This is a genomic window from Verrucomicrobium sp. BvORR034 (assembly GCF_000739635.1).
Classification (GTDB): Bacteria; Verrucomicrobiota; Verrucomicrobiia; order Verrucomicrobiales; family Verrucomicrobiaceae; genus Verrucomicrobium.
In genome coordinates this window covers 113,987-170,156 of sequence record NZ_BATQ01000049.1, presented here as the reverse complement: position 1 = coordinate 170,156, position 56,170 = coordinate 113,987, and the positions used below count along the sequence as shown (strand labels likewise).

At 59.7% G+C, this 56,170-nt stretch carries 55 protein-coding genes (1 of these 55 only partly in view); 31 read left to right on the top strand and 24 right to left on the bottom strand.

Annotated features, from left to right (window positions below; translation table 11 throughout):
- Positions 1 to 241: 241 nt before the first annotated feature.
- The 3 genes from BV034_RS09460 to BV034_RS09450 are packed head-to-tail and all read right to left on the bottom strand — an operon-like array spanning position 242 to position 3,763.
- A complete protein-coding gene (locus BV034_RS09460; RefSeq protein ID WP_050026363.1) occupies positions 242 to 1,909 on the bottom strand; it encodes a nucleoside recognition domain-containing protein in 1,668 nt (555 codons plus the stop codon).
- Positions 1,906 to 2,532 (bottom strand): hypothetical protein, encoded by a 627-nt coding sequence (locus BV034_RS09455; RefSeq protein WP_050026361.1) that lies wholly within the window; start codon positions 2,530 to 2,532, stop codon positions 1,906 to 1,908. Before BV034_RS09455 ends, BV034_RS09460 begins: the two co-directional genes overlap by 4 nt.
- A complete protein-coding gene (locus BV034_RS09450) occupies positions 2,525 to 3,763 on the bottom strand; it encodes an NAD(P)/FAD-dependent oxidoreductase (protein WP_063768720.1) in 1,239 nt (412 codons plus the stop codon). Before BV034_RS09450 ends, BV034_RS09455 begins: the two co-directional genes overlap by 8 nt.
- Positions 3,764 to 3,840: 77 nt before the next feature.
- Here BV034_RS09450 and BV034_RS09445 point away from each other — a divergent pair, with 77 nt between their 5' ends.
- The 6 genes from BV034_RS09445 to BV034_RS09420 all read left to right on the top strand — a co-directional run bounded on the left by BV034_RS09445 (position 3,841) and on the right by BV034_RS09420 (position 9,622).
- Complete coding sequence (locus tag BV034_RS09445; protein ID WP_050026359.1) at positions 3,841 to 5,166, top strand: hypothetical protein; 1,326 nt, start codon at positions 3,841 to 3,843, stop codon at positions 5,164 to 5,166.
- Between the two features lie 107 nt (positions 5,167 to 5,273).
- Entirely contained in the window at positions 5,274 to 6,182 is a 909-nt protein-coding gene (locus BV034_RS09440) for a metal ABC transporter substrate-binding protein (RefSeq protein WP_050026356.1), read from the top strand.
- Between the two features lie 49 nt (positions 6,183 to 6,231).
- Positions 6,232 to 6,669 carry a hypothetical protein gene (locus BV034_RS09435; RefSeq protein WP_050026355.1) on the top strand — a complete coding sequence of 146 codons (438 nt, stop codon included), beginning with the start codon at positions 6,232 to 6,234 and terminating at the stop codon, positions 6,667 to 6,669.
- A 16-nt stretch (positions 6,670 to 6,685) separates the two neighbouring features.
- Complete coding sequence (locus tag BV034_RS09430) at positions 6,686 to 7,504, top strand: ATP-binding cassette domain-containing protein (RefSeq protein ID WP_050026353.1); 819 nt, start codon at positions 6,686 to 6,688, stop codon at positions 7,502 to 7,504.
- A 128-nt stretch (positions 7,505 to 7,632) separates the two neighbouring features.
- A complete protein-coding gene (locus BV034_RS09425; RefSeq protein WP_050026351.1) occupies positions 7,633 to 8,481 on the top strand; it encodes a metal ABC transporter permease in 849 nt (282 codons plus the stop codon).
- Between the two features lie 271 nt (positions 8,482 to 8,752).
- The gene (locus tag BV034_RS09420; protein ID WP_050026350.1) at positions 8,753 to 9,622 is read left to right on the top strand and encodes an aminoglycoside phosphotransferase family protein; all 870 of its coding nucleotides are present in this window, start codon (positions 8,753 to 8,755) and stop codon (positions 9,620 to 9,622) included.
- A 33-nt stretch (positions 9,623 to 9,655) separates the two neighbouring features.
- On the opposite strand, the gene BV034_RS09415 is transcribed toward BV034_RS09420, so the two are convergent.
- The 5 genes from BV034_RS09415 to BV034_RS09395 form a co-directional block, all read right to left on the bottom strand.
- Complete coding sequence (locus tag BV034_RS09415) at positions 9,656 to 10,336, bottom strand: hypothetical protein (RefSeq protein WP_050026348.1); 681 nt, start codon at positions 10,334 to 10,336, stop codon at positions 9,656 to 9,658.
- 5 nt (positions 10,337 to 10,341) lie between these two features.
- The gene (locus BV034_RS09410) at positions 10,342 to 10,527 is read right to left on the bottom strand and encodes a hypothetical protein (RefSeq protein ID WP_050026347.1); all 186 of its coding nucleotides are present in this window, start codon (positions 10,525 to 10,527) and stop codon (positions 10,342 to 10,344) included.
- 134 nt (positions 10,528 to 10,661) lie between these two features.
- Positions 10,662 to 11,336, bottom strand: coding sequence for a rhomboid family intramembrane serine protease (locus BV034_RS09405; protein ID WP_050026346.1), 675 nt, complete (start codon positions 11,334 to 11,336; stop codon positions 10,662 to 10,664).
- A gap of 95 nt (positions 11,337 to 11,431) precedes the next feature.
- Positions 11,432 to 12,127: a hypothetical protein gene (locus tag BV034_RS09400; protein WP_265592807.1), complete on the bottom strand. Its 696-nt coding sequence runs from the start codon at positions 12,125 to 12,127 to the stop codon at positions 11,432 to 11,434.
- A complete protein-coding gene (locus BV034_RS09395) occupies positions 12,064 to 13,116 on the bottom strand; it encodes a hypothetical protein (protein ID WP_050026343.1) in 1,053 nt (350 codons plus the stop codon). Before BV034_RS09395 ends, BV034_RS09400 begins: the two co-directional genes overlap by 64 nt.
- 293 nt (positions 13,117 to 13,409) lie before the next feature.
- On the opposite strand from BV034_RS09395, the gene BV034_RS09390 reads away from it, so the two are divergent.
- Genes BV034_RS09390 through BV034_RS09355 form a run of 8 tightly spaced genes read left to right on the top strand, consistent with a single transcriptional unit; the run spans position 13,410 to position 18,208 of the window.
- Positions 13,410 to 13,865: a type III secretion system chaperone gene (locus tag BV034_RS09390; protein WP_050026341.1), complete on the top strand. Its 456-nt coding sequence runs from the start codon at positions 13,410 to 13,412 to the stop codon at positions 13,863 to 13,865.
- A gap of 42 nt (positions 13,866 to 13,907) precedes the next feature.
- Complete coding sequence (locus BV034_RS09385) at positions 13,908 to 15,164, top strand: ADP-ribosyltransferase domain-containing protein (protein WP_050026339.1); 1,257 nt, start codon at positions 13,908 to 13,910, stop codon at positions 15,162 to 15,164.
- Positions 15,165 to 15,208: 44 nt separating this feature from the next.
- Positions 15,209 to 15,397: a hypothetical protein gene (locus BV034_RS09380; RefSeq protein ID WP_050026337.1), complete on the top strand. Its 189-nt coding sequence runs from the start codon at positions 15,209 to 15,211 to the stop codon at positions 15,395 to 15,397.
- 37 nt (positions 15,398 to 15,434) lie between these two features.
- Positions 15,435 to 15,911: a type III secretion system chaperone gene (locus BV034_RS09375; RefSeq protein WP_050026336.1), complete on the top strand. Its 477-nt coding sequence runs from the start codon at positions 15,435 to 15,437 to the stop codon at positions 15,909 to 15,911.
- A 35-nt stretch (positions 15,912 to 15,946) separates the two neighbouring features.
- Positions 15,947 to 16,795: a DUF4919 domain-containing protein gene (locus tag BV034_RS09370; protein WP_081887689.1), complete on the top strand. Its 849-nt coding sequence runs from the start codon at positions 15,947 to 15,949 to the stop codon at positions 16,793 to 16,795.
- A gap of 55 nt (positions 16,796 to 16,850) precedes the next feature.
- Positions 16,851 to 17,225, top strand: a complete 375-nt coding sequence (locus tag BV034_RS09365; protein ID WP_050026328.1) for a VOC family protein — start codon at positions 16,851 to 16,853, stop codon at positions 17,223 to 17,225.
- A 45-nt stretch (positions 17,226 to 17,270) separates the two neighbouring features.
- A complete protein-coding gene (locus BV034_RS09360; protein WP_050026326.1) occupies positions 17,271 to 17,750 on the top strand; it encodes a hypothetical protein in 480 nt (159 codons plus the stop codon).
- On the top strand, positions 17,747 to 18,208 hold the full coding sequence (locus BV034_RS09355) for an SRPBCC family protein (protein ID WP_050026324.1): 462 nt from the start codon (positions 17,747 to 17,749) through the stop codon (positions 18,206 to 18,208). The genes BV034_RS09360 and BV034_RS09355 overlap by 4 nt, the downstream gene beginning before the upstream one ends.
- 350 nt (positions 18,209 to 18,558) lie before the next feature.
- On the opposite strand, the gene BV034_RS09350 is transcribed toward BV034_RS09355, so the two are convergent.
- Positions 18,559 to 19,719 carry an SH3 domain-containing protein gene (locus tag BV034_RS09350; RefSeq protein ID WP_050026322.1) on the bottom strand — a complete coding sequence of 387 codons (1,161 nt, stop codon included), beginning with the start codon at positions 19,717 to 19,719 and terminating at the stop codon, positions 18,559 to 18,561.
- A gap of 117 nt (positions 19,720 to 19,836) precedes the next feature.
- Here BV034_RS09350 and BV034_RS09345 point away from each other — a divergent pair, with 117 nt between their 5' ends.
- From BV034_RS09345 to BV034_RS09335, 3 genes are all read left to right on the top strand, one after another.
- Complete coding sequence (locus BV034_RS09345; protein WP_050026321.1) at positions 19,837 to 20,733, top strand: dienelactone hydrolase family protein; 897 nt, start codon at positions 19,837 to 19,839, stop codon at positions 20,731 to 20,733.
- A 12-nt stretch (positions 20,734 to 20,745) separates the two neighbouring features.
- A complete protein-coding gene (locus BV034_RS09340) occupies positions 20,746 to 21,006 on the top strand; it encodes a hypothetical protein (RefSeq protein WP_050026318.1) in 261 nt (86 codons plus the stop codon).
- Between the two features lie 86 nt (positions 21,007 to 21,092).
- Entirely contained in the window at positions 21,093 to 22,451 is a 1,359-nt protein-coding gene (locus BV034_RS09335; RefSeq protein ID WP_050026316.1) for a serine hydrolase domain-containing protein, read from the top strand.
- Positions 22,452 to 22,464: 13 nt separating this feature from the next.
- On the opposite strand, the gene vccD is transcribed toward BV034_RS09335, so the two are convergent.
- The 4 genes from vccD to vccA are packed head-to-tail and all read right to left on the bottom strand — an operon-like array spanning position 22,465 to position 28,915.
- Positions 22,465 to 23,097 carry a Verru_Chthon cassette protein D gene (vccD, locus tag BV034_RS09330; RefSeq protein ID WP_050026314.1) on the bottom strand — a complete coding sequence of 211 codons (633 nt, stop codon included), beginning with the start codon at positions 23,095 to 23,097 and terminating at the stop codon, positions 22,465 to 22,467.
- Complete coding sequence (gene vccC / locus BV034_RS09325) at positions 23,094 to 24,215, bottom strand: Verru_Chthon cassette protein C (RefSeq protein WP_081887688.1); 1,122 nt, start codon at positions 24,213 to 24,215, stop codon at positions 23,094 to 23,096. Before vccC ends, vccD begins: the two co-directional genes overlap by 4 nt.
- Positions 24,216 to 24,252: 37 nt before the next feature.
- Complete coding sequence (vccB, locus tag BV034_RS09320) at positions 24,253 to 24,783, bottom strand: Verru_Chthon cassette protein B (RefSeq protein ID WP_050026310.1); 531 nt, start codon at positions 24,781 to 24,783, stop codon at positions 24,253 to 24,255.
- 37 nt (positions 24,784 to 24,820) lie between these two features.
- A complete protein-coding gene (gene vccA, locus BV034_RS09315) occupies positions 24,821 to 28,915 on the bottom strand; it encodes a Verru_Chthon cassette protein A (protein ID WP_050026308.1) in 4,095 nt (1,364 codons plus the stop codon).
- Between the two features lie 478 nt (positions 28,916 to 29,393).
- Between vccA and BV034_RS09310 the strand changes: the two genes are divergently transcribed.
- The 9 genes from BV034_RS09310 to BV034_RS09270 all read left to right on the top strand — a co-directional run bounded on the left by BV034_RS09310 (position 29,394) and on the right by BV034_RS09270 (position 38,406).
- On the top strand, positions 29,394 to 30,368 hold the full coding sequence (locus tag BV034_RS09310) for a TerC/Alx family metal homeostasis membrane protein (protein ID WP_050026306.1): 975 nt from the start codon (positions 29,394 to 29,396) through the stop codon (positions 30,366 to 30,368).
- A 99-nt stretch (positions 30,369 to 30,467) separates the two neighbouring features.
- Positions 30,468 to 31,019 (top strand): TerD family protein, encoded by a 552-nt coding sequence (locus BV034_RS09305; RefSeq protein WP_050026304.1) that lies wholly within the window; start codon positions 30,468 to 30,470, stop codon positions 31,017 to 31,019.
- Between the two features lie 31 nt (positions 31,020 to 31,050).
- On the top strand, positions 31,051 to 31,668 hold the full coding sequence (locus BV034_RS09300; protein ID WP_050026303.1) for a TerD family protein: 618 nt from the start codon (positions 31,051 to 31,053) through the stop codon (positions 31,666 to 31,668).
- A gap of 14 nt (positions 31,669 to 31,682) precedes the next feature.
- A complete protein-coding gene (locus tag BV034_RS09295; protein WP_050026301.1) occupies positions 31,683 to 32,321 on the top strand; it encodes a VWA domain-containing protein in 639 nt (212 codons plus the stop codon).
- Positions 32,322 to 32,363: 42 nt separating this feature from the next.
- Positions 32,364 to 32,999, top strand: coding sequence for a VWA domain-containing protein (locus BV034_RS09290; protein ID WP_038165989.1), 636 nt, complete (start codon positions 32,364 to 32,366; stop codon positions 32,997 to 32,999).
- 21 nt (positions 33,000 to 33,020) lie between these two features.
- A complete protein-coding gene (locus BV034_RS09285) occupies positions 33,021 to 35,051 on the top strand; it encodes a PP2C family serine/threonine-protein phosphatase (protein WP_050026299.1) in 2,031 nt (676 codons plus the stop codon).
- A complete protein-coding gene (locus tag BV034_RS09280; RefSeq protein ID WP_050026297.1) occupies positions 35,048 to 36,544 on the top strand; it encodes a serine/threonine-protein kinase in 1,497 nt (498 codons plus the stop codon). The genes BV034_RS09285 and BV034_RS09280 overlap by 4 nt, the downstream gene beginning before the upstream one ends.
- 70 nt (positions 36,545 to 36,614) lie before the next feature.
- Entirely contained in the window at positions 36,615 to 37,652 is a 1,038-nt protein-coding gene (locus BV034_RS09275; protein WP_050026294.1) for a VWA domain-containing protein, read from the top strand.
- Between the two features lie 49 nt (positions 37,653 to 37,701).
- Positions 37,702 to 38,406 (top strand): TIGR00266 family protein, encoded by a 705-nt coding sequence (locus BV034_RS09270; RefSeq protein WP_009963952.1) that lies wholly within the window; start codon positions 37,702 to 37,704, stop codon positions 38,404 to 38,406.
- Here the strand turns inward: BV034_RS09270 and BV034_RS09265 are convergent.
- From BV034_RS09265 to BV034_RS09225, 9 genes are all read right to left on the bottom strand, one after another.
- Positions 38,344 to 39,309, bottom strand: a complete 966-nt coding sequence (locus tag BV034_RS09265; RefSeq protein WP_050026293.1) for an HpcH/HpaI aldolase/citrate lyase family protein — start codon at positions 39,307 to 39,309, stop codon at positions 38,344 to 38,346. The two genes, BV034_RS09270 and BV034_RS09265, sit on opposite strands and share 63 nt — an antisense overlap.
- An 18-nt stretch (positions 39,310 to 39,327) precedes the next feature.
- The gene (locus BV034_RS09260) at positions 39,328 to 40,437 is read right to left on the bottom strand and encodes a cysteine protease StiP domain-containing protein (protein ID WP_050026291.1); all 1,110 of its coding nucleotides are present in this window, start codon (positions 40,435 to 40,437) and stop codon (positions 39,328 to 39,330) included.
- Between the two features lie 2 nt (positions 40,438 to 40,439).
- Positions 40,440 to 41,174 carry a hypothetical protein gene (locus tag BV034_RS09255; protein ID WP_050026289.1) on the bottom strand — a complete coding sequence of 245 codons (735 nt, stop codon included), beginning with the start codon at positions 41,172 to 41,174 and terminating at the stop codon, positions 40,440 to 40,442.
- The gene (locus tag BV034_RS09250) at positions 41,171 to 42,328 is read right to left on the bottom strand and encodes a phosphoribosyltransferase domain-containing protein (RefSeq protein ID WP_050026287.1); all 1,158 of its coding nucleotides are present in this window, start codon (positions 42,326 to 42,328) and stop codon (positions 41,171 to 41,173) included. Before BV034_RS09250 ends, BV034_RS09255 begins: the two co-directional genes overlap by 4 nt.
- Positions 42,328 to 43,410 (bottom strand): ATP-grasp domain-containing protein, encoded by a 1,083-nt coding sequence (locus BV034_RS09245; RefSeq protein WP_050026284.1) that lies wholly within the window; start codon positions 43,408 to 43,410, stop codon positions 42,328 to 42,330. The genes BV034_RS09250 and BV034_RS09245 overlap by 1 nt, the downstream gene beginning before the upstream one ends.
- 61 nt (positions 43,411 to 43,471) lie before the next feature.
- Positions 43,472 to 44,053 (bottom strand): TerD family protein, encoded by a 582-nt coding sequence (locus BV034_RS09240; RefSeq protein ID WP_050026283.1) that lies wholly within the window; start codon positions 44,051 to 44,053, stop codon positions 43,472 to 43,474.
- 82 nt (positions 44,054 to 44,135) lie between these two features.
- On the bottom strand, positions 44,136 to 44,711 hold the full coding sequence (locus BV034_RS09235; RefSeq protein WP_050026282.1) for a TerD family protein: 576 nt from the start codon (positions 44,709 to 44,711) through the stop codon (positions 44,136 to 44,138).
- A 75-nt stretch (positions 44,712 to 44,786) separates the two neighbouring features.
- Positions 44,787 to 46,094, bottom strand: coding sequence for a TerD family protein (locus tag BV034_RS09230; RefSeq protein WP_050026280.1), 1,308 nt, complete (start codon positions 46,092 to 46,094; stop codon positions 44,787 to 44,789).
- 83 nt (positions 46,095 to 46,177) lie between these two features.
- Positions 46,178 to 46,633, bottom strand: coding sequence for a TerB family tellurite resistance protein (locus BV034_RS09225; RefSeq protein WP_050026278.1), 456 nt, complete (start codon positions 46,631 to 46,633; stop codon positions 46,178 to 46,180).
- Positions 46,634 to 46,802: 169 nt separating this feature from the next.
- Here BV034_RS09225 and BV034_RS09220 point away from each other — a divergent pair, with 169 nt between their 5' ends.
- A complete protein-coding gene (locus tag BV034_RS09220) occupies positions 46,803 to 48,293 on the top strand; it encodes a sulfatase (RefSeq protein WP_050026276.1) in 1,491 nt (496 codons plus the stop codon).
- Positions 48,294 to 48,303: 10 nt separating this feature from the next.
- Here the strand turns inward: BV034_RS09220 and BV034_RS09215 are convergent, their stop codons facing one another.
- The gene (locus BV034_RS09215; RefSeq protein ID WP_050026273.1) at positions 48,304 to 49,221 is read right to left on the bottom strand and encodes a YceI family protein; all 918 of its coding nucleotides are present in this window, start codon (positions 49,219 to 49,221) and stop codon (positions 48,304 to 48,306) included.
- A 164-nt stretch (positions 49,222 to 49,385) separates the two neighbouring features.
- Here BV034_RS09215 and BV034_RS09210 point away from each other — a divergent pair, with 164 nt between their 5' ends.
- The 3 genes from BV034_RS09210 to BV034_RS09200 all read left to right on the top strand — a co-directional run bounded on the left by BV034_RS09210 (position 49,386) and on the right by BV034_RS09200 (position 53,160).
- Positions 49,386 to 50,249 (top strand): ThuA domain-containing protein, encoded by an 864-nt coding sequence (locus BV034_RS09210; protein WP_050026271.1) that lies wholly within the window; start codon positions 49,386 to 49,388, stop codon positions 50,247 to 50,249.
- A 33-nt stretch (positions 50,250 to 50,282) separates the two neighbouring features.
- On the top strand, positions 50,283 to 51,101 hold the full coding sequence (locus tag BV034_RS09205; RefSeq protein WP_050026269.1) for a ThuA domain-containing protein: 819 nt from the start codon (positions 50,283 to 50,285) through the stop codon (positions 51,099 to 51,101).
- Positions 51,102 to 51,207: 106 nt separating this feature from the next.
- Positions 51,208 to 53,160, top strand: coding sequence for an SGNH/GDSL hydrolase family protein (locus BV034_RS09200; RefSeq protein ID WP_050026267.1), 1,953 nt, complete (start codon positions 51,208 to 51,210; stop codon positions 53,158 to 53,160).
- A 469-nt stretch (positions 53,161 to 53,629) separates the two neighbouring features.
- On the opposite strand, the gene BV034_RS09195 is transcribed toward BV034_RS09200, so the two are convergent.
- On the bottom strand, positions 53,630 to 55,780 hold the full coding sequence (locus BV034_RS09195; protein WP_050026265.1) for a beta-galactosidase: 2,151 nt from the start codon (positions 55,778 to 55,780) through the stop codon (positions 53,630 to 53,632).
- Positions 55,781 to 55,912: 132 nt separating this feature from the next.
- Between BV034_RS09195 and BV034_RS09190 the strand changes: the two genes are divergently transcribed.
- A protein-coding gene (locus tag BV034_RS09190) for a hypothetical protein (RefSeq protein WP_050026263.1) crosses the window boundary here: on the top strand, positions 55,913 to 56,170 show its 5' end (the start). Its footprint extends 1,128 nt past the window's final position; only the first 258 of its 1,386 coding nucleotides appear in the window; its start codon is at positions 55,913 to 55,915; the stop codon falls past the right edge of the window.

The window sequence follows — 56,170 nt, the reverse complement described above, 5'->3', positions numbered from 1 at the left end:
CGATAGTGCATCCACTATACCGCTGACAGAAATGCCATTCAGAAGGGCCGAAGGTCCGGCTTAATTGCAGCCTTGGGCAACGCCCAAGGAATAGATGACCAAATAACCCTTGAGGGCTGAAGGCCCGGACTCATCAAACCTGTCCACGACGAGCATCTCTGAATCACCCCGGGCTTCAGCCCTCAGCTCGTTCTCCAGGGAGACAATCGACCTCGCCAGCTTTCCCTCTGATGGCATTGGGCTAAAGCTGCGATATCAGGATCGCACTGCCAACTGCTGTCACCATCTGCCTCCAGCACAACTGCCACGCCGCAAGCCAGCCCAGCTCGCGACCCACCGTCCACAGGGTCACCAGACAGGCACTGAAGGTGGACATGAGCCATACGGCGACAAACACCTGTCGGCCACTCATGGCGAGCAGGATGGTACCATCAGCGGCATTGAGCGCCAGCATGCCGTCCTTGCGAATCACGGAGAGGACCAGCGCCGTGGCGGCTTCTGCAGGCAGCCCCACCCATCGGAGGGCGGGTGCCAGCCACTGGCCCACTCCGGTGAGCACGCCCAGTTGATCCAGACCTGCGGCCACCACGCAGATTCCCAGAAACAACGGCATGGCCTGAAGGAGAAACTGCTTCAGGATCGCCCGGACCCGCCAGAGGATCGCGCGAGCTGACGGCCATTGCAGAAAGGCCCGCTCGGTCAGCGTGGACGGGGCCTGCCGATGGGCGCGACCTCTTCCATGCCAGAGCCGGGTGTGCACAGCGCCCACCAGAAACAACAGCAGCAGATACGGCAGGAGAAGCCCTGGCCTTCCCGCGGAACCAAACAGGCTGAGCGTGGCTCCGATCTGATAGGAACAGGCACTGCCAAACGCAATGAGCGAGACACAGGCACGGCGCGAACACGCCCCACAGGCGCGACTCTGGTGCACGGCAACGACATTGCAGCCATACCCCGTCAGCACCGGCATCAGATCCCGGCTGTCGAGCCCGATGCGTCGCAGCCAAGGATCCAGCGCGGCGGCCATGCGATCCTTCAACCCCGTCTCTTCCACCACGGCCACACTGATGCCGACCAGCAACACCACGGGAAACGCCCAGAGGAAGGAATACACGCCCAAGGTCAGCAAACCATAGCCGCCAGTGAGTGGAGCCTGCATCCAATGAGGCAGCGATAGCGCCACGGCCAAAGCCTGCGCGGGAGTGATCAACACTCTCTCCACCACCGGCTGCAACCAGGTGGCCGCCAGCCACGCCAGATACACCGGCCCGGCGAACATGCCCCCGGCCAGCAACGCTGCCAGCACGGGACCGACTGTTGCGTGCTCGAACCAAGTTGCGGCCGGATCCCGCTCCTCTCGCAGCCCGCCAGCCGTCACGGGATGTTCCAACCACCTGGCCCCGGGTGGCCGGGCCTCCTCGATGGCTTGCAGCAGGGCTTGTCGTTCCCCGGTTGCCAGTTCACGGGCATTCACCAGCACCACGGGCACCTGCAACCTCTCCTGGTAGTGTTGCACCATGGCATGCACGGAGGCCGGGGCCAGATCCTTGAACGTTACAGCCACCGCACTGCGCCTGCCCCGCAAGTCCAGCTCCCGCAGCAAGATTTCCATCTCCCGCATTAGGTGGGTTCCCCGCACCACGAGCAGCACGACATCGGCCCCTTCCGTCTCGGCCAGTGCCAGTCGGGTGGTTTCAGCATCTGCCGCGATACGGATCCCGGGCGTGTCCACAACGTCACAATTGCAATCCGGCACCTGGCAACGCCGGCAGACCACGGTGGATCCGCGGTAGTTGGCCTCATCGCCAGCGGCATGCCCGGTGAGTCCGCGAAAGAGAGCGCTCTTCCCTGCTGACTCCAGACCCGCCAGCACCACGGATGGTGACGCAGCAATGCGCACACGGTTCATGAGCCAACCTCCCGGTTCCTGCGACCCCAGGCACGCGCCCTGGGCACAGTGCCTTTTTCTGACACAAAGGCGGCATACCAGTCCGACGCCGTTCCTGGCGGCAGCCACCAGTGTCGCTTGGGGAGCATCTGATACTCCCGGTACTGAGCCGCACGGTGACAGCTACCCAGATGGGATGCAATCCACCCCTCATACTCGACGAGCCACTTCAGAAGTGTGCAGGTGACGGCGACCAACTGGGCCCACTCTGCGGCTCCCGCAGGCGTCCAGATGCGAGCCTCCTCTACCCGATCCGCCCGCACGGGCAACACCTCCCCGCAAAGCTGACAGACCCGGCGCTGCCGCACAAAGATCATGCCAGGCCCGGCCCCCTCTGCAGGGTACCAGCCGGCCAGATGGCCGTGCAGTTCGAGGATCCCACCCTCCAACTCCCGCTGATAGCGGCTGGTGCCATGCACTCCTTCCTTCGCAATGCGACGGAACCCATGCTCCACCAGCAGATTCCCTCCCGGGTGCAGGACGTCCCGACCCCAGTAGTACATCTGCAGGTACAGTCCGGTGGCCACATCCTTCAGCCGCGGAGGCAGCGCATTGGGTGCGTTCGTCAATACAGGCTCAGACATGCGCAGGCACCTCCCGAACCTTCAGGGTCTCATACTCCGCGACAGGCGGCACCTCCCGCTCTTCTGTCGCCGCCACCGCACACTGGCAATCCACGCAGCATGACAGGTCCTCCAGCATGAATCCATGATCCTGCCAGGGACGCAGCGCAGTCTCCCACCGCAGTCCGAGGCGCTGCGCGATGGCGCGCGCCACCACACCAAAGCGGGAGCGAAACTTGTAGATGAAACAGAAGCTGCTGCCGCGATGCACCAGAGAAGGTCCGCTATAGAACAAGCCCGGGGTGAGCGTGCTCTCATCCGCCTCTTCACTGAAGATCAACTGCCCCTCCGCTTCTTGAAACAAATGGCGCACCGGCAGCAACGCCGTATGAAAGCCCGTGCAGAGAATCGGCGCGGTCTCGGATTCATACACTCCCCCAGCCCGATCATGCACCCTCCACCGGCCGCGCTGACGGGTGACTTCAGAGATGTCCGCGTTCTTGTAGAAGTGAATGCTTCCCGGAGCCTCCAGCCGCGCCGCCTTGAGCCGGTCGATAGTGTAAGGGCTGAGAGCCACACTGGGGTCCGGGCTGCTCACATGCCACGGTTCGCCGCGGGAGAGCACCTTCACATTCTTCCCCAACCAGGCGAGATTCACCGCCGCATCGATGCCGCTCTCATAGCCGCCGATGATCGTGTACTCCCCGCCCCGCAGAAGCCTCCAGTCCGCCACTTCACCATTGTGCCGGCAGTGGTGTGCACCTTTGATGCCGCCGTGATCCGGCCGGGAGAATTCACCGGCCGCCCAGATCACGTTCCGGGCGCGCACCACCCCATTCGAAGTAATCACATCGAACCCAGCTCTTGAGGTTTTTATTTCCTCCACCCCCGTCCCCTCCCGGACAGGCAGTCCATAGTGCGTGGCTACGGCCTTGAGATACAGCGCATACTCCCGGCCGGTGGGATGTTCCCCGTGCAGGAAGTCTGCCGGCGATGTCTTGGGGGTGATCGCATTCAGATCCGGCTGGCGGAAGGGATTGCTGTGGAAGCTGGGTGTGATGAGTCGCATCTGCCGCGGCCATCTCGCAAAGGAGGCCCCCACTTCACTGCGGTCGAAGATGGCCATACGCTGCACGCCGCAGGCCTGGAGCGCCAGTGCGCATCCCAGCCCGGCGGGCCCGGCCCCGATCACCGCCACATCCAAGCCCGCCTCCAGCTCCGCGTTCTCGTTTGATACCCTTATCGCAGTCATTAACGCAAATTCATTGCAGTTAATGCTTGATGCAAGAAAATTGCAGGAGAAAGTGGACGGCGATAACCAAACGCACTATGATTGCATCTACCGCCACCTCCCGCCCTGCCTTTGCGATGAGACTGCCCGCCTTGTTCAGTGTCCTGACCCTCTCTACGCTGGCCCAAGCTGGCACCCCGGTAGAGGCCCCTGCCCACTCCGGCCCCGCCAAGCCAGAGGTAAACTGGCTCACCGGCGAAGGAGCCAACATCGGAGGCTTCCTTTTCCCCCACGTGCACTTCCAGAGTGTGTATGGCGGCACTACGGCGGATGAGGTAGAGCATCTCGGTGCCGGCCACCATGATCCACAGCGCGATGGCTGGACCATCCAGGGCTTTGAGTTTGGCACCTCCCTGCGCGCGGGTGAGTATGTGGAGGGCTTCGGCACCTACCACCTCTACTATGACCGCGCCACGGATGACTGGGATGGCGAGTTCGAGGAATGGTTTGGTAAGATCAAGAACTTGCCCGGCGGCCTGGAGCTTCGCGGTGGCCGGTATTTGAGCCGGTTCGGCCTGCAGAACCCCATACACATGCATGGTTGGGACTTTGTGGACAGCTCACTGGTAAACGGCCGATTCCTGGGGGATGATGGTCTCTACACCATCGGCGGTGAGGTGAGTTGGACGCTCCCCGTCTCCTGGACCTCCGTCCTCAGCGTCAGCGTGGGCGTAGCTCCGGAGCATGAGCATGAACACGAGGGGCACGAGCATGCGGAGGAGGCCCTATTCGAGGCAGAAGGCAGCCTGTTTAGCGACACCTTTGTAACCGCCAACTGGACGAACCAGTGGAACTACAACGACTTTCACCAGTTCCGCTACGGAGCCAGCGGAGCCTGGGGGGACAATGAGTTCGGCCGAACCAGCCAGGTCTATGGCATTCATCTGGAGTACCTCTGGCGTCAGAACGGTCTGGAAGCCGGTGGCAGCTACTTCCGCTGGCGTACTGAGGCGATGTACCGCCGCTTCGGAGCCGTGGCAGAGGCTCATGCACATGAGCATGAACACGAACATGAGGAGGAAGCTGGCCACCAGGGTGAGGAAGATCATGACCACGATCACGATCATGATCACGAGGCCCCCGCCCGTCGCACCTTGGATGAGTTCGGCATGTACACCGCCCTGGCCTACGGCTTCGACAGCGGCCTCGAGTTCGGATTGCGTGGAGATTATGTCCAAGGAATCGCCGCAGCGGGGTTGGATGAACGATTCCGTTTGAGCCCCTCCGTCACCTGGTACCTGAACAAGAACCGCACCCTCTACTTCCGCACCCAGTACAACTACGACCACTCCAACGACTTCGGCGATGAACACAGCCTCTGGGGACAGGTTGGGTTTAACTGGGGCGGCCCGGAAGTTCGTTAACCCCTGATCGTCAATTGTTTCTGACACCCTCTGGCAGGCTGGACTGCATCCGGCCTGCTATTTTCGTCCCAGTAGTTCGTATCCTTTTCACCCGAATCTTCTTTCCCATGAAACTTTCCCTTCGCAGCATGCTTCTCCCCGTCCTGACGGCGCTCTTTGTGGCACTGCCCGCCCAAGCCGCGCTGAAAGTGGCCACCCTGCACCCCTTGCTGGGCGATCTGGCCCGCCAGGTAGGCGGCGACAAGGTGGAGGTTGTTGACCTCCTCAAGCCCGGCGCGGATGCGCACCACTTCGAGCCGACTTCGAAGGATCTGGCCACTATCAAGGGCACGGCTCTCATCCTGGCCAGCGGTAAACACCTGGAGAGCTATCTGGACAAGCTCAAGGACTCGGTCGGTCCCGCCACCAAGATTGTCGAGGTGGGCAAGCCAATCCCCTCCATCAAAATCGAGGCTGGCAACGATCTTTTCCTTTGCTGCCCTGCTCACGCCGCTGGCGGCATTGATCCCCACTGGTGGCACAGTGCCGACAACATGAAGCGCGCCGCGCGCGTACTGGCGGACGAGTTCTCCACGGCCGATGCTGCCAATGCCGCCACCTACCGGGCCAATGCAGAGGCCGCCCAACAAAAGCTCACCACCTTGAAGAGCTGGGCCCAGCAGCAGATCGCCGTCATTCCCAAGGCTGACCGCAAGCTGGTCACTGCCCATGCGGCCTTCGGCTACTTCTGCAAGGAATTCGGCTTCAAGAGCGTGCCCGTACTGGGAGTGGGCCGTGAGGACGAAGCCACACCCAAGTACATGGTGGAAACCATCAAGACCATTCGCGACAACAACATCCGCGCCGTCTTTCCTGAGGATCAGGCCAACCCCAAGGTGCTGCAGGAGATCGTCCGTGAAACGGGCGTGAAAGTGGGCAAACCGCTCATCGCGGACGGGACGTCCAGCAACGCCACCACCTTTGAGGCCATGCTCCGCCACAACGTGTCCGCCGTGGTTGAGGCGCTAAAACCCTGATGGGTCTGCTACTGGACAACCAGCCGTTTCATCGGATTCTGCATTCTTCATGCGAGGCTTCCCTCCCCTACATCTGCTGCTGTTTGCCATCGCATTCGGCCTGGTCGCTGTGCCGCTGTCCCACCTGACCTTTGCCCGCCCTGCAGTCGTGCAACCCCAGACTGGGAAACCCGCAGCGATCCCCGATGGCATCCACACGTACCTGAGGCTGCGATTTGCCCATGTGCCAGAAAAGGTGTCGGTGAGACTGGGCGACCAACTGCTCATGGACGAGAAGACTGCGGCCCCCGCTGCCACCATGACGACAGAGGCGAGCTTGGTGATTCCCAAGGAAGGACTGGAACTCCTGGTGCAAGCCACTTGGCCGATCGGCACTCCAAGCACTGCCATCACCCTTGAGCTCGAGCCTGACGAGAAAGAAGCCCGTTCCCAGACCCACTGGACTGCTGACTCGGCCTTCTCGCAAATCTATTCCTTCGTCTGGTGATCCCTGAACTGTCCTGATGCACGCCACTCACGACCCCAAACACGACCACGGGCAAACGCATGCTCATGGTCATGATCACAGCCACACCCACGAGCATGTGTGCTGGGGCCATAGCACGCACAGTCCCGTGCATCACCGACTGGAGATCTCCAATCTCAAGGTGAGCTACCGTGAAGTACTTGCCCTGGAGGGAATCAACTTTGCCACAGAGTGCGGGCGCAGCCTGGCGCTGGTGGGCCCCAACGGTGCTGGCAAGAGCACCTTGCTGAAATCCCTGGCCGGCCTGCTCAAGGCTGACTCAGGACGAATCCTCTGGCGCGGCAGCCCCCTGGTCAGCAGCAGCCACGAGCTGGCCTACCTGCCACAGCGGGGCGATGTGGACTGGAACTTCCCAATCACCGTCCGCGGCCTGGTCGAGATGGGCCGCTATCCCAATCTTGGCTGGTGGAAGAAGTACTCCACCCATGATGAGGAGATCGTGGAGCGGGCTCTGGCCGCCATGGACCTGAAAGATCTGGAGAAACGCCAGATCAGCGCGCTGAGTGGCGGCCAACAACAACGAGCCTTCATCGCTCGTGCTCTTGCCCAGGAAGCCCACGTCCTCCTGCTGGATGAGCCTTTCACCGGTCTCGACCGCCCTGCTCAGGAAACCCTCATCCGCCTGTTCAAGGAACTCACTCGCGAAGGCCGGCTCCTCATTGCCAGTCACCACGATCTCAAATCTGTGCCCGACATCTTTGACGAGGTGCTGGTCATCAAACGGAAGCAATTCGCCTTCGGCCCCGTGAAGGACGTCTTCTCAGAGAAACTGATCGAGGAAACCTACAGCAGCTGAATGCACCGCCTGAAGGCGGAACTCCAACTCTGCCTTCGACCGCTCCTCAGCCGATACGGACCTTGTCTTCCATACATCATTCCCTCTTCCATACATCATTCCCAATTCATCACTCCTCATTTTCTGAAGTGAGCACTTTCGCCGATTTCATCTCCGAAGCCCCCGCCAAGCGGGCCCTGCTGGCCTGCGCCATGATTGGGTTTTCCAACGGCTTTGCCAGCGCCTTCGTGGTGCTGCGCAAGAGTGCCCTGAAAGTTGGCACCCTCTCACATGGACTGCTGCCCGGCATTGCGCTGGCCGTGCTCTTCTTTGGACTCAGTCAGTGGAGCGCTCTGGCAGGAGCCGTCTTTGCCGCCATGTTCATCGGGCTGGGCTCGTTGTTTGTGGCTCGAACCTCCCGTCTGGACCAGGACACAGCGCTGGGCATTCTCTACACCGCCGGGTTCGCTGCCGGGTACATCGTGCTGACGCGGCTAAACATCCGCCAGAAGCTGGATGAGTGGCTCTTTGGCAGCATCGTTGGCATGGCGGACTCGGATCTCTGGATCGCCTTTGGCATCAGCGTACTCGCCGTGCTTATGCTCACCGCCATGCAGCGCCCGCTGCTGATCTTCCTGTTTGAGCCCAACGTCGCCGCCAGCCTGGGCGTGCCCGTTCGTTTCCTAAACTACGCCACGTTTGGCATCGTCATCCTGGTGCTCATCTCCTCACTGCAGGCCGTGGGTTGCATCCTGAGCGTAGGCCTGCTCGTGGCCCCGGCTGCCACAGTCTACTTATTCTCCAACTCCGCCCGGGCCTTGTTCCTCGGAGGCGGCATCATTGGCATGCTCGGTTCAGTCGCTGCATTCTTCCTGAGTTACCCGCTGGGCTGGCACATCAGTTCCACCATCGTACTCGTGCTGGGTGTCATTTTTGCCCTCGCCTACATCTCCAGCCCACGCTACGGCTTGTTCAGCAAGCGGCGGCAGGCGGCGTGAGAGTTGACGTGACCGCAAAGGGGAGAGGCAAATGGGGCAAGATCGGCTTGGCGAGGATAAGGTGTTTTCGATATCGTCAGATGCTTCAATCTTTGTCCGCCTGGGGACAGGCACAGATCACCATAGCACACCGTCAGCACTATTGGCATGCGCCCCAGCCTAATGCCAAAGGCATCGCAGAGCCCGGCCACTGGAAAGCGCGAAGAGAAATTTGCACCCGGAAAGGGTGCCAGAGACGCCCGTCCGTCCACCACGTCCCCAGTTATTGCTCATGTCCGACGCCCTGCTGCCCGCTTTCAAGACCACCATCCTCGAACACTTTCCGGATCTTGCCGACTCAGAGTTCTCACTGCTGACCAAGGGCTGGCACTCCGTAGCTGTGGATGTGGATGACCGGCTCATCTTCAAATTCCCCCGCCATAAGGAAGCAGAAAGAGCCCTCCGAACCGAGGCAGGCCTTCTGTCCGTCATCCGACCTGTGGTGACCATGCCCGTGCCGGATCTCACACTCTTTCCAGGCCCGCCACTCTTCTCGCATCATGCCAAACTAAAGGGCGAACATCTGACCACCAAGGAATACTCCGCCCTTCCAGTTGGCGCACGCGGGGATCTCGCCAGTCGCATGGCCCAGCTTTATGCCGAGCTTCACGCACTGGAGCATCACCTCATGGCAGCTGCAGGTGCAGCACCAGTCCACCCGTGGCCCGAGCCCGAGGACATTCTCCGCGACGCATGGCCAGTGCTCCCATCGGAGCTACGCAGCCCGGCTGAAAGAGCCATCGACGCCTGGCAGCATTTGGCCCCAGATCCCCATGGCACTACTTACGGCTTTTTCGACGGGCACGGCTGGAACATGGCCTTCGACCACGGAAGCCAAAGGCTCAACGGTGTTTACGATTTCGCGGATTCAGGCTTCGGAGCTCTGCACCAGGAATTCATCTATTCAAACTTCATCTCCTGGGACCTCACCTCCCGCATCATCGGTGCCTATGAAAGCCTCACATCACGCACGATAGACCGCAAACGGGTCCACCTGCTGACCGGCGTCTTCTGGTTGTCTGAAGTGGCCGGATTCGCCAACGAGCCCGCGCACCTTCCCCAAGCGCTCGAACTTGTGTCCGACTGGGTACGTCATCAGTAGGAGAACCGCATCGCCGACGGAGACTTGTCTTGCTCAATCCTCTCCCTTCCGTTGGCTGTCTTCCAACTCCTTCCAAAGCGCCTCATCGGTCATCGGTCGCTGCAAGATTCCTATGCCTTGCAATCTTCGTATCGTTTGTACAGGGGCGTTCCAGGCCAGGATTTTGCCCGTGGGGCTCTGGCGGATTCTCAAGTGACATTCTTCCCCTTCGAAGTGGATCAGGTCCACTTGCGCATCTCGAGGGAGGGTAATTTTGCCCCAGCTTTGAACGCCCTTGCTCGATGAAAAAACGTTGATCACTTGGGTCGAGGTTCCCCCTACCTCAGGAGGTTGATTGGTTTCGCTAAACCCCTCCGGACCACCGTGGGCCCTATGGTGACGCACGACAAAGACGGTAGAGCCATCTGGAGAAACCGCGATCCGGTCAGACCGCCGGGCAAAATCAAGCAGGTTGCGGTTTTCACCGCGGACATACTGCGCCTGAAGCTCCTCTATGGCCTTGTTCGGAGCCCAAGTCACGTCTTCCAACTGGTCCAACAAACTGAGACTGTGCTTCGTTTCAAAATCGGACTTCGCCCGGAGGAAGTCGGTATAGGCGACGCCGATTGCCGGAATAGCACTGCACCACAAGCGCACCCTACCGTCTGAACGCTGATACCAATAGCCTTCCGTCATCACCTGCCATCCGTTGCCCTCTTTGTAACCTTCGAACATGCATCTCAGGTCATCAGTAGGATCGTATGCGTCATGATCTCAGCAGCATGCTCCGATAGTTGGGATTCCGTCGGCTCGCCATACAGGTCAATGGCCGCATCCAACGTGCTCCCCAGTGGCAACAACTTGACGGACCGCAGCCGGTGTTTGCCAAAAACGTAGACATCCATGAGCTGTTTGAAAAGGGACATACAAAATGCAGAAGAGGTTTAGTCACCAAGCGCTCTGGACCCGGCAACACTGCAATGACACCAGACAAAGAACAAATCCTTTTCGAGTGTCGTGCATCTTGCTTTCTGTGCGCAGGAAAGACGCTCCGACTGCCTCACTTTTCCGGCTCCCGCCGGACGATGTCCAGGAGCGACTGATTGTCATACTCCGTGAGGCGGAACCACCCCAAGTGCAACCCTACCAGGCCCGTCGTCAGCCCAGTCAGCAGGCCACCGATGTGCGCCCAATAGGCGACACCTTCACCACCTCCTACTGCGCCCCAGATGTCAAAAACGAACCAGGCGAGAATGAGCACCCAGGCCCGACAGGATGTGGTGCCACCACGAATCATGAAGACCCAAAAGAGATAAACCCGGTTGAGCGGGTACATGGCGAGAATCATGCCCACCATCCCGTTCACTGCACCACTTGCACCAATCGCGGGACTGCCATCCATCAACACATGGATGGAAGCCGACATCAAGGCGCACAGCGTGAAGACGCCCAGGTAAATCCAGTTGTTCGTGTTCGTGCAGATGGCGTTTCCAAACACCCAGAGGAACAACATGTTTCCCAACAGGTGAAAGATATCCCCATGGAGCAACACATGCCCCAGGATGCCCGGAAAGGAAAACCCATCCAGAACCAGCGAATCGAACTCACCGGAATCCAGCCCTGGCCCGAACAACGCAAATAGAGAAACGATGGAGCACGCTGCAACGATCAGCCAGTTGGCCCATGGGCGTTCTTGCTGCAACGTTTCAATCTCGTAAGGGATCAAGATGAACATTGGAGCAAATGCTACATTTGCCCAATGTTTGCGCAAGCGATTGCACAACCGTGAGGCGATGCAATGCACCTGCAAGCTCTCAAGAGGATGCGACGTCAGCGAGCAGGTGCCACATCCCTCACCCCACCATACTCCGGCCCACCCGCGCCAAGATAGCCGTTACTGGCACCGCCGACATCAGGGGTGATCCAGAAGGCATACAGGCTCCCTTCGGTAAGATGAAAACGAAGACGCATGGCGCGCCCCGCGAACTCAGCCACGTCCGGCCGATCCACCCAATCCAGTTTTTGCTTTGTGGCATCTCCCGTGAGCCTCTTCGAGACCGCCACCACTTTGCCGGCATCATCCACTAACTCGGCCCAGAGCTCCCCTTTGCTTGTCCTGGCATTCACAAACAGGTGGCCCCCTTTGAACTTCACTGCGCGGGTGGCAAGCAACCCAGTTCCTTTCCCTGCTTCCACGTCCATGGAGGCAAAACCATCCCGGCGCAACATGGCCAGCCCCACTGCGCCGCCGGTGTACATCCCGCGGTTCCCATTGGGCGCGATGCCTGATGCGCCCATGTACGGGAAAATAAGGTGATCCCCCATCACCACAAACACCCCGGTCGTGCTCTGCAAGTAACCGCGATCCCATGCCCCTTCAGTCCGAGACCCGACAATGAAGCCCCGACGGTCCGGGCGATCCCAATGGAAACCATCCCGGCTGAAGCCCAGTTCAAGGTCGATCAGCTTGGGGAACTTGCCCCGATTACAGACGTCATTCTTGGGCCCCCGATGAATGTAGTGCACGCCCACCATGAGGCTCTCATAAGCCACGGCATTGAGTCCGTAGAGCTGCGAGGCCTCCCCGGCTCCGGGGTAGCGCCCCTCTGGTTCCGGCGCATCGAGCCGGTCGGCATTCGTCCAGTACACAGCCCCCGACCAGTCAGCCCCGCGCATGAAGTCGCTGTTTTCGGAATACCAGCGCGACCGCCCCCGCGGTCCTCCGCGCTTGATGCTGTAGCACCACTTCTGGCGAAAGGGATTGTAGAAAAAGGACAGTAGTCGTCGGCGTGTCCCGTCGGCACCCCATCAGACCACTTCCTGGCACCATCGGAGACATGCAGCGTGTGCGTGACGCCTGTCACCCGTTGATCTTTCGGCACCTGGGTCCAGCAGGTCATGTACTTCACCCGTTCCTCGGGCTTGGCATCCAGATCAAACCAGACGCTGTTGTCCGCCCCGCCCGCGGTCAGAGCAGCACCTGTCCACCTCAGCCCGTTCGGCAGCAGGGTATTCCCTCCAGCCAGCCCCAGTTCGGGGCGCTCCCAGCGATGCATGTCCGTGCTGGTGGCCAGCGCGAGCGGCCCACGCCAGCCCGCATTGTAGTACATCTTGAAATGCTTTTCCGCGGGATCGTAGAACACGCCGCCCTGGCCCAGGAAAGTCATCGCCTCCTGATCCTTCTCCCAGTCAGAGGAAGCGGCCAGTTCACGCGGCGTCTCCGGCTTGAAGACGGGATTACCCTCGTACTTCCTCGCTGTGTGAAAAGTGCGCTTCAGGTTCGTGGTCTCGACAAGAAAATCATCCACAAACAGCTGCCGGCCCACATCGATGGCGATCACCTGGGGAGGATGCTGCAGATAGGGCACCCTCATTGGTTCGAGGGAACTGGCATCCCTGTCGCGCGGCGGCCACACGTCCGGAAGCTCGATGTTGTTGTACAGCGTCTCTGCCGCGGCCGCCGGCCCCGTCAATGCAAGACCAATTGAGAGAAGGAGGGCGTTGCGCATCAGCATGAAAAGAGCTTACGCTTCCTTTGACCCGCGGTGCAATTCCTCCGCGGGGATTTTTCGATGATATGGTAACATCCAGATCCGAGGAAGCCTCGCCAAGAACAATGATCATCGCTGGCTGTCCGCTTCTCCGCTAATTTCTAGTTTTTTCATGCATTCTTGGCCGCGCCTAAAATTTCTTCGAGGCGCTACTAAACAATTTCGTCACTTTTTTGTTACTTTGCAGTGCGGATGACAAGAGTGTGGATGAAAGCCTTCTCGCCCCGCCATCACTGTCCCCGAAATCTCCCTTCTCCATGATCGACGCCTCTGCCACCACGACGCTCATCTACTTCCAGCAGTTGCTGACAGAGTTTGGCCTCCCCGCACCCGCCGGCGAACCGAGCGCCTCGATCACCGTCGATGACAGGCTCACGCTCCAGATCACGGCATTGGACAACGGCCAGATGACGCTGATTACCCCTCTGGCAGGGGAGGAAAAAGAGCTTTCCCCTGCCTTCGCCCGCCGGCTTCTGGAAGCAAATTTCCTGCGCCGCGGCACCCGGGAAGCGGTGTTTGGTCTGGCCCAAGGCAAGCCAGTCCTGCTGCGCACCCTCAACCCGGGCCAACTCACCTACCCGGAGTTCCGCCATGTGGTGGAGGATTTTGTGAACACGGCAGACACGTGGTCTGCGGCGAGCAGTGCGAATGCTGAGTCAGCTGCTGCTCATGGAAGCTCCTACCACACTTCGAACACCTACGTGACAGCCTAGCCCCCGTCCAGAACGTCTCAACCACTCACGCCGCACGCGCTTATGAACCCAACCTCCGTCACAGGGCCCCGCACTGGATTTGGCACCAAAGTGGGTGCAACCCCCGACCAACGGATGGAGGCGCTCCGCGATCACGTCGGCAATCGGAGCGTAGGAGGCCGATTTGTCTCCTGGGTGAAGAACAAAGATGGCATCACGCCCAAGGAGCAAAACTACCAGAAAATCTTCCAACAGGCCCTTACCGACAAGCTGGGCAGCAAGGAAGCAGTCAACGTGCTCTACAAGGAACTGCAGCTTTCTCCAGACAAGCCGCTGAGCTCCCGCAAAATGCAGATGGCCATGGACAAGGCAGACGAAATGGTCACCGACCGGGACAAATACACGAAAATCCGGGACGGCCAGATTGCAAAGAATCTCGCAGCTGAACAAACCGCTGCAAAAGCAGAAGCCGCCGCCCGAGCCAGAGCCGCAAAAGACGGGCGCACCTATGTCCCGCTGCAGCAGGCGATGACCAAGGTGGAGATTGACGACAAGCTCAGCCCTTCGGCAGCGGCACTTCGTAGTGCCATCACTTCCAAATTACAAGGTACCCCAGATGAGAACAACCGGGCGGCCAAAGCCATCCTGAAATGTCTCTCTCTGAAGGAAAACGAGGAGATCACCGATGCCCACATCGACACCGCCAACAAACTCGTCCAGCGGTACGAGGAAAGTCGGGGCTCCCAACTGCATTCGGAGATGGGACCAGGCCGATTTCCCGAATACTTCCAGGCCACTTTCACGAACATTGTTGCCAATGGCTGGGACCCACGAGCCGACTTGCTTTCCACCGACGAACTTGTCGCACTGAACGCGTACACCCAGATCGACTATGCCATCATCAACGATGAACTCCGCAACGGCCCCATCTCCCCATTGACTCGGACTACCACGGACCTCTGCGTCCAGGGGCTGGGCAAGCTGCCTCCCTACGATGGCCCGGTCTCAAGAGGTACCGATCTGCCAAGGGACAAAGATCAAAACTGTGTGCGTGGCGGAACCATGACGGACAGAGCTTTCACCAGCACCTCCGCTACGAAATCGTTCGACGGCAGCCACCAGTTTTCCATCCACAGCCCTGGTGGTCATGACGTCAGCTTTCTCTCCAAGTTCCCCGAAGAGGTGGAGGTGCTTTATCCCCCCAACCATACGTTCCAGATCGTGTCTCGGCATGGAACGGTTGACTACGGCGGCTCGACCAACCCAATTGGCAAGACAGTCGACCCCGGAGTCACCCAGGCGACTATCATCCTCAAATAGCAACGGAGAGCCGCCACGCTCCATTTACCCGTCACCGCATCGCCATGGAATTCTTCCCTCCCAGCACTCCCCCTCCGCCGCCCACCGCAGAGGAACAGGCCCTGATCGATGAAGCCAGCAAGATCTTTGCCACTCTGAAAGACCGTCCGCGGGTATCTCAATCTCTGCAAGAAAGGGCCTCTGACGGATCCCCCGACGCAACCGAGGAGAGCGAAGACACCCCTCTGATCTGATTCAATCCAGCCTATCTCTACGCCCCCATTCCTCCCCATGTCATCATTCCAAACCGCCCAATCACTGATCGAACAGTTTTCCCACTCCGTCGGCGTCCCCGGCTTGACTCTGGATGACGAGGGCAGCTTGACCCTGCGCGTGGGAGAGGGCCAACTGGTGCAGGTCGCCCATGATCCTTCGAGTGGCGAACTGATCCTCAGTGCGCAGGTGCATCCTGACGCGGACGAACTGCCCCCTGCCGCACTCCGACGGATGCTGGTCACCAACGTCAAACTTCATGCCGAATCCGGCCCCACCTTCGCCATCGTACCTGATGACGGCACGGTGGTTCTAGAACATCACCTCTCACTCGCGAATCTTGAATACAGCGAGTTCGAGGCCGCCTGGACCTTGTTTCTGGATCAGGTGGAGCGTGCCAGCGCCAAACTGACCCAGATGGCTGAGTCCCACACCGCAGCGGCATACGACGGCGAACCTCTGAGCAGTGAGCAACAGTTCGTCATCAGAGCTTAAACGAAGCCCCGGTAAAGAGCGGCAAGCACCCTGCCATGACCAAGTCCCTGGCGCGTTGGGGAGTCGGCACCCCTGTGAGCCTGTTTGAGCGAACTAGCCGCCGGCGAAGCTCATTTCACCACGCTCCGCCCCCAGGATCGTGGCGAAAAGGTGGTTGGAGCGCAGCTTCAAAGACGAGGAAGTCCGTCACTCCGCGGATTCGGATTGATCTCGAGCGCGGAAATCGCTATTCGATAGGGTATCCCAACAATCATAGTGCGCGCTTTTTGATTGCCTCCTCCACCCCTCGTCTCATGAAGCCACTCCTGCTCGCGTTGACCGCCTTTGCAGCCATCCAAATCTGCCAGGCTGAGCCCAAACCTCAAAGCGCCCCCAAGCTCCCCTCTGGTGAAGAGTTTACGGCCCTACGCATGGCCTTTGCCGCACGACCTGACTTCCATCCCATGTGGTCGAGAGATGAGGCGAGAGAGGCCCTCATGACGGCTGTCAAGGCCAAGGATCGGGCCAAGATCATCGAGTTGTCAAAGGCCTGGCTGGAGAAGGTCCCGGTTGACGCCGATGTCCACTTTCTCAGGGCGCAAGCTCTCAAGGCGGCCGGCGACTGGGCGGGATTCACTTACCATTGGCATTGTTTCTACGGTTTGATTCATTCCATTGCCTCCTCAGGAGACGGCCGCACCGCGAAGACCGCGTTTAAAGTCATTTCCGTTTCAGAGGAGTACTACTTCCTCGATGAGATTGGCGCCGAGCTAATCGAACAAACGCTGGAGCACCCTTGCGACAAGATGAAGGTCAAGCTTCGCGACGGCACTGAAACCACCCTCTACTTTGATGTTTCCATCTCGTTTGCGGCAATGTCACGACAGCTTGCGCCCGCGAAATGATCGAGACAGCAACACGCTTGATCCATCTATACGACATTGAATCCCGCCCAACATCATGTCCTCGCCGAACCTGCTTTCCGCCACCCCACTCCTTCACGTCTCCTCTTCGGAAGCCGCCGCCACCTACTACGGCAGCCAGCTGGGCTTCACCATTGCCTGGGCCTACCGGCCTTCCGCTCCGAATCCTGATCCCGGCTACCTCGGGCTTGAACGCGATGGGGTTGAACTTCACGTTTCATCCTTCTCTGGCGACGGTGTCGCCGGAGGGGTCGCGTCATTTAAGGTTCGCGACGTCGATGCCTTGTACGCCGAATTCACGTCCCGCGGGGTGCCGGTAGAACTTCCGCCCTACGATCAATCCTGGGGCAATCGCGAAATGTATCTTCGCGATACAGATGGGAATTCGATTCGTTTTATCCAGCCAGGATGATCCGCAAGAGCTGAATGAATCAGCCCGGCCGCATCCCTCTGCAGGATGAATTCAGACACCTCAATTCTGAAAAAGATATCAATCGTCTTCGCTATCGCGGGACTGCTCGGAGGAGTCTTGTTTACAGCCTACCATGGCCACCAGTTGGGCTACGAACTCAAGCATCTCCACTGGTCGTTCAATGCCTTCCAACCCATCCACGACGACATTGAGTTTCCCCATTCATACCTGAGCCCCTACGTACTCGTCGCATTGGCGGCGCTGCTCAGTTGTTCACGCCAGTCCGCATGGACATCTCTAATTTCGACCTTGCTCATCCTCTACGTTGGCGGTGCCACCTACCAAAGTCTCCTGCGTTCAGGCGTTCCCTCCATCAATGACATCACCAATGTGAATCTTCCGATTCAAGGTTATCTTGCCTGGATTGCCCTGTTCACGGCCGGATGGAGCCTCGTCTCGCGGCTTAAAGGCATGCTCACTCAGAAACCACGTGCGCTCCAGTCCCCTGCCCAATTCCCCCCATGAGCACCACCAGCGTCAACTGTCGCATCAATGCCCCCCGGGCAGCGATCTATCGCGCCTTGATTGATCCCCTGGCCATCCCTCACTGGAAGGTTCCCGACGGGATGACCTGTGAGGTGCACGCTTTCGAGGCACGCGAGGGAGGAAAGTTCCGCATTTCCCTCACCTACGACCTGCCCACCAACACCGGGAAAACCACCGCCCGAACCGATACCTACCACGGCCACTTTGCGAAGCTCGTGCCTGACGAACAGGTGGTGGAAATAGATGTGTTTGAGACAGAGGACCCCGCCATGCAGGGAGAGATGATGGTTACCTACACCCTCACCGAGGAGGACGACGGCAGCACACTCTTCATGGCAGTACACGAGGGTGTGCCAGACGGCATTGCCCCGGCTGACAACGAACTCGGATGGCAGATGTCACTTGGCAAACTGGCGGCGTTTGTGGAAGGACGTTGAATCCTTGGAAGTTAGTGGATGCGTTCGTAAGAACGTGGTCAGGGGGCAGGCGAAGGTGCTGGAGTTAGAGGAAACCATGCCGGCCAGCGGACCATTCCGCATTCTCACGAATGCAGCTACAAACCCCTCTCACGGCCCAATTACGGGAGCAGTTAGCATTCAAAGGAAGCTCGTGGCTGCGTTCGTAAGAACGTGGTCAGGGGGCGGGTGAAAATGCTGTAGTTAGAGGAAGCAATGTCGGCCATTGGACGATTCCGCATTCTCACGAATGCAGCCACGAACTTCCCTACCCCGATCAGTCACTATTACATCGAACTTAAACTGACGCACTAACGCACTGACGCTCCCCATCACCTCTCCACTTCCACCTTCTCCACCCGCCCATTGCCTCCGGCGACGACCACGGTGACGAGATAGGTCCTGCCAATAGAATTGATCGAACCGTCCGCATGTTTGCCCTCCCAATACTCATGCCAACGTAGAACCAGTCGCTGGGGTGACTCCCACTTCAGAGGTTCCGCATGAGTATAGATCTTCTTGGCTCCCTTGAGTTCGGCATCGCCAGCGCGCCCCGGCAGTTCCGGCTCAGGCACTTCGACCCGAGAAAACTTTGAGGTTCCTGCGGCCTGATAGATCACCGTCTGCGCCGACTGCCCGGTCACACTGAACACTGCCAGACGGCGCGAATCCGGACTCCACAGCACTCGGCCTTCGCGGTCAATACCCTCGCCAGAATCATCCGGCGTGAGGTCTGCCATCACCCCGCCATTTTTGGCCACCAACTCCGCTCGCTCCACCCGCGAGTTCTCACGCGGCTCCGCGGCACTGAAAACCTTGCGCACGGCGTACTTCCCATCTGGAGACGTCCAATCCACGATCTCCTTGCGAAACAACAATGCTGCCGTTTTCGGAAAGTGTCGGGTGAGATATCCCATCGGCTCGAACGCGCTCATCTCCATGGCTTTCACATACTCACTTCGTACTGCCAGCCGGCAGTCCAACGGTTGCCCCGCCAGGAAGGCGCTCCACTTCTCATCTCCGAGGAGATGGATGACATCCATGAAATAACCACAGTGCATCTCAGCAGCGCCGCCATCGGTGTCGGTGATCGCAAAATAGGCCGTCATCGCCTCCGGCACCCCTTTCGCTGCCCCACGCGCCAGCTTGTAGTAGTTGATGCCACGCCCCTGGCCATAGAGCATCAGCTCGTCACCCGCCTCGCCGTCCTTCAGATCGGCCATTTCTGCATGCTGCATGATGCGGCTGTAGTGCATCCAGCCCGCCTTGCCGGACCGCAGCGTCACCCGCCACCATTCCGAGCCCTCTCCGGGTTCAAAGTCAAAGACTTCACCTGCAAGCACTTTTGCCACCACCGGAGCATCAACCGACTGCCCGGATCGCAAATTGGAGTGGCCCTCCGGATCGTGAATCTGCCCCTGTTGCCCGGCCAGGGCCGCAGTTCCGCCGGCGGCCCACAAGCTCGCCAGCACCAACACCTGGAACGTCTTCATCTTGATGATGTTTGTTTCCTGGAAAGCCCCACGTGACAAAATTCTTTCTCGCGGCAGTCGCTTTCCGGCTCGCACGAGACTTCCCAAACTCCTCCCCAATCGCTAGTCTGAGCGACTATGGAACGAAAAATCGCTTCTGAATTCGACCAGGAACTGCTGGATTTGTACGATGATTTTGCCCACAGCCGCATCGATCGGCGAGTCTTTATGGACCGGGCATCGAAATTCGCCGTCGGCGGCATCACAGCGGCAGCCCTGCTGGAGGCCCTCAGCCCGAAGTACGTCTTCGCCGCCCAGGTGGCCAAGGACGACCCCCGCATCACCACCAGCTATGAGGAGTATCCCTCACCCAAAGGCGCAGGGAAAATGCGCGGCCTCCTGGTAAAACCCGCCAACGCCGCTGGCAAACTGCCAGGCATCATCGTGGTGCATGAGAATCGCGGCCTGAATCCCTACATTGAGGACGTCGCCCGTCGGCTCGGCGCGGCCGGTTTTGTCGCCTTTGCCCCCGATGCTCTCTTCCCCGTAGGCGGCTACCCCGGCGATGATGAAAAAGGCAAGGAGCTACAGGCCAAACGAGATGGCAAAGAGATGGTGGAGGACTTCATCGCCGCTGCCGAGTGGCTGCAAAAGAACCCAGCTACGGACGGCAAAATTGGCGTGGTGGGCTTCTGCTTTGGTGGCCTGATTTCCAATACCCTCGCCTATCGCATCCCGGACGTGATCAAGGCTGCAGTGCCCTTCTACGGTCGCCAGCCCGCCGCAGAAGACGTGCCCAAGATCAAAGCTCCCCTACTGCTCCACTATGCCGAGCTGGACACTCGTGTGAATGAAGGCTGGCCTGCCTACGAAGAGGCGCTTAAGAAAGCCGGGGTCACCTACACCGCACACATCTACCCAAAGGCCAACCACGGCTTCCACAACGACACGACGCCCCGCTACGACGAAGCTGCGGCAAAACTCGCTTGGGACCGTACCCTGGAGTTCTTCAACAAGACGTTGAAGGGAGCTTAACCCCCTCTCCCCTTGCCTGCCAAAAAGAAACCCTCTGACAAACCGTTGACGGGAGCTGACCTGATCAAGGAGGTCTCCCGTCGTATCCGTGCCGCCCGGAGCCTGTGGGATGCCCATCGCAATGCCGCCTGTCGGGGCGAGCGCACCAAGGCCCTGGCTCTCTACGAGACCTTGACGGATGTGGAGAAGGAGAAGATCCCACAGGAGCTCCGCGTCTGGCTGCGATACCGCAGTGAGAAATACTTCGGCGATGGGCGCACGCCTCCGAAATAGCAGCCAGCCCCGGGAAGCATTCGCAGCACAATGCCACGCCCCTCGCCCGCTTGCCTGCGGCCCTTTGCTGGACGAGAATCCGCCCCATGCATCGGAACTCCCCCGGCCAGGCCTTGATCACTCTCGCGGTTCTCGCCGTGGCCGCCGCTCTGACCTCATTGGCCCAAGCCCGTAGCTGGACGGAAGCCGCCTCGGGTCGGAAGATCGAAGCGGAGATGGTCTCTGCGGACGACAGTTCGGTCACCATTGCCGTCCGCAGCGGCCAGCGTTTCACCTTGCCGCTGGACCGCCTGACTGCCGAGGATCAGGCGTTCGTGCGACAAAATAAATCCTCCCTGCCGCAACCGGTTGGCGCTCCTCCGGCTGAAAAAGAGCCCAGGGCCAAAGCGGACCGATTCGAAGCGATCAACATCTCCGGGGCAGACGCGATCCCCAGCACGGGGACTGTGAACCAGGACCTCGCCCCATTGGACGAGGCCATCAAGAAATTCATGGCCGAGAAGGGCATCGGAGCCCTCACCTTTGCGATCACCAAAGAGGGCAAAGTCCTGCACGATTTTGCTTATGGATGGTCCGACGCCAAACTCAAGATCCCGTTGCAGCTTGGGACCAAAATGAGGATCGCCTCTCTGACGAAGCCAGTGATTAGCGCCGCCATTCACACGCTGGTAAACGACGGCAAGCTGAAGATGGAGGATCGGGTTTTCACCGTGCTGGAGCTGGAAAAACTGAACGAGGCCAAGGGAGGCGACGAGCGGTGGAAGAAGATTACGATCCAACAACTGCTGGAGCACAAAGGTGGCTGGGATCGGGACAAATCCGGGGATCTCACCAGCCGCGGGGACATGATCGAGGCGATGTTTCACATCAAGACCGAGGAGACCGAGCCCATGCACGTGGTCCGCTACGGCCTGACGCTGCCGCTGGATTTCGAGCCCGGTGAGCGCTCTGCCTACAGCAACTACGGCTACATCCTGCTCGCCCGAGTCATTGAGAAACTGAGCCAGCAGACGCTGGTGGACTACCTCCAGACCACCGTAGCCGGGAAGTCAAAAGCACATTCCTTCAGCCTCAGCGCCTCGGATGCCAGGGACCGGCAGCCGGGAGAGGTCTGGTACTGCTACCATCCTGAGTATCCGCAAAAGCAGGTCCCACTGGACTTCCATGTGGAGGCACGAGATGGCGCGGGGGCTCTCGCCTGCACTGCGGCTGACTACTGCCGGTTTCTGGAGCACTACTGGATCAGCGGTGAAGTGCGTGATCAGCGGCGACTCGCCTACACCTTCAGCGGCAGCCTCCCTGGCGTGACCGCCATCTGTGCCCAGCGCGCAGACGGTGTCTGCTACACCGCCATCGCCAATCGCCGGGACAACGCCAAGAGCGAATGGAACGAGGAACTGCGCAGCGCCATCAACACCGCCCTGGCGCTCACCAGCCTCAAGTAAAAGAAGGGCCACCCTAATAGAGCACCACCGAACCGGTGACCGGATCCAGCACGACAGACCGATAGTCTGCCGGGAGATCCTTGGGCGAACCTTCCGGCATCTCACGCACCAGAGTGAACACCGTCTTGGCATCACGCGGCAGGTTGGTGCGACCATCCGGCCGGATCAGGTAGGACACGTACTCATACACCATGCCCAGGTCTGCATCATCCGGCCCGCTCTTCACGGGCGTCTTGCTCAACAGCGTGCTGTACTGGGGATCACGCATCATGATCACCCCACCCGTCAGCTTCTGCGCCTCAGTCGTAAAGTGCAGCTTGGGTTTCCCATCAGAAGCCCATCCCGTGATCTTGGCAATCTGATAGCCACGGTACTCCTCCCCACCCAGCCCTTCTTTCTCCTGATACCGGTAGAACCTTACCTCCACCGGTACGCTCTCCTTTTGCGCGAGCAGCACCGCATGCTCCAGGTCCGCCGCCAGCTGCCTGGCCATGCCGCCCAGTTGCTGGGTCGCCATGGAGGCGGGCACGGTCAAGCCCGCCATGGCCATGAGCAGCGCCATGACCGCAATCACCACCAACAGCTCCACCAGGGTGAATGCCTGCTGGTGAAGCCTGGTTCGATGCAACAAATGTCTCTCGTTCATGGCGTAACCTCCGTGATCCACTTGCCGCTGCGCAGGGTGACCGTTGCGTTCAGAGCCTTGAAGTGCAGCCCCAGGGCACCCAGCGCCTTCTCAACCTCAGTCATGTCCTTCTCGTAGTCGCTGTATTTGGTGAATCGCCCCTTGAAGACATCGCGAACCTTCTGAGCGGCAGCGTCTTCATCATCGCCAGAGTTTGCCACATACTTGTCGTACGACTTCTCCTCCGAGGCGAAGAGCGTCACCATGACCTTGGGGGGCAGTTGATGCCGCCGGGAGCTGCTGATCGCATTGCTGCCATTCCACTGGAAGTCACGACTGTCATACGCGTACAGGGGATCAGGCTCCACCTTCACGTCAGAGTAACCTTCCCCGCTGTTGGTCACCGTGACATTCGCGGAATAAGGGACCAGCACCATGGCCAGGATATTTTCGGCCACCGGCCGGGAGTTGGCCACCAGGTCCGTCTGGTACCATTGCAGTGCCTGTGCCTTGGCTGTCTTGCGGTTCAGGGCAAAGGTCTTGCTGTAGAGAATGCTCTTCTCAGCGGGCTGGGAGTACTGCATGAGACGGAAGCGCTTGCGCTCCGGGTAGAGTTTCTTGGCCGTCTCATCCTTCAGGAAGCCAGGACGGTTCACGAGGTCCGTATCATATTTCACGTAGAAGCCCCAGGCGTTCACCAGGGTGTGCAAGCGTTCCGTACCTGCCACGGCAGGGGCACCCGCTCCAGGACCATCTGTAAACGAACCCGCAAAACCCAGCGGCGCCTGGAAGAACATCGCCTGTCCCGTCTCGGCACCTGTCCCCACCAGATCACTGGCCGGACCAAGGATGAAGTGATGATCCGACACCCGCTCGTACCCGGTGGCGGCACCGCTGGCATTCCGCTTGTAGCTCCAGCTCGCATCCATCACCGCCTGGGAGAGGGAGCTGCTCACCGCATCGAGAGCAGCGCGTGCCTCCTGAAACTCCCCAACATGCGCCGTGGCCTGGCTCATGGTGTTCTGGGTACGCACCACCACATCCGCCATCAGCACCATGATGATGGCCAGCACGCTCATGGAAAGCAGCAGCTCCACCAGCGTAAAGCCGCGTCGCAATGGTTTCAGGAAATTTCTCATGGACTTGCCATTCAGGGTTTTCGCAAGCTCGTTGCCATCACTTCGTCTTCGTCATGGGGCCGGTCTGCTCCACATTCACCACCCAGGTGGGCCGCTCCGTATAGCGCCCCGAGCCCTCCGCGAACGCCTTGTCAGGATCACGATCACCGGTGAACCGAAGATTAAGGCGGCGCAGGTAGGGATTGGTCAGCGCGTCTCCCGTGAGCTTGGGTTCCGTCTTGTCCACCGTGGCCTGCACCGCGTACATGCGCGCGGGATCGGTGACGCTCACCACCGGCGTTCCCGTCTGGTCAAAGTAGAAGGTCTTGTCCGCCAGGATGACCGATCTTGCCCCTCCACCATCTTGCTTGATCCAGGTGGCCGTCTGGTAGTCAGACACGATGGCCTGGATCATGCGGGCCTCCGCCTGGCGGTTCGCGGAACTGCGCAACGTGTCCAGGCCAAACGGCACCAGTCCGAGCAGCGTGAGGAGGCAGATGGTGGCGATGCCCACAGAGATGGCCACTTCTGCCAGCGTGAAGCCCGCCTGCCGGCGGAGACGTCCGAAGTGAGGAAGGGATGTTTTCATGAGGAGCGGCTTTTTTGGGTTGGGGAGGAGATCCGGTTCAAGGAGCGAACTGCTTGCGTTCCACCACGCGGAAGCGGTAGTGCTGGTCCCAGCTGCGGAAGAAATCACTCCCGCCCACCATCACCGCCTTCAGTTCCTGGTCATTGGGGTCCATGTAGCGTTCCAGGGTGGCCGAGCCGCGATGGTTCGAGAGCACAGCATCCTTTGCCTCCACCCACCGGCTCGGGTCTGAGGAGCGGGACTTCTTCAGCATCTGCACCCGGTAGTGCACGGTGAAGGTGTTGGACTTCGTGGTGAGCCGTGGGTAGAGCTGGCCGTAGGGAGCTTCACGGGAGTTGTCCCCGGTAAGTTCAAAGCCATTGGGCGTGCCGCTGCTGGGGGACTCCAGTCCGCCCGCCCCATTCCACCACTCCACCATGTCCGCATACTTCGTGGGAGGTGCCTTGGCATCGGTATTGTAGCTGGCTCCAGGAAAACGGCGCGGCACCAGAAAGATCTCACAGATCTCAGATGCGGATCGGAACACATCCCCCTTGGTGAAGCGGTTCTCAAAGCCTTCCAGCGTGGCGTCGGTGTTCACCGCATAACGGAGTTCATACTTGTGACGGGTGCCTTCTTTGTAGTTGTTGCCACTGCCGTTGCCCAGACCGGCAGAGGTGGTCCCGCCAGCAGACAACGGGGTGATGGCCGTGAGTACGGTGGACTTGAGCGCCGCATGCAACCCCGTGGTCCGCCGGATGTGGCGGAAGGGCTGCATCTCATAGTTCATGTTGATCTTGCCCGCCGTGGAGAAGGCCTCACTGATGGCGTAAGGCTCCACCACTGGCATCCACCACAGGTCCAGCCAGAGGTGATCTCGAGGTCCCTTGAAACCCTCATGATCCGCCGCCACTGGCTCGTTCAGTGCCACCGTCGAGCGAGAGGCCGGATTGGGACAAAACAAGAGCGTCTGCCACGGCCGCGGTGCCTCCGCCGCTATGAGCTCTGATGGGTTCGAGCCAAATATGCCCGAAGGCAGGGACCCGAAGGCTACTGCGGAGGCAATCTGGCGGTTCGGACTATAAGTAGGTCCGCTCTCCACGTTAAAAGAGCCGCGTGAGAAGTAGCCCAGGTCCGTGTCGTTGGCCTGGTTGTTGGTGGAGGCATTGCCCTCGTCTGCCTTGTTGATGTACGGCCCATCCTCGATCCGCCCGGTTCCGTTGTCCCAATCCCCAGGACGATTATCTGCATTGAAAGCGCCCGCCAGTCCACGGGTTACTGCCGGTGGGCAGTCGCGGAAGTAGGTCATGCCCTTCACCAACACTCCGGCGGTGTTTTGTGTAGATGGACGATTGGTTCCGTTTCCCTTGCCGATCGTGTCATCAGTGCCATAGAACCCGATCTGCCCAGTGTGAGTCTGACTTCCCTGGCGTAGAAAATGCAAGGCCCGCACATTGGTGTCAGCGTATTTCGGATGGGTGGTGAACCAGGTGGCAGGCACCTGCTCTGTGGCGGCCAGCAGGCGCAGATCGCCCTTCGTAGGACTCGCAGCCGCAGCGTTGATCTCCACACTGCGGGTTACATCACCCTCCACGATCAGGCAGTTGAAGAGCCCTCCATCCACTTTCTTGAAAAACCGCTTGGTGATGTCTGTCAGCCCTTTGGTGGTGGCATCACCGGGCTTCATCTTGGGCACCTGCAAAGTGGCGGGTGGGAAGTTCAGCGTCAGCCGCTGCACGATCCGGGCGCTGGCCTGCGCGCCAAATCCGGTCTGCACCTCCACTTGGATGTCGCCACCGCTGAAGAGGAACTTGTCCTTGCCCGTCACATCCACAAGTTCGCTGTAAAACGGGAACCCCTTCTTCTCATCACTGCGATCCAGGATCTTGTTGCTGCCTGCCGCATCCACATCTCCGCTCCCTCCGAGGTCGGCATTTACAAACTGGGCACCCAGGCCCGTAAAAGCCGTGCTGTGCCCCCCGTCCACCCAGCCGTTGGGCGTACTGGCCCGGTTAACTCCAGAGGAGGGAAAACCCATGCCCGTACCGTCCGCCTTGAAGTTATCCAGACCAGTGATCTTGTAGCGGACATTCGCGGACCAGCTCGGCATGCCTACTGTTGGTGAGAAGGGCTCCAGCACGATGAAGGCACGCATCTGTTTCGTCTTCAGGAAACCATCCGGCAGGGTCTCGCCGGTATTTTCTGCTGCAACAAAGACAATCGCGACCTCGGTGATCGTGGGAAAGCGTCCAAATCCCTTGGTGGACTTGGTGACCGTAGAAGGGACGTCATTCTTGATTCCTGGAATCAGGGGTACGGCTGTGGATTCTCCAATATTCCCACCGCCACGCTGCGGCAGATACGTGTACTTCGGGTCCACCCCCGTGCTGTAGCTGTTCACCGACCAGCGCAGAAAGTCGAACATCTCCGTCAGGATCTGGTCGCGGCGCACCGGGGTGTACTTGGTTTTGAAGTTGCCTCCAAACCCGGGCACCTCATACGCCTTCACCGCGCCTCCCTCTGAGGTGGGCGAGTTGTTTCCGGTAAGCGCCTTGAGGTAGGCCTCGTACATGTCCGCGTTGCGGCCCGGCGCGGTGACCAGCGGCTTGTTGCCGAACGAGTCCTCCCCGATCTTGAGGTCGCCTTTGGGATCCTGGCTGGATCCGGGATTGTCTTTGTTGGTAAAGTTCGCAGCCCGCTGGAGGTACCAGGTGCGGCCACCGCCCGTACCCAGAAAGAGCAGCAGCTTGTCCATCGCATTGCGATGCGCGGCATTCACTGAAGTGGGCCACAACAGAATGCGCGGCTTGTTGAAAAGGTTCAGCTCCGGCGCCCGGCTGTGCGCCGTGAGGAAGAAACGACCAATCTCGATGTCCCGCCAGGTGAGAGCAGGGTTCTGCGCAGCCCGGTTACGGTCATACACCAGTTCATCCAGCGTTGCATAGAGCCGGTCGTCCTTGACGGGCGCCCCCGTGCTGTCCACCAGCGGGATGGTAGCCGTGGGGGCCACCGTCCCGCCCATGCTGCCACCCCAGGGAATGCGGGGGCTGATGGCGTGATATCGCTGCACCCTTGCTGACACCTCGGCATCCGTCATGCCGAAGTCCATCTTCCAGGGCTCACCAAAGGCCTGGAACACGGGGCTCAGTGACGTCTGTGCGGGGTGGCCAGGATAGCGGGAGAATTCGTTCTGTGCAGGTTGTTTCCTCGCATACTTCGCGTCGGAGTCAGTGTACGCCCGGGGCATGTCCCAGGCGGTTCCTTCGGTCGCGGTATTGACGTTGATCTTGGTGGAGTCGTCATCCGTCCAGAACGCCAGCCGTCCCACGATGGGATTGGCTTCAGTGGGCCGGTCTGCTTCAGGAAACTCCACACCAGTTTCTGCCGTGCCACCAGAGGGGGCCACCAGCCTGCCATCTGCCAGTTGATAGAGCCAGCGCACCGGCATGGGCAGTCGCGCCTCCAGATTGTTCTCATCCGCCGGCATCAACGTTCCCGGCACGACAGCGCCGGCCAGCGGCACAGTGGCCTTCGTGTTGCCACGGAAGTTGAATCCCTCCACCGCCAGTCCGCCCGCACGGGGAAACACGGCCCGGGGATCCGCGATGGGAAACTGGATACCGACTTTTTGACTGTCAGCCAGCACCACAGGGGCCGGTTCATTCAAGTCCACATACATGCCCGGCACCTTTTGCCAGTTTGCCAGATCGGACTCGTCGGTATTCAGAGCCGTGGTCACTTCTGTGGTGGTCAGGCCTCCGGTGGTGGAGGTCACCCCTTCCTTCATCACCACCATGCGGTCGTCGCTGTACAGCTTGTACATGGCTACCATCTTGGAGCGGGTGTTGCTCGTGGTGGCATCCTTTTCCGTGCCATACACTCGAATCATACCTGGCTGGGAGGCCCAGGTCTGCGTCACCCCGTTCTGCTCCGTGGCCCGGCGAATCTGAGCGATGGCGAGGTTCAGCGGCATCTCGGAGAGGTTCCGCGCATCCGCCGTATCAGAGAAAGCGGCGGCTGCCCGCTGCTCAGTCCTGGCCAGAGTGAGGAAGGCTACCACCAGCATGGAAACCAGCGCGACCGAGCCCAGAACGAGGACAAGCGCGATGCCAGCACGGCGACTGATGATGGACAAAGCAGGTTTAAGTTTCATGGCGAAATATTACGCATGTACCCTGTACCTACATCGCATCCTAAAGCGCGTGTTCCATAGGTGGGTGTTAACTCCATGGCTCGTCTCGACGGAAACGGAACTGCGCGCCCCAAAGCGCGGGTCGAATTGCTATAATATCATGCTAAGAAGTTGATTTTGAATCATCAATAGGGAAACCCATCAGTCGCAATAGTAGTTTATTTTACACATCACACCGGATTCCCTAGATTTTACCCACCTTTTCCCGATGCACCGCTCTCTGTAGTTCCCACAACGCCCGCATCTACATTGTAAACACTTTTCCCTTCATTTCCCGTATCCTGCTGTGCTCGAATGCTTCCCTAAATCCCAGCCAGCAGGAGCCGACTAAGCAAACATCTGACCATCATTCCGCGACAGACTTTCTCCTTGCGCGACTTCCCAGACGCATGTCTAGGGAATCGGCGAAACGCTGGAACAACTGCCCCCCTCTGTTACCATGTTGCAAACCTCCTTATCGGTATTCTCGTCCATCACCCTCATTGACGTCCTGGTCTTCATCATACCGTTTGTATTGGCGGTTCTGGTTGACCTGCTGACTCACAAAAGCGGACACAAGATCACGATGGGCAACGCCCTCATGTGGTCCATCATCTGGGTGCTCTGTTCCGCGGGCTTTGGGTATTACATCTGGCACTCCCGAGGCGCTGAGGCTGGCAGTCTGTACGCCACAGGTTATGTGCTTGAGAAGGCCCTTGCACTGGACAACCTCTTTGCCTTTTACCTGATCTTCAAGTCCTTCGGTCTGACGCAGGAAAACCGGCAGCACTTCCAGCACCGCATTCTTTACTGGGGCATTTTGGGAGCGATCATTTTCCGCTTCGTCTTCCTCGGCTTCGGCGCGCTGATTGTGAACGTCAGCCCGTACATCCTGATTCTCTTCGCCCTCGTGGTTCTCTGGACCGTGTGGAAGATGTGGAAGAGTGGTGAGGATGATGAAGAAGTGGACTACACCAGCCACTGGTCTGTGCTGGCGGTCCGCAAGTTTGCCTCCACCAATCCTTCGATTGAGAGCGGCAAGTTCTTCCACCATGGCGTCACGCCTCTGTTTCTTTGCCTGATCTGCATCGAAGTTTGTGACGTGATTTTCGCCTTCGATTCCATGCCGGTAATCGTGGCCGTGGTTCGCGATCCCTACCTGATGATCACCTCCAGTCTTTGGGCAGCCGCCGGTCTGCGCAGCTTGTACTTCCTCCTCGTAGCGGCTCAGGGCCTGTTCTGGGCTCTGGACAAGGCCGTCATGGTCTTGCTCATCTTCGTCTCTGGCAAGCTCATCGGCAGCGCGTTTGGCTTCCACCTTCCGAATGTCGTCAGTCTTTCCATCGTCGCAGTCGTCCTGCTTACCGGGGTGGTTTGGTCCCTCGCGGTCAAGGCACCTGAAGACGGGGAAAACGGCGACATTGCTGAGAAGTAACCGTCCACCACTGGACAGCTTCCTACACCACCAGTGCCAGCGCCATCGCGCTGGCACCGGGTTCCTCACAACCAAACCTCTTTTCCAGAAAAGACAGCGATGGCCATCAATCTAAGCAAGGGACAACGGGTAGACATTGGGCTGCAGAAAATCGGCGTCGGCCTCGGCTGGGATCCGGCCAAGACGGGCCAGGATTTCGACCTGGACGCGTCAGCATTCCTGCTGGGTGCCAACAACAAGATCCCCGCAGACGAGTTCTTCGTCTTCTACAACAACATGCAGTCGCCAGACGGCGCGGTCACTTCCTCAGGGGATGATCGCACGGGCGGCAACTCGGACGGGGACGATGAAACACTGACCCTCGATCTGGGCAAAGTGGACCCCCGCGTGGAGCAGATCATCTTCACCGTCACGATCCACGACTACGAGACCCGCCGCCAGAACTTCGGGCAGGTGCGCAATTCCTTCATTCGTATCTACGACGCCGCCTCCGGCGATGAGATCTGCAAGTACGAGCTGGACGAGGACTTTTCCATCGAGACCGCTGTCGAGTTCGGCCGTCTCTACAAGCGAAACGGTGCCTGGCGGTTTGAAGCCATGGGCCTGGCCACAACAGGTGGCCTGCAGGCCTATGTAAGCAAGTACGCGTAACCGTTCTTCACCGCTCCAACCCACCCCCAGCATGGCGATCAACCTCCAAAAAGGCCAGACCATCAGTCTGGAAAAGGACACCAACGATCTCAGCCAGATCACCATCGGGCTGGGTTGGAAGATTCGGAAAAAAGGCTTCTTTGCCAAACTGACCGGGGGCAGTCAGGACCATGACCTGGACGCCATCGCGTTTGTGCTGAATGAACAGGGCAAGGTGCGCAACCTCGGTGAAAAGCTCATCGGCAGCGACGTCATCTTCTTTCAGAACCTTCGTCACCCTAGTGGGGCCATTTACCACTCGGGCGACAATCGGGTGGGAGGCAGTGGCGACAATGACGATGAGCAAATCGTGGTACGGCTGAACTCGATGCCCTCCCAGTACCACCGCATCCTCTTCCTGGTACAGATCTACCAGGGGCGCAAAAACTACCAGCACTTCGGCGAAGTGGAAAATGCCTACATGCGCGCCATTGATGCCAAGGGGAAGGAGATCGCCCGCTACAGCCTGGGAGTTGATCCCAACTACAATGGCAAGTGCATCATGGTCTTCGGTGAAGTGGCCCGCCAGGGCAGCGGCTGGAAGTTCAGCGCCCTGGGCGAAGGCCATGCCACTGATAACTTTGTGGAGATCTTGAAGACTCTCATTTAACCTCCTTTCATCCTATGAGACGACTCCCTGTTTTCCTGCTTCTCGACACCTCGGGCTCCATGTTTGGCGAGCCCATTGAACAGGTGAAGAACGGTGTGCAAATGCTGGTCTCCGCACTCCGCCAGGATCCCTACGCTCTGGAGACCGCCTTCCTCAGCGTGATCACATTCGACTCGAATGCCACGGAGAAGGTGCCTCTTACAGAGCTGACCGCCTTTCAGGTTCCAGCCCTCACCGCTCAGGGAGCCACCTCCCTTGGCGATGCTCTGACACTCGTCGCAGACGTCGCCTCCAAACAGCTGGCCAAAACCACCTCCACCACCAAGGGAGACTGGAAGCCCATGGTGTTCATCATGACGGACGGTGCCCCCACGGATGACTGGAAGAAGGGTCTGGGCCGCTTCCAACAGGAGAAATGGGGTGTCGTCGTGGGATGTGCTGTGAACAAGGGCGATGCCACCGTGCTTCAGCAGATCGCTGGCGAGGCAGTGGTGCGTCTGGATACCTCAGATCACTCGGCAATGGCCAAGTTCTTCAAGTGGGTGTCGGCCTCCGTCAGCAGCAACAGCAAAGCCGTCGAGACCGCCGGCAAAGAGGTGGAAGGCCTGGATCAACTACCTCCCCCACCCCCTGAGATCAAAGTGGTGGTCTAGTCTTTCATCTTCCCCCAAACCCTGCCCTTCCCCCCTCATCTCATGCGACGCCTGCCTGTTTATCTCCTCATAGACACATCCGGTTCGATGAAAGGAGAACCCCTGGAGTCTGTGAAAGTCGGGCTTCAGGCCATGCTCAGCGGCTTGCGCCAGGATCCGCATGCGCTGGAGTCCCTGCACCTCTCCATCATCACTTTCGACAGGGACGTGAAGGTGGTCCTGCCCCTCAGCAGCCTGGAGACCCTCCAGCTCCCTCCGATCGTCTGCCCCGATTCCGGACCGACCAACTTGGGTGCCGCCCTGGAAGTCCTGTGTCAAAGGGTGGACACCGAGGTGCTGAAATCTCAGGGAGAGAACAAAGGGGACTGGAAGCCGATCCTCTTTGTCATGACCGACGGTTCCCCGTCTGACATCATGCTCTACAAGGAAACCGTCCCGCAGGTGAAGAAGCGCGGATTTGCCAGCATCATTGCCTGCGCCGCCGGCCCCAAGGCCAAGAAGGACGAACTGCTTCCCCTGGCCGACCATGTGGTGACCCTGGACACGATGGACAGTGGTAGTTTCCTCAGCTTCTTCCGCTGGGTGTCGTCCAGTGTCGCCGCGGGAAATGTGAGCATGGGTGCGAGCACAGAGATCCATCTGCCCCCTCCGCCGCCTGAGGTGAACCTGGTGTTCTAACCCCTCCTGTCACCTCTCTGCATGGCAGCCATCAATTCCCTCGGCACAAGGAATGAGCAGCGGCAGCCGCTGCACAAGTTTTTGCTGGGAAACCGGCACCTGATCCAGGCCGATCCTGCCCGGATCGTTCTCCCCCTCCTCCAGTGCCTGGCAGAGATTCATGCAGAGGGCAAGTCGCATGGGGCTGTGTGTGCCCAGAGACTCATGTGCGCCCCCAATGGGGATTTCGATGTGGCCTTCTTCCGCCGCCGCATTGGCTGGGACGATGGTCTGACGGCCGCGGAGACCTACTACGGCTACCCCAGTGGCCAGGGTGAGACGATGGAAGAGCAGCAACAGCGCGACAAACAAGCGCTGGCCAATGTGCTGCACCTTCTGATGCTAGGCCATGAGGCGCCGCCACCTCCGGCGCGACTGACAGCCAGCATCGTTGGTAGGCTGGGCGAGCACACCCCGTGGCCGCAAGGATTCGTGTCTCTGGTCGAGCACTTGCTGACGGTTGAAGGGCACGAACCCACGCCAGAACTGGATGCCTTGATCCACGCCCTGGCACCACCCGCGCCTGAGCCGCCTCCCGCCGCTGTGGAGAATTCCTCCCTGCCGGAGATTCCCACGCCCCCGGCGCATGAGGAGCTTGTTCCAGCTCCCGCAGAGATCATGGTGCTGGAAGTGGCAGCCCACGAAGCGGAGGCGCCTGCACCTTCTCTCTGCATTGAAAAAGGGGACGAGTCCGCGCCCGCCGATCCGCCCCAAGCCGAACCCACCCCAATTCCTCCTGACGTGAATTTCCGTGAACCTCCCAGCCCTCCGCCCCTGCCCTCCTATCCTGTGCGGCTGCCCAATGCCACCGTAGGTCGGGAGTACACGGCCAACGTTCTGACTCCGCTGGCAACCGGAGCCCTGACTTTTGCGTCTTTTGAACCGGCCGCCGCCCTGCCTGATGGCCTGGTCACCGATGGCACCACCATCACTGGCAGCCCTCTGCTTGCAGGTGAGTACGAGATCCCTGCCGCCTGCCTGATTCAGGGTGCCGATCCCGACCGGCCCGACAAGCTGCTAAGAACCCTGCAGATTACCATCAATGCGGATCCACGATCCCTATGGAAGAATCAGGATTCAGATCCCACGTCTCTCTTCTGGAAAGCGGATGCCGACTCAGCCGCTCTCAGGGACACGCCTCAATTGGTGGCAGCTGCGAGCCTGCGCGGCCGCTCTCACGCTCACGTGGGAAGCTGCCGGGACGATGACTTCTCACTGGCGTGGTTTCCTACAACCGGGTGGTATGCCCTGACGGTGGCTGATGGCGCAGGCAGCGCCAAGTATTCGCGGCAAGGCTCCAAGATTGCCTGCGACAAGGTCAAAGAACACTTCGCCAGTCTGCTGGGGGAAAACGGTCAGGATACGCTGACTCCCGTGACTGAAGTCTGGGCCGCAGATGGTGAGTCAGCCGACAAACGCAACGCCGTGCGCAATGAGCTGTACACCCAATTCGGTCGGGCGGCCTACGCAGCCCGCAAGGCGATCGAAGATCAGGCCAATGAAACCCAGGCCACCCTGCGGGACTTCCACACCACTCTGATCATCACTCTCGCCCGCCCGATGCCAACTGGTGGCTGGTTCATTGCCGCCTTCTCGGTGGGCGATGGTGGGGCCGCCGTGGTCGGTGTTCCGGACGGAGCCAGCTGCCTGCTGACTCAGCCGGATGGCGGCGAGTTCGCCGGGCAGACCATTTTCCTGACCATGAAGGAAGTGCTTGCCACCGGAGAAGGCATCATGAACCGGATCAAGTTCGCCCTGGTCCCGCAGTTTGATGCCCTGGTCCTGGTCACTGACGGCATCTCAGACCCCAAGTTCCACAGCGAAGTGGCCCTGGCGGATCCTGCGGCATGGCAGGAACTTTGGACGGAGCTGCACCCCTTGGTGGCCGGAGCATCTTCACGTGATGAGGCCGCCGTAAGCTTGCTCCAGTGGATGAACTTTTTCTCTCCCGGTCACCATGATGATCGCACGATCGCGGTCCTCTGTGAAACTCATCTCCCCTCCCAACCATGAGCATCGTCAAACTGAAAGCCACCGACGGCACGGAATTTGAGTTCGACAGTGCCAACCAGGCCGGCTCGGGCGGGATGAAGGACGTGTACTTCTCCAAGGACAAGAAGCAGGTGGTGGGCTGGTACCGCAAGAAGCCGGACTACAACTCCATGGAGCGCCTGCGGAACATCGTCGGCGTGTACCGGGAGCGCATCTTTCAGCAGGAGGGCGGAGCTTATTGGGAGCCCTTGTTCTGCTGGCCGACCCACATCATCGAAGACCAGGGTCACATCGGCATCGTCATGCCCACATACAAGTCGCATTTCTTCTTCCAGTACGGGTCGAAGAACGACGACTTCCTGAGCATCAAGGGAAAGGAGAAGGAGGGCAAGTGGTTCGCCTCAGCGAACCACCAGCAAAAGCACCTCGATCCCCGGGAGCGAGGAAACTGGCTCAGCTACTTCACCACCTGCATCAAGATCGCGCGATCCGTGGGACGTCTGCACATGGCGGGCCTGGCCCACTCCGACCTCTCTTACAAAAACGTGCTGGTAGATCCTGCAGGTGGAAACGCCTGCATCATCGACATCGATACTCTGGTGGTGCCCGGCCGCTATCCGCCCGATGTGGTGGGCACTCCGGACTTCATCGCCCCTGAGGTGATGGCGACCCTCAAGCTGCCGGTGGGGGACCCCAAAAAGCATCTGCCCCGCATTGAAACAGACCGCCATGCCCTCGCCGTGCTGGTCTATATGTATCTGCTCTACCGTCACCCTCTGCGTGGGCGGAAGATCCATGATGCCGATCCGCAAAAAGACGAGGAACTGGGCATGGGTGAAAAGGCGCTCTTCATCGAGCATCCCACAGATTCCTCGAACCGGAGCGACCCTGCCTCCGTCAAGCCGGGTTTCCTCCCCTTTGCCGACACCTCGAAGATCCCTTACACCGTCTGCGGACCGTACTTGAAGGAGGTCTTTGACAAGGCTTTCATCACCGGCCTGCACTCTCCGGACCAGCGCCCCACGGTGCAGGACATGGAGACCGCCCTGGTCAAGACGGTGGATCTGGCCCAGCCATGTGCGAACCCGAACTGTGACCAGAAATGGTTCGTCTTTGACAACAGCAACAAGCCCCGCTGCCCCTTCTGCGGCACCGCCTTTGTGGGGCCGCTGCCCGTGCTGAACCTGTACTCCTCCCGCGGAGGTGGGAAGTTCCTGCCGGACAACCACCGGCTCATGGTGTACTCCAACCAATACCTCTATCCCTGGCATGTCTCGCGCCTGGTCTTCCCCAGTGCCAGACTGACCGAGGCCCAGCGCAAGCCCGTGGGCTACTTTGTCTTCCATGGCGGAAAATGGCTTCTGGTGAACCAGACCCTGCCCGGGCTCAAGGATGTCGGTACGGGAGAAGCCATCCTGCCTGGCAACCGGGTGGAGCTGCAGAACGACCAGAAGCTGCTGCTCAGTCCTGAAGAAGGCGGCCGCCTGGTCCACATTCAGATGGCCAACGTGTAGCCGCCCTCAGCACAGTAGTTTCATTTATCCTCATCTCCCCGGTTTCAAAGCTCATCCCCTTTCCCCTCCCATGCGCCGCCTTCCCGTCTATGTCTTGTTGGATTGCTCCGAGTCCATGATTGGAAACGGCCTCAGGGGCATGCGTACTGGCATCAGCAGCATGTTAAAGGCGCTGCGCCAGAATCCGCATGCGCTGGAGACTGCCTGGATCTCCTTCATCACCTTCGACAGCCGGGCCGAGCTGAAATCACCTTTGCAGAGCCTGGATGAGGTGCAGCCACCCCGCCTGCTGGTGCGACCCGGCACCTCCCTGGGCAGCGCTCTTTTGCTGCTCTCCGAGCGCATCCTGCAGGAAGTGAAGCGCACGCAGCCGGGCACCCTGACGAAAGGGGATTTCCGACCCATCGTCATCCTCATCACCGACGGACAGCCCACGGACGACTGGCGCTCCGCCCTGCGGGAGATGAACAGCACGGTTAAGATCGCGAACCTCTATGCCGTGGGCTGCGGGGACGACATCGACTTTGCAGGACTGCGGGAGATGACGGACGTGGTACTCAACCTGCAACAGACAGACGAGCAGGGCTGGGCCAAGCTGTTCGTCTGGATCAGTGAAACCGTCTCCACCGCCAGCCGTGGGGTGGCCGATGGCGATGAACGCGAGCTCATGCTGGCCAAGCTGCCAGATTCCGTGGAGAAGATTGAGGACGAGGACATCCCCTCCTACAGCGGGGAGCATGGCCGCGCCCGTCAGCTCTTCCTCACCGCTCTCTGCGGCGGGAACAAGCAGCCCTACCTTATGCGCTACCGCTGGGAGCCTGACTATCGGGTCTATATTCCCGCAGCGTCCCACATCATGGACGCAGAGACCTGCGACTTCAGCACCCGGGGTGGCACCGGCCTTCCCGCCGTCAATTCGCAAGAAGTGGATGGCTGCCCTCCTTGTGCCCACTGCGGCAATCAGTCCGCCGGCTCTTGCGGGAATTGCGGCACAGTCTTCTGTGGATCCTCCCGACAGAAGGACGGCTCCAGCGTCTGCCCTGGCTGTGGTGCCATCCTCCGTCCCGGTGGCAGTGGTGAATTCAAGATCAAAGCCAGCGAAGGCTGAACGCCGGGCTTCAGACGATATCCAACAGGTCTCTCCCTTTTTTCCTCCCATGCCTACATTCCAAGTCGTCGGTAACGTTGATCCCTTCCTGCATGTCTCCATGACCCGTGGCGAGTCCATCTATGCCGAACGCGGCGCGATGGTTACCATGGACGGCACCCTGGAGTTGAAAGGCGAGGTCCGGGGCGGCATCATGCGTGCTCTGGCCCGGCGCCTGGCCTCTGGCGAGTCCTTCTTCCAGCAGAGCGTGGTGGCCACCAATGGCGATGGCGATGTGTTGCTGTCGCCCAACATGCCCGGTGATGTGATGATCCTCGACTGCGGCGCCAAGCAGTACCGGCTCAATGACGGGGCCTTCCTCGCAGCGGAAAGCACCGTGGAGATCAAGACGACCACGCAGGGAATCTCTCAAGGCCTGTTTGGCGGCACGGGTGGCTGGTTCATCATGGAAAGCGCCGGCCGCGGCAAGCTGGCCATCTCAGGCTTTGGCGCGCTCTTTGCCATCGACGTGAATCCCACCACCGGGACCATCGTGGACAACAGCCACGTGGTGGCATGGGACTCCACCCTTCAGTACAACATCACCGCGTCCACAACGGGACGCGGTTTCTTCAGTAACATCATGAACTCCATGACCAGCGGAGAAGGGCTCGTGAACCGCTTCAGCGGCACGGGTCAGGTGATCATCGCCTCACGCAACCGCGCTGGCTTTGTGGACTGGATAGCAAGCCTCATCACTCCCGCTCGAGGGTAGGGTCTGGATCACGGGGGAACCAAGAAGCTCTTCCGCTTCACGGTGCAGGACATCTCGCATGACGAGACGTCTTGCCCACTCGGCGTGGCAGGCTGTCTCCTGCATGGAACCGTTGAGGCTGAAGACCGCCGGAGAGTCAGGATGGAGGATAAGCCGGGCCTCATCAAGCTCCTCCTCGGAAGGACGGTATGCAGCCCAGATGGCAGCCACTTGCGTGGGATTGAGGGCAGTCTTGCAGAAGATACCACGATGGATGTCCTGCTCGACTTCACGACGCAGGGTCTCCAGATCATCCAAGCGATCAAACACCGGTCCGCACAAAGGCAGATCGTGAGCACAGAACACCTCGATCAACTCATCAATGATGCGGCCCAGGGGTGTTTCATAAACCGTGAAGCCCCGTGGGCGACGAAGCCCACCGAGTTGAGCAAAGAGATCATTGGCACCAACACGCACGCGCAGGATGCTTTCGCGATGCTCTGCGCAGACCGCGGCCAGCTCACGCCGGCCACCTGCGTCGAGGGTTTCCCGGGACTCCAGGATGGGCACCAGTGGGAACCGGCCATCAAGGATCTTGATCCAGTGATAAATGGAGGCCGCAGTGGCCTTGGGCAGCAGGAACGCTGTGATATGGTCCAGGTGCGCGGTGTTCAGCAGCCGGGAAAGCATGTCTGAATCTGCCGGTCGCACCAGCAAGGCCCGCGGAGGAGCCGAATCGATGCGATGCAGGACTTCGCACAAGTCCGTGGCCGCGCGGGAGCGATCATTCGGGCGGACGGCATCCTCCAGGCAAACTGCCAGAGAACAAATGCCGAGGTTCTTCTTCCCACCCAAGATATCCTGGAGACCAGGCCGGGAAGCAGGAACATAGAGCAAAGGAGCCAGGCTGAGGGGGGCAGTCATGTGAGGCTAAAGTAGCAGTTATTGAGCAACATTCGCGATTAAAGCGACGGCGGCAAATGGCATCTGGCGCACCTCCAGGGGCACACCCCGGTGCTGGGCCAACTGTCGGATGAGCACGGCGTCCGTCTCATGAGCGTCTGGAGAAAGCAAAACCAAGCGCGGAAGACGGCGCAAGAGCACCCGCACGGTTTCACCGATGCCGAGCTTGATCCGGTTGCGATCCGTCATGCCATGCTCTTCCAGCAAGGCGGAGAGAAAGGCATGGGCGGCCACATAGCGGGGCTGACCGCCGGAGGCGTTGGGAGGCGATTCGTCACTAGAATCCAAGGCGGCCATCTTCTCGAGCATCGTGCGGACAAACCACTGGCTCAGGTCATAGCGTCGCAGATGACGCAGTTCCACGCAGCCATGCCACTCGCTGCCCCCCTCTTCCCCACGGGGCAGGACCGACCGGGAGACCAGACCGGAAACCGTGCCCCCCAGCAGGGTGGAAGGGATCAGATAATCCCGCGCATTGGGAGCATAGCAGGCCGCGCCACAGACATCGAGCGGAGTCCAGAGACCGTCGTTAATTTCCTCAAACTCCGGTTTCCCCGCCAGAGACTCCCGCAGTTCTTTGGCGATGGTCCCCTTTCCGGTCCAGCCATCAACAAAGCGCAGGCTCTGAGCCGGGTGATTTTGTAATATCGTGCGCAGCGCCGCGTAGTCCACGCCGCGGTCACGAATGATGGAGATCGAATAGTGCGAGACGCGCAGGTCGGGCCGCGTCTGCCGCAAGCGGTGCCAGAGCAGCGTGCCGATGGGGGTGCCCGCTCGGGCAATGGAAGTGATGACCACCTCGCCCTGATACGCGCTCTCCGCGAGCGCCGCTGCCAGTCCGCAGATGTCCTGCGCCAGTTGGGCGCCATTGGTGAGCAGACTCTCCCGAAACAAGCGCATCCGCTGCCGGGTGGGAGCGTCCTCTGGACCGATCATCTCACTGTAGTGCCGCTGTCCGCTTTGAATGAGGCGTTCACGCTCCTCCAAAGGCGTGGCTGACACTTCAATCCTCCGGAGCAAAAAAGTCACCTCCTCGGGCAGATAGCTGCCGGAGAAACTGGCTTGGATAGGGGGATCAAGGGTCATCATTGTCAGGGAATCGTAATGCATTGCTCCAGCTTGCTTCCCGCGGGAATGCCGAGAAACGAACAGGCTTTCATAAACTCAAGGTCCGCGGGCATGTCTCCCAGTCCCATCAGGGGCGGCATGCCACCGGCAAAACGGTCCTGGTAGGCTGTAAGGCCCAGCAGTTTTGATACCCCAGGCGGCAGGACTTGCAGCTCATTCTTCAGCAAGGCTGCGCGACACTGACGGACCTGCAGCGTGGAGAGCAGGTTGACGCCCGCGTCCGTCTGCCACCATTCCTCGTCGGCCTTGGCAACCAGATAGGCTGGCAGAGGGGTGCCACTGGCAACCAGACGGGGACGGGCTGCTCCTTGTGAGAGCTCTGCGATTTGCAATCTGACAGCCTCCAGCTCGTCTCCAGCGGTCGAGAGCACACCAGACATGTGATCGTTCCACACTGAGTCGAGCTCACCGTCCAGTCCCACCATGATGGCGCCATTGGCGAGGATGGCTCCCTGGAAAGTGATCCCTTCAATGGCCACTCGGGAGAAAGAGTCCAGATCACGGGCCGTCACGGCCACGATATCGAAGTGTTTGGCCAGGGCCCGCATGAGCACATAAGTGGCACGCGGCATCCATGACGACGCGACCGGGCCCTCATCAGTCTGCCTCCAGGTGGCCGGCACAGCCTCAGGCCCCGCGAAAGCGCGGGCGAAGAGGGTGCCATCTAGGTCTGTCGCAATCCAGTCACGGTGACTCATGAGGTCAATGTGCCGGGAAGTGGCAGGACTTCCAGCCGGGAAATGTGATGAATCGGGTGCTCAAGAGGCGGCAGCACGTCTTCACAGCACAGCAAAACCCGATCATAACCGTGGTCTTCCGGCACGTTGTAGAGAAACTCCGTGTGCCTCTCTCCTGAAAGGGCGGGAAACGACCTGACATGGCCAATCGCGCCGCCAGGGAGCACCGGAGAACGGGTGGTGGCCTGTACCCAGGCAATAGCCCCTCTCGCCTCCAGATCGGCCGCCAGCAGCAGAGGCTGATAACCATACTCGCCCGTCCCGATCACGAGAATGCGATGCCCTGGGCTCACATCCAGCTGCCACGGGAGAGGCTGGGGGTGAGACAAACCATGCCGGGTTCCCCGGCGTGCCAGACCCGCCCGATCTGGATGAGGGACGGCAGGAGGCGCTTCTGCAAAGACACCGGTCTCCACAAATTCAAAACTGCCTTCCACCAAAGAGTGAAAAGCGGTGAACTCCGACTCCGTGGACTGCGCATCGGTCATCCATCGCGCGAGCACAGCAAGCTCCCGCCGCAACGACTCAGGCGCGATCCCCCGCCAGGCGGCGTAACTTGCGACCAGTCCCAATGCGGTCCGTCCCGTCGTCGCTTCGTCATCCACGACCACCACTCTGCGAGCGGTCGTGAACAGGTTTTCAGGATCATCCTCAGGTGACGGAAGGTGCACCAGATGCGCCATGGCATGGGAGTGACTTTCCACGAACTCAAAGGCAATGGGCCCGCCAGTGGGTCGCCGCGTGCTCTCGATGTAGAGCCCCTGACCTCCCCTCCTGCACCAGGCGGCATACACAGTCTGGGCGAGCGTGGTGGCAGTTTCAGCCATGCCCACGAACAGGACAGGGCCATCTGCAGGGTCGATGGAAATCTTGTCCGCAAGGCGACTTGCGACATCCTGCATGGCCGCAGGCCGGGTGGGCATATGCCGACCCAGCACTCTGCTCACAAACAGGAACCGACGCCGGGCATTGTGTCTCAAGGCAAAGTCACAGATCTCCGGCAATGGGAGTTCCTCCTGCCGCATGGACATGCGCAAGGTACCGCCAGGAAGGGTGGCCTCGTATTGCCCCGGAGCCGTCCGGACCACGTGAGGTGGAAGCGTTTCAGCATCCATCACAACGGCGCATCCTGAAGGTTGAAAGCTTGCCGGTCTGCCAGGAAGGCGCTGAACCCCTGCTGAGCCCGCACCGTTTGAACGGGCCTGGCCAGCAATGCGGCCACAACCTCGTCCTGCCCCAACTTGAGCGCGATGGCGAGTTCGAGGAGATTCACACCCGCCAGACAGGCCAGCGCGAGCCCACCAGACATGCGACCGTTGATCTCCAACAGCCGGGGCGGCCCGCCATTGCTGGTCGTGCGGAACTGCATGTTGAAAAGACCATCCAAGGAAAACCGGGCCACCAGACGGCGGGCCAGCGCCTCAATCTCTTCGTTGCGTCCTACCGTCTGTGAAGTGTCCTGTGAGACGGAAGTCTTCGGCTTCATTCGCACGACAGAGGCCACGAGTTCCCCTGTCCGACCGACACAGTCCACGCTGTATTCGACTCCGTCCAGGTACTCCATCACCATGACGTCGCGGAAGCTCTCCTCACGGCCCAGAATGTCGCAGGCCTCGGCCAGAGAGATCACATTTGCGTGTCCGTCCAGGAGACGGCTGACCGGGGTGATGTGATCATTGAGGACATAAAACCCCAAACCAAAAATCGACTTGCCCGGCTTGAAGCATGCGATACTCCCCTCGAGACGGAGGGACTCCACCGCGGCGGCGAACTCGGTCACCGTGTTGACCTTGAGGTAGCGCGAAACAAGCGCCACGTCTTCCGGGATCCCGGCCAGGAACTCAGGCTTGTCTTCGAGCAGCCGGAGAGTATCGGCATCGGCAGCTACCAGCACCTGGGTGCCCAGCGCCTCAAACTCGGCGCGCCTGGCTGAAATATTGGGCCGGGCCCGACCCGGCATGAGCACCTGAATGCTGCGAGTGCGACAGACTTCCAGACACCAGTCCACGTAGGCATCACCCTGGAGCCCATCGGGTTCTAGGAAAGCCTCATCCGCGCCACACATGGCGGGAGCGTCCCACTGGGGGTGGCTCACCAGTAGATGGAGCCCGCCCCCCGCTGTGGGTTGCTTGAGCAACAGCAGCAAGGGGTGCAGGCTGGAACTGGCCCTGCTAAACCAGACACAAGGTTTGGTCATCAGAGCTCAGGAAGGTGTGGCGTGGAGCAGAATACTGGCAGCATGATCCTGATGAAGCCTGTTAGAGGCTGGCCTTCATGGCAGGCAGCAGATCCTGGAAGGTGCGGCCGGAGGTATTGTCCCCGATGGCATGCATCTTCCACTCGCCATTGTGGCGGTAAACTTTGGCCATGACCATGGCGGTGTGCGAGCCGGTGCAGCTCAGGTCATACTTCGCCAGCTCCTGGTTGTTGCCCCCGTTGATCACGCGACAGAACGCATTTTCAATCTCAGCAAAGCTCTGGCCGGTGAAGCTGTTCACCACGAACACCAGGGATTTCACCGTGGGTGCGACCTTGGAGAGATCCACTACGATCTGCTCGTCATCGCCGTCACCAGCGCCCGTGCGGTTGTCGCCCGTGTGACGGATCGATCCATCGCGGCTGGCCAACTGGCCAAAGAAGACGATGTCCACCGGTTGGTTCTGCTCGTCGAAAAGCGCGCAGCTCGCGTCGAGATCGATTTCCTGGTCCTTGCTGCCGAGGCCGAAGAAGGTCTTCTTTTTCTTCGCATCCCAACCCAGACCCATGATGATCTTGGTGAGGCTGCCACCCGCTTCTTTTTCAAGCGAGATTTTCTGTCCTTTTTGAAGGCTGATGGCCATATGAAAAAATGGTTGAAGGTGGTAAAACGGGGCCGCTCCCACCTGATGGAGAAGTGGCCCCGGTAGGTACAGTACTACGGTCTTAGATATTGACGCCGTAGTTCTTGGCCATGGCCCCAAGGCCACCCTGGAAGCCCTGACCCACAGCGCGGAATTTCCACTCGCCGCTGTGACGGTACACTTCACCGAAGACCAGTGCGGTCTCAACGCTGAAGTCTTCGCTCAGATCATAACGCACGATCTCCGTGCCGTCGGCTTCATTGACGACGCGAACGAAGGCCTGGCTCACCATGCCGAAGTTCTGTTTGCGGGCTTCGGCATCATGAATGGTCACGGAAACAGCGACCTTGTCCACGTCTGCGGGAACGCCAGCAAGGTTGACCTTGACCACTTCGTCATCGCCGTCGCCAGCACCCGTGGTGTTGTCGCCCAGATGTTTGACCGAACCGTCCGCGGATTCCTTCTGGTTGAAGAAGATGAAATCGGCATCGCTGCGCACCTTGCCATCCGGAGTGAGGAGGAATGCGCTTGCGTCAAGGTCAAAACCAGCACCGTCCGTGGAGCGGGCATCCCAGCCAAGGCCGATCAGGATGTTTGTCAGACCAGGAGCCGTCTTGGAGAGGGATACGTTGCCGCCTTTGCTAAGTGAGATTGCCATGGTTTGTATGGATGTATGGTTTGGTCTTCTTTTTGAGGAAACTGTAGGACCGATAACACGATGATCGGTTCAAAATCAGATGTACCGTCGCGGATTGTTTTTGTTGAACGACGCCGCCTTGCCGGCAAGGCTGCCTTTGAAGACCGCGGGGCCGTCCATCGTGGCATTCAACCCACCCTGTGGCGTCCACTGAAGCCAGGGAGTATTCTCGCTGCCAGGCAGAGAAGTGAGGCCGGAAGGTTCAAGGGTAATACCCTCGGCGTCTATCACGGCCAAACCGATGACGTAGCTGTACACCGTGTCATCCTTCGACGCAGCAATTTTCATGAAGTCAAAGGCGCATTCCACCACCTGGTTTCCGTATTCCATCTTCATAATGGGGCGGAGAGACGCCACGGAAACTGCGCCGTTGGACACGGCGGAATAAACGCTGAACACCATGCCCACCCTGCCGCCCATGCGCTGGGCAATTGCCGGATTCACTTCTACGGTCTCGGTGGCGGGGGCATTGAGTGAAGCCACCGTCACATCACCCAGATGGCGGGCGAATGGCATGGCGTCAAAACTACCCGCGAAATCGGGTGCCTGGATGAACTTCATGCGCCCGTCAGGCAGCAGCATGCCCACCCGCAGGTCCAGGTCATCATTGCTGTCGGAGTCATCGCCATTGTCCGTCCAGCTCGCCTTGACGATCAGCTTGGCGGGGGCTCCAGCGCCCTTTTCCAACGAGACGCGATGGGTCTGCCCGGGTTTGGTCAACGTGATTTTGGACAGGGACACTTTCGCCGGCAAAGGTGGAGGCACGGGCGCGGCCATTGAAACAGGCGCGACAGCGGCAGGTTTCTGTTTCTCCTCCGCCACCTCACCACCAAAGTGCTTGAGCAGGGCAGCCAGGCCCCCATTGAAACCCTGGCCAGTTGCAGCGAGTCGCCACTCATCCTTCCAGTAGAGCTCGATCAGCATCAGGGCTTTTTCCCCTGCGTAGTCCGTGGGCTGGAGGCGAAATTCCGCAGCCGTCCTGCTGAAATCCCCCACCTGGACATACCCGGTGGAAATGTCCTTCATGGTGGCAGCGCCATCAATCGCGGCGGTGAATACCAGCCTTTTGATCCCGGCGGGCAGACCCGCAAGATTCAACTCAAACGTTTGATCCACGCTGCCAGCTGCCCCTTTGGCCCGGATGGAGCCACAAGGCGATGCTGGCTGATTGTAGAATACGAAGTAGCGCTCGTCTGAAAGACGCCCCTGGGAATCAAGTCCAAAACAGCTCAAATCAACCGTCGAAGGTGCCGGGACACGCAGGGTCACCTGAACTTTCAACCCTGAAATTCCAACGCCTAGGCTGGAAAGGGTGGATTTTTGGCCGCGCGCAAGGGGAGTCATCGGAACTGGTAAAGTCCGTTGCGTGGAGGGTCAACTGAAGGAGGTCACAAGGACCTCCCCGAAAGAAACTTGCCTGATCCGATCTAGAGATCGAAATCTGCTGGGCTGATGCCGACAGCAGAACAGGCTTCTTTGACAGCCTTTTTCTCGTCAGAATCAAAGTTGCCGTCCGCACCGCCAATGATGATGCCAATTTGAATCACCGCGCGGGCCTGATCAGGCTTGCTCTTGAGCTTGGCGATCGCCTGGATGGCCTCGACTTTGCCAAAGTCGTAGTCGGCAGTCATCTTGTCGCAGAAGTGATCAAACTTCTGCTTCAATTCGGCGGCCGGGAAAATCTTGAGCATCTCGTTGTTCGTGATCAGAGTGGCGATCTTGCCCTTCTCCTGACCACTGATCGTGCCGTCTGCAGCCGCGATCATGGCGCACATGGCCATGGTCCCGCTCGCAAACTCGGCATTTTTGAACTTGCTGATGTTCGTCTGCAGGGATGCGTTCATCCCGGCCACTTTGTCTTTAAGATTGTCCCAGAAGCTCATGTGTGTATGACTTCATCATACAAGTTACAAAGCTGTCGAGCAACATTTTGACAAATTTTTTAACAGAATCGTCCTGCGAGATGAGTTGACCGCTCTGCCTCTCAAAATCTCATGCGCCCAAACCAGGGCTCCGCATAATTTTTTAATTTAAGTATTCAAGCTGGCCCACATGCGTTCCTTTCTCTGCTCCGCCTTCGCCATCCTGGCTTTTGTCCTGCCCCAGTCGGTGCACAGTGCCCCGCCTCCCAACGTGCTCATGATCGCCATCGACGATCAGAACGACTGGCTGGGGTGTCTGGGCGGGCATCCGCAGGTCAAGACTCCCCATCTGGACGCGCTGGCTGCAAGAGGGACCAATTTCACCAATGCCCACTGTCAGGCCCCGTTGTGCAATCCTTCACGCACCAGTCTTCTCACCGGACTTCGACCCGGCACCACGGGAGTTTACGGCCTGCAGCCTGGGTTCCGGCAGGTGGAGTCGCTCAAGTATCACGTCACCCTGCCACAGGCCTTCATGAAGGCGGGCTACTACGCTTACTCCTGCGGAAAGATCTACCACGACGGCTCCATCAAGCCCAAAGACCGCACCGGTGAATTCACCGAATTCGGCCCCGCCCCAGGCATCCCCAAACCGGACCGACCGATCGCCAAGCTCCCAATTGCTGGACGTCATCCGGCGATGGACTGGGGCGTGTTTCCCGAACGGGATGAAGATCAGGCCGACTGGAAGATCGCAGATGCGGCCATTGAGAAGCTCAAAACGGTGCCGAGTGACCGCCCATGGTTTATCTCAGCCGGGTTCCGTCTGCCTCATGTGCCCTGCTTCGCCTCACAGGCGTGGTTTGACCTCTACCCTGCAGCAGAAGTGAAATTGCCGCTGGTAAAATCTGACGACCGCGACGATTTGCCGCGGTTCGCCGGATTCCTTCACTGGAAACTTCCAGAACCTCGATTGAAGACTTTGCAGGACCTTGAGGAATGGCGGCCCCTGGTTCGGGCCTATCTGGCATCCATCAGCTTCATGGACAGCCAGGTCGGCCGCGTGCTGGAGGCGCTCCAGGTGTCTGGTCAGCTGGACAACACCATCGTTGTGGTGTGGGGTGATCACGGCTGGCACCTCGGGGAAAAAGGGATTACAGGAAAGAACACCCTCTGGGAGCGCAGCACCCGCGTGCCCTTCATCTGGGCCGGGCCGGGCATCACCAGCGGCCAGCGCTGCGCCCGGCCGGCGGAACTGCTCGACACCTTTCCCACCCTGCTGGAGCTGGCAGGACTGCCCGCCCGGCCCGACCTGGAAGGTCACAGCCTCGCGCCACAACTCAAGGACGCCCGGACACCCCGGGAGTTTCCCGCCATCACCACGCACAACCAGAACAATCACACCATCCGCACAGAGCAATGGCGCTACATCCGCTATGCTGATGGCAGCGAGGAGCTGTACGATGAAACAACTGACCCCAATGAGTGGACCAACCTGGCCCGTGACCCCAGCCGGGCCGCCGTCAAACAAGAGCTCGCACGGTGGCTGCCCAAGAACAATGCCCACGCCGCCCCGGGCAGCGCGAATCGCGTGCTGACCAATGACAACGGCAAGCCGGTGTGGGAAAATGAAGCCATCGAACCGGACGACGACTTCCCTCTCGATGTGCTCATCAGGTAGCAGCCTCCACTTATTTCATGACCGCACCGGCCGTGAGGATGCGCAATTGCAGCTCGATGACGTCATTCACCAGATGTCCGGCGAGTCTGCGGAAATAACGCCCGGAACCGTAGAGCACACCCCACTCCGTCCGGTCCAGTGGCAGTGACGCCTGCAAGGCCGCCTTCCCCTCCGGAGTGAAACCCGCCGCGGCCCCGATGGTGAGGGGATGCGTCTCCCCGCGCAACGTCAGCGTTCCATGCAGCTTGAGATTCTGGCAGCCGGGCGCCTCAGAGCAAACCTCCGCATTTTCAAAGGCAAACACCGCCTCCGGGTAGTTTTCCACATCAAAAAAGTCGTCGCTCTCCAGGTGGTGGATGAGCACATCGTGCAAGGGTCCACCCGCCAGATCCGCGCAGGTGATTTCCCGCAGGTCCACCGTCACCGCCCCGGACACGGGCACCCCGCCCTCAAAATTGACGTATCCCTCGCTGATGGCCACATGCCCCCAGTGATGGTTGATCAAGTTTCGCCCCACCCAGACCACCTTGCTTTCACCCAGATCCAGCGAGAACCGGCCATCGCGGACAGCCAGTCCACCGGACGCCACCGCAGGAGCCTCCAGAGGCCGCCCTTCCGCCCGCCAGGCCTCCAGCCCACCACGAAAGTCATAAACCTGCGCGTACCCGGCCCGCTCCAGCTTGGCCGCCGCAGTGGCGGATTCCCGGCTCTCAGGTGCCACACCATACACACACACCGGCTGATCGCGGCGCAGGGCTTTGCCGGCCAAATCGGGCAAAAACACCACCTCAAACACACACTGATTGATCGCCCCGGGCAGATGCCCCTCCTGGTAATCTTCCGCCAGCCGGACATCGAGCAAGGCAAGTTCAGGGTGCGTTTCGCGCAGGGCGTCGAGTTCGGCGGGAGTCTGGATCAACTGGGGCATGGGAGGGAGGAGTGAGGAACCGGGGTAGTATCACTTCGCACCCCGCGCCCCCCATGGCCGGGCAAAAGCGGGTGAACCTTGGCGCAAATTTTCGCCCCCTCCACGCGTTTAGTTTGCCTGCGCGGGCAATTCCCGCCAGCATTTCCGCTTTGCTTCACCCACTCATGAAACGCCGTCTCTTCTACTTCACCTCCGTCGCCGCCCTTGCCCTTTCGGTCGGGCTCGCCCCCTTCTTGACCGGTGCCGAGTCCGCCAAGCCCAAGCCCCTGCGCGTGCTCCTCGTCACTGGTGGCTGCTGCCACGACTACGCCAAACAGCGCCTGATCCTCGCCGAGGGCCTCAGCGCCCGGGCCAACATCGAGGTCGAGTTCGCCCACACCGATGACAAAAGCACCAAGGCCAGCTTCGACATCTACAACAAGGCCGACTGGGCCCAGAACTACGACGTGGTCATTCACGACGAATGCTCGGCGGACGTGAAACAGCAGCCGTATGTGGACAACATCCTCAATGCCCACAAGGATGGCGTCCCTGCCGTGAACCTCCATTGCGCCATGCACAGCTATCGCGTGGGCAATTTCCGCGATCCCGTTCAGTCCGGCTCCCCGGATGCCCTCTGGTTTGACCTCATCGGCCTCCAGTCCAACGGCCACGGCCCGCAGGAGCCCATCGCCATCACTTTCACGGACAAGGACCACCCCATCACCAAGGGCCTCGGCGACTGGACCACGATCAAGGAAGAGCTCTACAACAACATCAAGATCCTCACCGCCCACCCTCTCGCCTCCGGCAAGCAGACGGTGAAGAACAAGGATGGCACCACCAAGGATGTGGAGACCGTCGTGGCCTGGACCAATGAATACGGCCCAAAGAAGACCCGCACCTTCAGCACGACTATCGGCCACAACAATGAGACCGTGGGCGATGCCCGCTACCTCGATCTCGTGACCCGTGGTGTGCTTTGGTCCGCCGGCAAGCTGGGTGACGACGGCAAGCCCGTCGCCGGCTACGAAGCCAAGCAGAAGTAAGTTTGAAGTTCTCGGTTTCAAGTTTTCAGATCTATGAAACGACGTTTGTTTCTTCCCGTGCTGGTGGCTGCGGCCACTGGCCTTGGCATCTGGGCGGCAGAGGCCCCCAAGGAAAAACCCAAGCCCCTGCGTGTGCTCATGGTGACCGGCGGTTGCTGCCATGACTACGAGAACCAGAAGCGCATCCTGGCCGAGGGCCTGAGTTCCCGCGCCAATGTGGAGTTCACCATCGTGCACGAAGGTCCCGACCCCAAAGCCAAGGACGCCCGCAACCACAAGGTGAGCATCTATGAAAAAGATGACTGGGCCAAAGGATATGACCTCGTCCTGCACAACGAGTGCTTCGGCGCCGTGGATGATGTGGCCTTTGTTGAGCGCATCGCCAAGCCCCACTTCGACGGCGTGCCCGCCGTCATGCTGCACTGCTCCACTCACAGCTACCGCGCGGCAAAGACGGACGAATGGCGCAAAGCGCTGGGCCAGACCAGCATGAGCCATGAGAAGAACCGGGACCTCCTGGTGAAGACGGTGAATGCGGAGCACCCTGTCATGCAGGGCTTCCCCAAAGAGTGGCTCAACAAGGCGGATGAGCTCTACAAGAACGAAAAGCTCTGGGAGAACTTCGTGCCCCTGGCCCAGGCCTATGGTGAAGAGACCAAGAAAGACCACGCCGTCATCTGGGTGAATACCTACGGCAAGGGCAACGTCTTCGGCACCACACTGGGTCACGGCAATGCCACCATGGAAGATCCCGTCTTCCTGGACCTCGTCGCCCGCGGCCTCCTCTGGGCCTGCGGCAAGCTCGATGACAAAGGCAAGCCTCTTCCGGGATACGAGTCGCAGCAGAAATAGCTGCTGAGTGAAAAGTCATTGGTCAAATGTGAAAAGTGGGGCTTCAGGAAACTGAAGCCCCACTTTTTGATCAGGCCCAGCCCTCTCTTTCTCCACCAAGCGTCCCATGTCCCATTCGCCTCTCCCGATCACTCTTGCCTGCGCCGCTCTGCTCCCTCTCTGCGCCGCCAGCCTCCGGGCCCAGGCACCCGCCACACCCGCTCCAGCATCTGCGCCCGCCAGTCAGGCGGAACTGGCTGCCCTTGCCAGCATCCCCGCTTTTACGATGCGCGACGGTCTGCCCAACTTTGCCCGCATGGTCGCCAACAAGGAGGAAGTTCGCGTCTCCTACTTCGGCGGCTCCATCACCGCCGGGGCAGGATCAAGCAAACCTGAATTTTGTTACCGCGAACTCCTGCACTCATGGCTGAAGAAGCAGCATCCCGACACCCGGTTCACGCCCTACAATGCCGCCATCGGCGGCACGGGCTCATGGTTGGGAGCCTTCCGCTGCTGGAATGATGTCGGCTACCAGCGCCCTCATCTCGTCATTGTGGAGTTTGCCGTCAACGACGGAGGCGCTCCAGAACCTGAGGTCATCGCCAGCATGGAGGGCATCGTCCGTCAGCTTCGTTTGAATACACCTTCCAAGCCCGACATCCTGTTTGTGTACACTCTGGTCAAGGGACATCTCGACGACCTCAAGGCGGGCAAACTGCCGCCCACCATGCAGTACCATGAGAAGGTGGCTGCCCACTACGGCATCCCCAGCGTCGTGATGGCCAAACGGGGCGCAGAAGAGATCCTCAGCGGTCGCATGTCCATGGAGGCTTTCGCCAAGGACAACGTGCATCCCACGGATGCCGGATATGCCTTCTATCTCGAAGCGTTGAAGCCCTTCTTCAACCAGGTCTTCGCCACGCCGGCCCCCGCCACCGCCGTGAACAGCAAAGTGCCCGCCGCACTCTCGCCCAAGGCCATGGAGAAGGCGAAGTTAGTTTCCTATGACTGGACCACTCTGGACGAAGGCTGGCTCGGCTGGCAGCTGAGTTCCGCCAGCCAGCTCCCCCATCTGGCTGTGAGCAACAAACCAGGCTCCACCATCTCTTTCAAATTCAAAGGATCCCAAGTGGGCATCTACGACATCATCGGCCCGGACACGGGGAACCTGGAGTTCTCCCTCAACGGAGGCGACTGGCAGAAGAAAGTGAACTTCGACAAATACTGCCTCACCTACGCCCGCCCCCACGCCACCCCTCTGGTGCAAAACCTTGATCCCTCCAAAGAGCACGAAATCAAGATCCGCATCGCCGCCGAAAAGCCGGAGGGCAGCAAGGACATCTACACCCGATTGGGCTGGTTCCTGGTGGACGGCACCGTGGAAGATCCCAACGCTGGAATCGACCCGCTGAAGCGCATCGACAACATCTATGCCTCGATGAAGCCAGTCACATGGACAGCCCCGGAAGATCGCTGGACGAATCTGGAGAGGACCCGGGAAAAGCTCGCCAACGGCCCAGCCTTCACCATGGTATTGCTCGGTGACAGCATCATCGGTGACACCTCAGCTTCCAACTTCGAACTGCTCATGCAGCGGGACTATCCCAAGAGCAACATCAAGAAAGTGCTCAGCCTCCGGGGTTCCACCGGTTGCTGGTGGTACAAAGATGAAAATCGCGTGGAGAGCTACGTCATCCAGCATACTCCGGATCTGCTCATCATCGGCGGTATCAGCCAGCGCGATGACATTGAAGCCATCCGCTCCGTCATTCACCAGAGCCGTGCCAAGCTGCCCAACCTGGAAGTCCTGCTTCTCACCCCTACCTTCGGGTCCAACACCAGCGTCATGCTGCAGAACTACACCCTGAAACCGGACGCGAAAGCCTACCCCTACCGCGCCAATCTACAGAAGCTTGCCCAGGAGGAGAAGTGCGGTTTTTTTGATATGACCGCCCCCTGGTGGGAATACATCAAGTCCAGCGGCTATGCCACAGACTCCTTCAAGCGTGACGTGGTCCACGCCAATGCTCGCGGAAGCCAAATCTTGGGCCGCCTCATGCAAAAGTTCTTTGCTCCCTGAGGCAATCATCAACTCGTCCTAATCACCTCGCATTCGCCACCGGAACTTCTCTGGTGGCGGATTCTTTTTGCTCTCCCCCATCCAAAAAACAGAAAGGGTGTGGTTGCCGGAGGTCGCGACTTGGAGGTCTCCCTCCTGTCCGCGTTGTTTTTCCAGGATCAATGCTACCGCAATGTCCTTTCAATTTACCTCTCCGGCAATCACACCACTTATACTTTACAAAAATTGAGTAGGAATGTCGATAGCAAATTTAGGGAAACCGACAGCATCTGCTTTCTCCCCACCGCCATCAACACCTCCACCTCGCTCCAATGCGATATTGCACGAATGTTGGGTTGCACCTCGCGAGGCCATTTTGAGAGAGCACCAGACCGCATTTCGCCCCCAGGTTCCTTGGCAGGCACTAGCTGAGGCGTCTGAATGGGGCCACATCCTCATCGAGGAAGAACTCCAGTTCAAATCCCGGCACTCACTTCACCAGCCGCTTTCCTGGAATGGAATACGAAAACGGCTCCCGCTCTCCGAACCACACCCGGTAGATGTCATAGTTCGTTTTCATCATCTCCTCCAGTAGAGGCTTCCAAGGGCGGTCCGTCACGGAGATGATGCCGGAGTTGGAACGCTCCCCATCGAAACCGGAGAACCAGCGCCCTGTCACTGACTGATCCACCAGGGTGAACCACTCCGTTCCAATCACAAATCCCAGCGAAGCACTCTGCTCCACATAGTTGCGGTACATCAGGCCGCGCTCCTGCTGGCTGCCCACCTCGCGACCGCCATCCAGACCGCTGTCCTTGGGAGAGGACCAGAAGAATTCACTCAGCATCATGGGCAGTCCGCCAGTCCACTCGTACACTTTGCGCAGGTGGTCCTTGTCCACGCCGTAGGTGTAGTAGTTATAGGACATCACATCCAGATGCGGCCCCATGGCACGGCAGATCCACTCGTGACTGATCGTCCCCGGTTGGAGCCGGCTGCCGATGAGCAGGTGGTTCGGGTCATGCTTGCGAAAAGAGGTCTTCACCAGCTTCAAGTATTCGTCCAGGAAATGGGTGGCAAAGGCTTCCGCATCCGCCTTGGCCGCAGCGGCGGTCACCGTCAGTCCCACCTCCAGCAGTGCATCAAACGAGGCAACATTGGCTTCCCATGCCTTGTTAAATGCCCCTATGGACTGGTACTTGTTCTGAAGCCACTTCACCAGTTCACGTTTGCAGGCATGCTCGCTGCCCTTCAACGAGGGCACCACGTGGGGGATCTGCTCGTAAATCGGCTCATTCACGATGAAGTATCCGATGATCAGCGGATCTTTCGCTTTGGCCGGCAGCTCACGGGCCATGTTCGCCTCGATCATCGCGCGCGTTTTTTCATCGAACGGGTCAAACGTCTCGTGAATACCGGAGATCCGCGGCACTCCCTCCCACACATTGATGGGCAGATGCGCCACCGTGGGGAATTTTGCTGTGGCCCGGGCCTTCTCGCCGCCGTTAGAAAAGGCACCAATGGAGTTGAAGCCCCACCGCTTCATACGGCCGATCATCCTGGCAGTATAGGATTCATCGCTGTAGGGCTCGCCATACTTCCTCACCTGATTGACGAGGTGATAGGAAAGAATGGTCCCATTGCTTCCCGGACGAAAGACGGAGGCATACTCGCCCTCCGGCTTGGGCAGCCACTCGTAGGCCGTCTCCCGCCCCTTCACCAGGGTGTAATCATCATTGGGGTTCACAACACAGAGCCCAAGGTGGAAAAACGCATTTCCCAGCGGGTTCACCAGAATCCAGCGGTCACCCTTCTTCTCCACCCGGAAATAGCCAGTCGCCTTGAGCCCTAGCTTTTCCTTGCTCCCGGGCAGACCGCCGTACTCGTCCGTCGCCGGCGGATTCAGACTGTCGTAGTACTTCTTCTCGGCCGCCACATCCGCCTTCAGCTCTTCCAGGCTCTTCACTTTGTCCGCCCACTCCTCACGGGTGGACTGGCCAAAGCTGTCCACCAGCGGTTTGGCCACAGCCACCGCTCCCGCTTCGACAATGCCGTACACGAACTCCGGCTTGTTCACGTCATAAGGCGTGAAGCTGTGCCAGTGGAAGATCGACCAGTTCCATTCACGGTTGTCAGACAGTTGCAGGAAGCTGTTGTCCGGCACCTGCACGGTAAGCGTGCGGCCTTCGTAGTTCTTCAGCGCCAGCTCTGGCGCATGCCCCTGGTAGAGATGCGGACTGGCTGGCTTGGATTTGGGAAACTCTCCGGACTTGTCTCCCATTTTCCATGAACCACCCTGGTTGTAAGCAATCGGCAGCTGCAGGGACGTGCCGATGTTCTTCACGTCTGCCGGGATCTGGGTCACCTTGCAGGAGAGCTTTCCGTCATTGCCCAGCGTCACCTCGGCCACGCCACCGCCCGCATAACGGAGCTTCACCGTCTTGCCGCTGATGGTTGTTTCCACCACCTTGTGAAGGGGCTGGTTTCCAGCATCCAGCAGCTGGGGGTATTCCAGAGTCAACCTCCCCAGGTTGCCCGCGTCGATCTCCAGGCCTTCATTGACAAACTTGAAGCTGGCGCTGTAGGCGGCACCAGAACACAGGGTGGTCCAGACAAGAAACGTGGCGAGAGAGCGGTGCATGGCAGTGGTCCGATTGAGAGGGCGCGGGCATCTCACCACGGCCCTCCGGAGCCCGCAAGTCAAATGACAGCGGCCCAGAACGAGATTGGCGCGAAAGAATGATCCCCCCACGGCCTTAGATGGGAATTCGCCATGCCCCGGATTGCCCGCCTCCTGCCCCTTTTCCTTCTCCCGGCCCTCGGTGCCAGCCTGCTGCACGCTGAGTCTCCCTCGGGCGGACGTCAGCTGCAGGTCAATCCCCAGACCGGGCTGGACACCCATGATGGCATCACCCAACCGGTGAAGACCATCGCTCGCGGTGTGCGCCTGGCACAACCCGGGGACACGCTGAACCTCGCCCCGGGTCTCTATCACGAGAGTCTGGACCTCTCCCTGAAGATGGGAGAGCCG

Excerpts from the sequence above, each read along its gene's own strand:
- BV034_RS09460 (WP_050026363.1), bottom strand. The coding sequence starts at position 1,909 with ATGAACCGTGTGCGCATTGCTGCGTCACCATCCGTGGTGCTGGCGGGT.
- BV034_RS09455 (WP_050026361.1), bottom strand. The coding sequence starts at position 2,532 with ATGTCTGAGCCTGTATTGACGAACGCACCCAATGCGCTGCCTCCGCGG.
- BV034_RS09450 (WP_063768720.1), bottom strand. The coding sequence starts at position 3,763 with ATGACTGCGATAAGGGTATCAAACGAGAACGCGGAGCTGGAGGCGGGC.
- BV034_RS09445 (WP_050026359.1), top strand. The coding sequence starts at position 3,841 with ATGATTGCATCTACCGCCACCTCCCGCCCTGCCTTTGCGATGAGACTG.
- BV034_RS09440 (WP_050026356.1), top strand. The coding sequence starts at position 5,274 with ATGAAACTTTCCCTTCGCAGCATGCTTCTCCCCGTCCTGACGGCGCTC.
- BV034_RS09435 (WP_050026355.1), top strand. The coding sequence starts at position 6,232 with ATGCGAGGCTTCCCTCCCCTACATCTGCTGCTGTTTGCCATCGCATTC.
- BV034_RS09430 (WP_050026353.1), top strand. The coding sequence starts at position 6,686 with ATGCACGCCACTCACGACCCCAAACACGACCACGGGCAAACGCATGCT.
- BV034_RS09420 (WP_050026350.1), top strand. The coding sequence starts at position 8,753 with ATGTCCGACGCCCTGCTGCCCGCTTTCAAGACCACCATCCTCGAACAC.
- BV034_RS09415 (WP_050026348.1), bottom strand. The coding sequence starts at position 10,336 with ATGTTCGAAGGTTACAAAGAGGGCAACGGATGGCAGGTGATGACGGAA.
- BV034_RS09410 (WP_050026347.1), bottom strand. The coding sequence starts at position 10,527 with ATGTCCCTTTTCAAACAGCTCATGGATGTCTACGTTTTTGGCAAACAC.
- BV034_RS09405 (WP_050026346.1), bottom strand. The coding sequence starts at position 11,336 with ATGTTCATCTTGATCCCTTACGAGATTGAAACGTTGCAGCAAGAACGC.
- BV034_RS09395 (WP_050026343.1), bottom strand. The coding sequence starts at position 13,116 with ATGCTGATGCGCAACGCCCTCCTTCTCTCAATTGGTCTTGCATTGACG.
- BV034_RS09390 (WP_050026341.1), top strand. The coding sequence starts at position 13,410 with ATGATCGACGCCTCTGCCACCACGACGCTCATCTACTTCCAGCAGTTG.
- BV034_RS09385 (WP_050026339.1), top strand. The coding sequence starts at position 13,908 with ATGAACCCAACCTCCGTCACAGGGCCCCGCACTGGATTTGGCACCAAA.
- BV034_RS09380 (WP_050026337.1), top strand. The coding sequence starts at position 15,209 with ATGGAATTCTTCCCTCCCAGCACTCCCCCTCCGCCGCCCACCGCAGAG.
- BV034_RS09375 (WP_050026336.1), top strand. The coding sequence starts at position 15,435 with ATGTCATCATTCCAAACCGCCCAATCACTGATCGAACAGTTTTCCCAC.
- BV034_RS09370 (WP_081887689.1), top strand. The coding sequence starts at position 15,947 with ATGACCAAGTCCCTGGCGCGTTGGGGAGTCGGCACCCCTGTGAGCCTG.
- BV034_RS09365 (WP_050026328.1), top strand. The coding sequence starts at position 16,851 with ATGTCCTCGCCGAACCTGCTTTCCGCCACCCCACTCCTTCACGTCTCC.
- BV034_RS09360 (WP_050026326.1), top strand. The coding sequence starts at position 17,271 with ATGAATTCAGACACCTCAATTCTGAAAAAGATATCAATCGTCTTCGCT.
- BV034_RS09355 (WP_050026324.1), top strand. The coding sequence starts at position 17,747 with ATGAGCACCACCAGCGTCAACTGTCGCATCAATGCCCCCCGGGCAGCG.
- BV034_RS09350 (WP_050026322.1), bottom strand. The coding sequence starts at position 19,719 with ATGAAGACGTTCCAGGTGTTGGTGCTGGCGAGCTTGTGGGCCGCCGGC.
- BV034_RS09345 (WP_050026321.1), top strand. The coding sequence starts at position 19,837 with ATGGAACGAAAAATCGCTTCTGAATTCGACCAGGAACTGCTGGATTTG.
- BV034_RS09335 (WP_050026316.1), top strand. The coding sequence starts at position 21,093 with ATGCATCGGAACTCCCCCGGCCAGGCCTTGATCACTCTCGCGGTTCTC.
- vccD (WP_050026314.1), bottom strand. The coding sequence starts at position 23,097 with ATGAACGAGAGACATTTGTTGCATCGAACCAGGCTTCACCAGCAGGCA.
- vccC (WP_081887688.1), bottom strand. The coding sequence starts at position 24,215 with ATGAGAAATTTCCTGAAACCATTGCGACGCGGCTTTACGCTGGTGGAG.
- vccB (WP_050026310.1), bottom strand. The coding sequence starts at position 24,783 with ATGAAAACATCCCTTCCTCACTTCGGACGTCTCCGCCGGCAGGCGGGC.
- vccA (WP_050026308.1), bottom strand. The coding sequence starts at position 28,915 with ATGAAACTTAAACCTGCTTTGTCCATCATCAGTCGCCGTGCTGGCATC.
- BV034_RS09310 (WP_050026306.1), top strand. The coding sequence starts at position 29,394 with ATGTTGCAAACCTCCTTATCGGTATTCTCGTCCATCACCCTCATTGAC.
- BV034_RS09305 (WP_050026304.1), top strand. The coding sequence starts at position 30,468 with ATGGCCATCAATCTAAGCAAGGGACAACGGGTAGACATTGGGCTGCAG.
- BV034_RS09300 (WP_050026303.1), top strand. The coding sequence starts at position 31,051 with ATGGCGATCAACCTCCAAAAAGGCCAGACCATCAGTCTGGAAAAGGAC.
- BV034_RS09295 (WP_050026301.1), top strand. The coding sequence starts at position 31,683 with ATGAGACGACTCCCTGTTTTCCTGCTTCTCGACACCTCGGGCTCCATG.
- BV034_RS09290 (WP_038165989.1), top strand. The coding sequence starts at position 32,364 with ATGCGACGCCTGCCTGTTTATCTCCTCATAGACACATCCGGTTCGATG.
- BV034_RS09285 (WP_050026299.1), top strand. The coding sequence starts at position 33,021 with ATGGCAGCCATCAATTCCCTCGGCACAAGGAATGAGCAGCGGCAGCCG.
- BV034_RS09280 (WP_050026297.1), top strand. The coding sequence starts at position 35,048 with ATGAGCATCGTCAAACTGAAAGCCACCGACGGCACGGAATTTGAGTTC.
- BV034_RS09275 (WP_050026294.1), top strand. The coding sequence starts at position 36,615 with ATGCGCCGCCTTCCCGTCTATGTCTTGTTGGATTGCTCCGAGTCCATG.
- BV034_RS09270 (WP_009963952.1), top strand. The coding sequence starts at position 37,702 with ATGCCTACATTCCAAGTCGTCGGTAACGTTGATCCCTTCCTGCATGTC.
- BV034_RS09265 (WP_050026293.1), bottom strand. The coding sequence starts at position 39,309 with ATGACTGCCCCCCTCAGCCTGGCTCCTTTGCTCTATGTTCCTGCTTCC.
- BV034_RS09260 (WP_050026291.1), bottom strand. The coding sequence starts at position 40,437 with ATGATGACCCTTGATCCCCCTATCCAAGCCAGTTTCTCCGGCAGCTAT.
- BV034_RS09255 (WP_050026289.1), bottom strand. The coding sequence starts at position 41,174 with ATGAGTCACCGTGACTGGATTGCGACAGACCTAGATGGCACCCTCTTC.
- BV034_RS09250 (WP_050026287.1), bottom strand. The coding sequence starts at position 42,328 with ATGGATGCTGAAACGCTTCCACCTCACGTGGTCCGGACGGCTCCGGGG.
- BV034_RS09245 (WP_050026284.1), bottom strand. The coding sequence starts at position 43,410 with ATGACCAAACCTTGTGTCTGGTTTAGCAGGGCCAGTTCCAGCCTGCAC.
- BV034_RS09240 (WP_050026283.1), bottom strand. The coding sequence starts at position 44,053 with ATGGCCATCAGCCTTCAAAAAGGACAGAAAATCTCGCTTGAAAAAGAA.
- BV034_RS09235 (WP_050026282.1), bottom strand. The coding sequence starts at position 44,711 with ATGGCAATCTCACTTAGCAAAGGCGGCAACGTATCCCTCTCCAAGACG.
- BV034_RS09230 (WP_050026280.1), bottom strand. The coding sequence starts at position 46,094 with ATGACTCCCCTTGCGCGCGGCCAAAAATCCACCCTTTCCAGCCTAGGC.
- BV034_RS09225 (WP_050026278.1), bottom strand. The coding sequence starts at position 46,633 with ATGAGCTTCTGGGACAATCTTAAAGACAAAGTGGCCGGGATGAACGCA.
- BV034_RS09220 (WP_050026276.1), top strand. The coding sequence starts at position 46,803 with ATGCGTTCCTTTCTCTGCTCCGCCTTCGCCATCCTGGCTTTTGTCCTG.
- BV034_RS09215 (WP_050026273.1), bottom strand. The coding sequence starts at position 49,221 with ATGCCCCAGTTGATCCAGACTCCCGCCGAACTCGACGCCCTGCGCGAA.
- BV034_RS09210 (WP_050026271.1), top strand. The coding sequence starts at position 49,386 with ATGAAACGCCGTCTCTTCTACTTCACCTCCGTCGCCGCCCTTGCCCTT.
- BV034_RS09205 (WP_050026269.1), top strand. The coding sequence starts at position 50,283 with ATGAAACGACGTTTGTTTCTTCCCGTGCTGGTGGCTGCGGCCACTGGC.
- BV034_RS09200 (WP_050026267.1), top strand. The coding sequence starts at position 51,208 with ATGTCCCATTCGCCTCTCCCGATCACTCTTGCCTGCGCCGCTCTGCTC.
- BV034_RS09195 (WP_050026265.1), bottom strand. The coding sequence starts at position 55,780 with ATGCACCGCTCTCTCGCCACGTTTCTTGTCTGGACCACCCTGTGTTCT.